This window comes from Bradyrhizobium arachidis (genome assembly GCF_015291705.1).
GTDB classification, from domain to species: Bacteria; Pseudomonadota; Alphaproteobacteria; order Rhizobiales; family Xanthobacteraceae; genus Bradyrhizobium; species Bradyrhizobium arachidis.
This window is the reverse complement of sequence record NZ_CP030050.1, coordinates 3810647-3868317: the sequence shown is the minus strand read 5'-3', so window position 1 is coordinate 3868317 and position 57671 is coordinate 3810647. Positions and strand designations below refer to the sequence as shown.

Sequence of the window (57671 nt, the reverse complement as noted above, 5' to 3'; positions counted from 1 at the left end):
CGGAGCCAGCGACTGGATCGAGATCACCCAAGAGCGCATCAACCAGTTCGCCGAGGCGACCTGCGACGAGCAATGGATCCATGTCGACCAGGAGCGCGCGAGCAAGGAGATGCCCGGCGGCAAGACCATCGCTCACGGCCTGCTCTCGCTCGCTCTGGCGCCGTTGTTCATCCGCTCGGTGCTCGGCCTGAAGGGCCTGCGCAACACGCTGAACTACGGCGCCGACCGGATCAGATATCTCGCGCCGGTGCCGGCGGGCTCGAAACTGCGCGGCCGCGTCACGGTCGCCGAAGCCGAGGACGTGCCGCCCGACGGACTGCGCGTCAACTATCACCTCGTGATCGAGATCGAGGGCGGCAAGAAGCCCGCCTGCATCGCCGAGCTGATCGCCCTGCACTACCGCTGAAACAAAAGTTCGAAAACAACCCCATGCACAGTAGCCATGGGTTGATTCCACGATGCATTTTTCTGATTTGGCGAAAAGTCGTTGACCCGTCGGGCAAAACAGTGGCAATATGCCATCATCAGCCCGAGTGACCAGACGGCCAATCCGGCGTGACAACGCGCGGCGCGATCAATCGATGATGTGGTAGCCGCCATCGATGTAGAGCACGCCGCCGGTGATCAGCTTGGCGCCGTCGAGCGCGAGGAAGGCGGTGGCGTTGCCGACATCGTCGATGCTGACGAGGCTACGCGACGGCGCCTTGGATTGCGCCTTGTCCATCAGCTCGTCGAATTCAGGAATGCCTGAGGCCGCGCGGGTCGCAAGCGGTCCCGGCGAGATCGCGTGGACGCGGATGCCCTTCGGACCCAGTTCGGCGGCAGCATAGCGAACCGAGGCTTCGAGCGCGGCCTTGGCGACGCCCATGATGTTGTAGTTCTCCACCACCATCTGGCTGCCGTAATAGGTCATGGTGAACAACGTGCCGCCATCCTTCATTAGCGGCTCGGCGAGATGCGCCATGCGCAGGAACGACCAGCAGGAGACGTCCATGGTCTTGAGGAAGCCGTCGCGGCCGACATCGACGACGCGGCCGTGCAAGGCCTCCTTGGGCGAGAAGGCGATGGAATGAAGCAGGAAATCGAGCTGGCCCCACTCGGACTTGATGCGCTCGAACACCGCCTCGGTCTGGCCCTCGACCATGACATCGAGCGGCATGAAGATCGGTGCTTCCAGTGCCTGCGCCAGCGGCTCGATATGCTTTTTGGCGCGGTCGTTCAGATAGGTGACGGCGAGATCGGCGCCGAGTGCCCGGAACGCCCTGGCGCAGCCCCAGGCGATCGACTGGTCGTTGGCGATGCCGACGACGAGGCCCTTCTTCCCCTTCAGGGCGACCTTGCTGTCCGGAAATACTGGGATCATGACACCCTCTCATGCCTGGGATTTTGCGAGTGGCCGTTCATCAGCAGCGCCAGCGTGTGCTGCGCGATCATCAGCTCCTCGTCGGTCGGCACCACGTAGACCGGGATGCGACTTGTCGCCGTCGAGATCAGCCGCGCATGGCGTGCGTTCTCGGCCGCATCGAGCGTCACGCCGAGCCAGCCGAGCTGCTCCGCCACGCGGGCGCGGATGCTGCTCGAGTTCTCGCCGATGCCGGCGGTGAAGACAAAGGCGTCAAGGCCCTGGAGCGCGGCGGCGAGCATGCCGGCGTTGAGGCCGATGCGATAGACGAAATAGTCCACCGCCAGCCTCGCCTGCGGATCGGGACTTGCTTCCAGCTCGCGCATGTCATTGCTGACACCGGAGAGACCTTTCAGGCCGCAATCGCGGTAGAGGAAATCCTGCACCTTCGATGCCGACATCCCCTTCTCGGAGATCAAATATAGCACCACGCCGGGATCGAGCTGGCCGGGGCGCGTGCCCATCGGCAGCCCGTCGAGCGCGGTGAATCCCATGGTGCTCTCGACGCTCTGTCCGCCCTTCATCGCGCACATCGATGCGCCGCTGCCGAGATGTGCGACGATCACCCGGCGCTTTGCGATATCAGGTGCGATCTGCGGCAGGGTCCGGGAGATATATTCATAGGACAGCCCGTGGAAGCCGTAGCGCCGCACGCCCTCAGCGTGGAGCTGATGCGGGATGGCGTAGTGATCAGCCAGCGGCCCGTGCGTGCGGTGAAACGCGGTGTCGAAGCAAGCGACCTGCGGCACCTCAGGGAAATTGGCGAGGATCGAGCGGATCGGTGCCAGATTATGCGGCTGATGCAGCGGCGCCAGCGCGACGAAGCGCTCCAGCCGCGACACCACGCCATGATCGACCAGGACCGGCCGCTCATAGTCAGGCCCGCCATGGACGACGCGATGCCCGACCGCCAGCGGATGGATGCGAACCTCGTTCCGCAGCCATTCGCCCGCAATGTCCATCGCCGCCGGAACGTCCGCGACGGCCTCGATCGGATAGGCGCGGTCGGCCATGGGATCGCCGCCCGCCCCACTCGCCCGCAGCCGCGGGCGGCTGCCGATGCCATCCACCTGCCCTTTGATCAGCCGGCGCAGCGTGCCTTCGCCCTCGGCCGCGAAGACCTGGAACTTGACGCTCGACGAGCCCGCATTGACGACGAGGATGCTGTCCATGGCGGTCACGCCGGTACTGTCGGCGCCTTCTGGCGCCTTGCATGAGCATAGAGCGCGGCGACCGCGCAGGACGCCATCCGGGCCCGCGGAGTATCGGCGCGCGAGGTCAGAACAACAGGCACGCGCGCGCCGAGCACGATGCCGGCGCCATCGGCCTTGGCGAAATAAGCGAGATTCTTGGCGAGCATATTGCCCGCTTCGAGGTCGGGCACGACCAGGATCTGCGCGCGGCCGGCGACCTCGGACTTGATGCCCTTGATGCGCGCGGATTCGACGTCAATGGCGTTGTCGAAGGCCAGCGGCCCATCGAGCAGGCCGCCGGTGATCTGCCCGCGGTCCGCCATCTTGCAGAGCGCGGCCGCCTCGATCGTGGACGGGATTTTCGACGTGACCGTCTCGACCGCGGACAGGATGGCGACGCGCGGCGATTTGCCGAAATTCGCCTGGGTGTACAGATCGATCGCGTTCTGGATGATGTCGCGCTTGGCGTCGAGATCGGGGAAGATGTTGATCGCGGCGTCGGTGACGAAGATGGTTTCGGCATAGGCCGGCACATCCATGACGAAGACATGGCTGATGCGCCGGTCGGTCCGCAGCCCCCCGACCTTCGCCGTCACGGCCCGCATCAGCTCGTCGGTGTGCAGACTGCCTTTCATCAGCAGCTCGGCCCGCGCGGCATGGATCAATTCGACGCCCTTGGCTGCGGCATCGTCGCTGTGCGCGGCATCGACGACCTCATAGCCGGAAATGTCCAATCCGAATTTCGCGGCCGTATCCCTGATCTTCTGCTCCGGCCCGACCAGCAGGGGCCGGATGATGCCGGCCACAGCGCTGTCAACGGCGCCCCGCAACGATGTCTCGTCGCAGGGATGCACGACGACGGTCGGCGCCGGCGGGATCGCCTTGGCAGCGGCGATCAGGCGATCGTACTTGCTGGGAGACTGCGTGGCCGTCGCATCTGGTGACATGATGTTGCTCCCGGTCCCTGCAATTTTCGCTACGACGCCTTCGCCTTTGGATCGAAAGGCGCAACATTCGACGCCGTTTCGGAAGGCCCGCCGATGTCGAGGCCGAACAAGCCGGCAACTTGCCACAGCCGTTTGGCCCGCTCGCCGGTGACGTCCTCGCTCGCGGACAGCACCTTCTCGACCGCCTCGAAAGCGCCGCGGCGAAGATTGACGTCGTCGGGCAGCATCTTCGGGATGGCGGCCAGCGCCGCGTCGCGATCGAGCAGCAGCATGAAGAACTGCTCCCGTACCAGCATCTTGAACTCGGGCAGGGTCATGCGCGCGCCGGCATGATCGCGGCGGACCCGGCGCAACGCCTCGATGCTGCGTTCATCGACCATCCCGCGCGCCGAGCCAACATAGAGCAAGGCGCGCAGCGCCGCTTCGCGTAGACCGCCCTCGCCGATCCGCGATTTCAGTTCAGCGATGCGCCTCTCGAGCATGGCGCGGTGTTCGGCGGTCATCTCACGCCGCTGGGATGGCACGGAGGTGGGATCGATCCCGACCGCCGCCTGGAGCGCCGGCGAACCATAGACGTTGAGGAAGATCGCTTCGCTCAGCGCCTCCTGCGAGTCGCGCCAGCTGTCCAGGGCGTGGACGATCTGCTTCGACATCTGCTCCTGGAACGCCAGGAACGGATTGTCCTTCGCAACCGGCTTGCGCTCCTCCTCGGCCTTCTCGGCCAATGATTTCACGGTCGCCATAAGGGGATTCCGGCTGCTGAACAGCTCGTATTGCAGCCGCAGCGGATGCATGTTGTGAGCCCACGCGGCCACTTTGGGCGTCACCATGCCCTTGATCCAGGGCTGGAGGAATTTCTGATAGGCCTTGAGATTGATCTCCGAGACGCGCTTGGCGGTGGCAAAGCGCCGCTCGTCCTCGGGGGAATTGCCGCCCATCGCGCGGATGTCGTCGAGCGTCCGCGCCTCGCAGCGCATCACCCACTGGCCGACGACCAGTTCCGAGCTCGCGGTCTCCTTGCCCTTCGCTTCAAAAGTGGCCTCATAGAGCCCGGGCGGAAGAACGTCGATCAGATCGATATTGCCGGAGAACTCCGCGTGCTCCTTCTTGGCGATGCCGCCAGACACGAAGATGCCGAGATGACCGATGCTCTCGTGCACGGTGTAGACGATGGTCTGGCCATAGGCCCTGATCTCGTCGACATCGGCGTAGCAATCCAGGATCCAGTCCAGCGCCTGCTGCGGCGGTGTGATGTTGTCGCCCTTGGAGCAGAACACCACGATCGGCGACCTGATGCTGCGCAGGTCGACCTTCTGGCCGTCGGACATCACGATGTTGCCGGCGGCGAGATTGTTGCCGACGAACAGCTCATCGACGATGAACTGGATTTCCTCGGCGTTGAGGTTGACATGGCCGCCCCACCAGCGCTCGAATTCGAGATAGCGGTCCGCCTCGGTGTCGACCTTGGAATAGACGTTGTATTGCTTGGTCCACAGCGTGTTCGACGGGTTCTGGTTCTCGAAATTCTGCACCAGCCAGGCGCCGTCGAACCTGCCGGCGCCGAGATCGCTGGTGAGCGCGGTGAGCCAGCTCCCGCCGAGCAGGCCGCCGGAATAGCGCATCGGATATTTGCCGTGCACGCCGGCCCAATAGGCAAGCGGTGCGCCGGCGATGATCAGCGGACCGAACAGCTCGGGGCGCAGCGAGGCCAGGATCATGAGGGCCCATCCGGCCTGGCAATTGCCGATCACGCAGGGCTTGCCGTCGGCGTTGGGATGGCGCTCGATGACCTCTTCGATGAAGATGGCTTCGGCACGCGCGATGCGCTCGATGGTCTGTCCGGGCATCGGATCCGGCAGGAACCCGATGAAATAGCAGGGATGGCCTGCCTTCATGGCAACGCCGATCTCGCTGTCGGCCTTGAAGCCGCCGATGCCGGGGCCGTGGCCCGCGCGCGGATCGATCACGACGAACGGCCGCCGGTTCATGTCGATCTCGACATTGTCGGGCGGAATGATGCGCACCAGCGCGTAGTTGACGGGATCGTCCAGCTTGCGCCCGTCCATGATCAATTCGGCGGAATATTGCAGAACATGCGGCGCGGTCTGCGCGACATGTTCCCTGTATTGGTCGCCGCGCCGGCGCATGATATCCAGGAACAGGACACTGCGCTGGCCCGCGTCGATCATATATTCGACCGCCGAGGCGACGAGGCCCGACATCGGACCGCCCGGAATTTGCACCTTATCGATGGACATGTTTCGCCCTCTCCGTCGCGTTCGACCATTGACGGCGGCGGGTCAGGACGAACGTTGATCTAGGTCAAGATGACCTGCACGCTTGAAAGGCTCTTGTCCTGTAACGGGCTTACGAGGCGCGATTTGCTTGACGCGCCAATAGCTGCCAGGCGACATCGGCATGTCACAAATCGCTGATTACAGCGCGCAAGCCGCGCTGAAGGACGGCACCCCAGTCGAAATTCGCGCGCTTCGGCCGAGCGACGAGGCGGACATGCTCGCCGCGATCGAGCGCACCGGGCCGAGCTCGCTGCAGAGCCGGTTCTTCGTCATGAAGCGACACTTCTCGGAGAAGGAGCGCGCCTTCTTCATGGACGTCGATTTCAGCAATCACGTCGCGCTGGCTGCCTGGGCCCTGGAACAGGGTCGACCCGCGATCGTCGGCGGCGGCCGATATGTGGTCACAAATCCCGGCGAGGCGGAGATGGCCTTCGTCGTGGTGGATGCCTGGCAAGGCCGCGGGATCGGTTCCCTGCTGCTGAGGCATCTCATCGACATCGCGCGGGAACAGGAGATCCGCGAGCTCACGGCCGAGGTTCTGGCCGACAACGCGTCGATGCGGCGGGTGTTCGCGAAGTCCGATTTCAGGCCTGCGCGAAGCGAGGATCCGAGGACGGTGCGCCTGACTCTCGATCTTGGTTCCGCGCGGCCCGCTTGAACCTCACTTCAGGGTGATCGTGATCTCACTGATATTGGCGGCGAGCTCGAGTCCCGCCTTCGGGCCTTGCAGCACGATGGTCACGCCCTTCTCGTTGCGGAGGTGAACACCGTTGACGCCGCCGACCAGCGCAAAGCCGCCGCCGACGGAGCTGTAGGTGCCGGCGAAGTCACTGACATCGCGGATCCCTGAGGCCCAGCCGTCGAAACGGCCGACCGTCGCGCCGGCCGTGATGCCGAAGCTCAGACCGCTGATCCTGAACGGATAGGTCTTGCCGCGATAGGTCAGCACGCCGCTGCCGGCGCCGCCGCCGACCAGCAGGCCCGCCTTGACGAACTTGACCCTGACGTGACCGGATACTTGCGCAAAGGACGGTGTCGGCGCGGCGAGCCCGAGCGCCAGCAGCAGTAGCGCGATCAGGCGGAACATCCGCGTCCGCCGTTCAAGGTTTTGGGGCATCGACCTTCTTCCAGGTCTGGTCGGGATTGAACTGCGTGGTGCGCTCGGCGAGGAACTCGGTGCGCGTGCCGAGATCCTTCTGATAGACGACACCGTCGTGATTGACGAGGAAGGTCATGACGCCGGAATTGCCGTATTCCGCCGGCCAGGCGATCAGGCCGAAGCCTCCGATCATCTTGCCCTTGACGACATAGTTGAGCGCGCCACCGCGCGCATCCGGGCCCTGCCCCTTGAGGATGTGGAAGTAGTAGCCGTGATAGGGCGCGGGGCCGACATCGCCGGCGCGATAGCCTTCCTTCGACGCCTCCGCCGCCAGCGCGCCGAGCGGGCTCGGATCGCTGTCGTCGCGCCAGAACAGGCCGTCCTTCTTGCCGGGCGAAGAGACGATGCGCTGCGCGTAGACGCCGGCGCCCTCGCCGCGGTCCTTGTCGGCATAATCGTTCTGCGCGTCGACATAGGCCAGCATGGTCTGGATCGCATCGAGCTCGTTGCGGCCGATGCGGCGGCGGAGCACCTCGATCCGGCCCTCGTCGGTGTTGAACGCCCAACCGTTCTTGGTGTTGACCAGCGGGATCGGGAACGGGAAGTCGTCCGGCCCGAGCATCAGCGTCGCGGTCTTGTTGCCCTCCGCCTTGATGTCGTGCTTGGCGTCGTACATCGAGGTGAAGCGCGCCCGGATGTCGTTGTCCGCGACCTCGTCGCCGGAGGAGACGATGTCCTCGGCATCCCTGCCGAGCACTTTCAGAATGTCTTTCGGGCCGCTCTTGACCGCGGCGGCAAGCGCAGCCGCGGCGTCTTCCGGTGTCTTGTAGGATTCCTGCGCGAGCGATGCCGATCCGAACAGCGCGAGCGCGACGAGGCCGGGCAGCACCGCGCGACGGAACGATTTCAGACCGGTCATGGCGTCACCTCCGCAGGAATCTTCGCGCCGCCGGCGAGCCAGTCGCGGTAGGTGCGGAATGTCAGCCCGAGCTTTTCGTAGTGGACGCGCAGATAGCCGTCGCTGCCGCGGGTCACGGCAGCGGGCATCACCTGCTCGACCTCCTGCGCCATCACGCCGACATAGGCCTTGTCGCTGCCGATATAGCTGAAGCGATAGTAGCCGAGGCCGTTCGAGAGATGCCCGAGCAGAACGATGTCCTGCTTGAGCGCGATGTCGGAGCGCCGGCCTCCGCCGCCACCGCCGCGGCCGCCGCCTCCAAAGCCGCCTCCGCCGCCGCCGCGCATCGCCATGCCGCCACCGCCGCCGCCACGACCGGCGAAGCTCGCTCCGCCCCCGCCACCGCGCGGCATGCTCGCCATGCTGGCGCGTCCACGCGCGGATGCTGCGGCCGCTGACCGGCCGGAGGAGACATTCATCGCGCCGCCGCGATTGCCGCCGCCACGGTTGGCAGCAGTGGGACGATTGCCTCCTCCGCCACGGTTCGCAGCCTTGGCGCGGTCGCCGCCGCCCTTGTTCGCGCCCTTGGCCCGATCACCTGCACCGGCCCGATCACCCCCACCCGGCCGGTCTCGCGTCCCTGCACTCGGACGATCGCCGCGGTTGCCGGCGCGATCACCGGCTCCGCCGCGGTCTCCTGCACGGTCTCCGGCGCGATCGCCCGCACGGTCTCCCGCGCGGTCCCCTGCACCTTGGTTCGGACGCAGCACCTGGTTGCCGTCACGGCCGCGGAAATCCATCCGATCCGACGCGCCGGCCTTGATGTTGGTGTTGCCGAAGCGCTGCTGAACGTTGACGTTGTTGTAGCGCACACCGCCGCGATGCGCCGGATTGTGCTGCCAGCCGTTGGCGATGTTGGTGGTGCGATGATTGACGTAGACGTTGCGGTTGCCCCAGTTGCAGCCGCCGCCCCAGTAATTGCCCCAGCGCCCGATCGCCCAGGCGGTGCCGAAGGCGAGACCGGCCGCGACCACGCCCGCGCCGATATAGGACGGATAGCCCCAATAATAAGGCGGGTATTCCGCATAGGGCCAGCTGCCATACACCGTCGCCGGATCGTAATACGGCACATACATCTCCGCGGGATTGGCCTGCTGGATCACGACGACCTGCTTGCCTTCCTGCGACTGGACGCTGACCTTCTGCTGCTTGGTGGTGGTGAGCTTCTTGTTGTCATAGGCCTTGTTGCGCAGGCGCTGGATCGCATCCATCACATCGGGCTGCTGCGCGAGGAAGGCATCGCCGAGCTTCTTGGTCCAGTCGAGTTGGTCGCTCATCATGGCGAGGACATCGGCGGTGCTTGCAAGCGCCTTGATGCTGTCGTCCCAGCCCTGCTTCTCGACCTCGGTCTTGAGCGCATCGCCCTTCAGGCTCTTGCGCTCCTTCAGCCAGCGATCGGCCTGCACCACTTCGAGCGGATAGGTCGAGGCGGCCAGCACGTTGGCGAGCAGCTCGTCGGGATAGAGCGCGATCGGTGCGACCAGAGCCTCCAACTGCTCGGGCTTCAGCAGCTCGGCCGACGGCGCCGGCGGCGTTGCAGGCTGTGCCTGCGTAGCGGGTGCTGCCGGCGCGCTCGGCGCCGCCGGTGTGGTGGCCTGCGCCATCGCAGCGGCGGGCATCGCCACCACCACGAGCGCAAGCGCCATCAGGATCTTGCCGCAACGAACCATTGCAATCCTCCCAAGACTTCCGACCGCGACCATCGGGCCGAGCGATGGACATTTATTGATCGAGATCAACGAAACGGCGCGCGTGCGCCGTTGCGGCGGCGCGTCATTCGATCAGCTCGGCATCCAGCAGCAGCCGGTTCGGAACGGTCAGCCCGAGGGCATGGGTGGTCTTCATGTTGATGACGAGCTCGAACCTGGTGGCGAACTGCACCGGCAATGTGCGGATCTCCGCGCCGCGCAGGACGCGGTCGACATAACCTGCCCCATCGCGAAACTGCTGGGTGAGATCAGCGCCGTAGGACATCAGCCCGCCGTTCACCGCGTAGAAGCGGACGGCGAAGATCGCGGGCACGCGGCGCTGCGCCAAGAGAGCAATCGCCATCTGGCTCTGCGGTCCGAAGAAGCCGCCGTCCGGCAGCACGACGAGGCCGCCGCCGCTGCGCGCCGCAGCCTCGATCACGGCTGCGATCTCAGGCCCGCTGCGAACGCTGGCGCCGGTGACCTGAAGGCCGAGACGGCTTTCCATTTGATGCGCAGCCTGAAGATAGAACGGCGCGTAAGGAGAGGAGTCCGGATTGAACAGCAGCGCGGCGCTGGTCATGCCGGGTGCCATGTCCTTGAGCAGGCTCAGCCACTTCCCGCTCATCGAATGCTCATAGAGCGAAAAGCCGGTGAGATTGTCCGTCGGCCGCGCCAGGTTGACGACGAGGCCTGTCCCGACGGGATCGGACAGGCCGACGAAGATGATCGGAATGTTCTGCGTGGCGTCGCGCAGCGCGCGCGTCGTTCCGGTGCTGGTCGACAGCAGCACGTCCGGCGCGCCGGCGATCAGCTCGCGCGCCTCCACCTGCTGCCGTGCCGGGCTCGGGCCCGGCCAGCGCACCTCGAGCCGGTAGTTCTGGTTGGCGATCCAGCCGCGGTCGGCAAGGCCCTGCTGAAAGGCATCGACCCGCATCTGCGCGCCGGTATCGCCCGGGACATTGCCGGTCAGGACAGCGACGGACGGCAGCCGGTCCTGCGCCCTCGCCAGCACCGGAAACGCAGCCGCCGCGCCGATCAGCGACATGAACTCACGGCGTCTCATCGCCTCCCACCACCCCGATCCCTGCCCGCCCCCGCCCCGGTCATGGCGCAGCGGCGAAAGGAAACGGCCTCGCCAGGCCCCAAGGCTTGATCGAGATCAAGATACCGGCCGTCAGTCGAGCAGCGGCAGGCGGATCGTGAACTGCGCGCCGCCCCATGGCTGGTTCTCGACGCGGATCGTGCCGTGATGGGCCTCGACGATGGTCTTGACGATCGCAAGCCCCATCCCCATGCCTTCCGGCTTGGTCGTGAAGAACGGGTTGAAGACACTGCCGAGATCGGCGGACGCGATCCCCGGACCGGTATCGGCAACCCTGATCTCGGCGTAGCTGCCGGCGCGCACCGTCGTCACGCGGACCTCGCGCTTCTTCATGCCGGCATCGGACATCGCATCCATCGCATTGATGATCAGGTTGAGAACGACCTGCTGGAGCTGCACCGGGTCGCCCCTGACGTGCAAAAGCGTCAGAGCAGGCGTGTAGGTCAGCACGATCCGGCGTCCATCGGCGACGGCCGTCACCAGGCCGATCGCCTCGCGCACCGTGTCGTTGAGTTCGATCTCGCCGACCTCGAACGGCGTCTTCCTCAGCACCCTGCGCAGCCTGCGGATCACCTCGCTCGCCCGCTGATCGTCGCGCCTGATGTCGGCGAGGATCTGCCGGATCTCGTCCATGTCTGGCGACGGGTTCTTGAGCATGAGCTCCGCCGTCTCGGCATTGGTCAGGATCGAGCCGAGCGGCTGGTTCAATTCGTGGGCAATCGACGTCGTCAGCTCGCCGACGGCTGAATAGCGGTTGGCGTGCGCGAGCTCGGCGAGGCGCTGGCGCGATTCCACTTCGGCGAACCGGCGGCGGCGACGCTCGTGCAGAAGGCCGCTGATCAGACCCGCCTGGACCAGGAAGACGGCCGTGATCAGCAACATCTGCCAACGATAGCGCTCCCAGATGTTCGGCTCGCGAAACAGGATCTCGCTGCCGGGAGGCAGACGGCTCTCGCTGATGCCCCAGCGCTGCAATTCCCGCCAATCATATCGCGGCGGCGCAAAGCCGATCGGCTCGTATTTGACGTTTCCGGGTTTCTCGCCGCCGAGAATCCGGATCGCGGCGCTCACGGTTCTGGAGCTCGTTTCCGCGACCGAATGCATCGGTCCCCCGACGGTGCTGCCGCCGAAGAATGGGTCCTGGTAGGAAAAGATCGGCGCATTCGTGACGGCATGCAGGCTGCGCAGGGCGATGTCGCTCTCGTGGACGATCCCGGCCGCGTCGACCGACATCAGCCCCCAGAACAGCGCGGTGTGCGGCGGCAGCTTCGCTGCGCGCTTCAGGATCTCCTCGAACGGCAGGTCCGAATACCAGACGAGCTCGACCCGCTCGCCCAGGGGTTTCAGCTCCCGCTTCACCTCCTCGACCCAGAACTTCTCGAGCGGCGAGGCGCCGATCACGATCGCGATCGTCCTGGTGTCCGGCAAGAGCTGCAGGATGTTGTCGAATGCGGCCATGAAATCGTTGCGGACCGCGATGACGACGTCGTTGTCGGTGAGATCGGCGCGATTCACCAGCCGCTGCTCGACCGTGGACAGAATAAGCGGCGTGTCGGGAAACAGCCGCGCGCGGTATCGCTGCGCGAACCGGGCGGCAGGCGCGCCGATGCTCAAGACGATGTCGGGCATTGCCCCCTGGTAGAGCGAATGCAGATACTCGACGAAGGGCGCCTCTGGACCGGGATTGTTGAAGCGCGCCGTGAGCAGCGCGTGCTCCTGGATGTCGAGCGGCCACGGCGATTGCTGCTCGAGCTCGGCCTTGATGCTGCGCGCGAACTCGCTCCACGGCCGGAATTCGCGGCCGAAGGAATGCAGCAGCAGCACGCGCTTGAGCTCGCCGCGCAGGCTCCGCTCGGCCGCAGCGGCCGGCGCGAGCGACATGCACGCGGCAACGAGCAGGGCAAGACAAAGGAGCGCAGCCGCTGCGTGCCGTGGCCTGACCGCGTCAGTGGACATGCGCCCGCTCATGCTCCAATCCCCGCAGCGCCCGAACGGCTGCTTGCCGGGCAATCCTAGCGGCAATTGCGGGACACGGACAGGGCACCGGCGCAAGCGGTCGCCCCCATCCACGCCCTTGTGACGAACGTCGTCGCTATTTCGTCGTGCAGCGGTGATAGCGAATTTCGATGTCATCCATGCCCGGGAACAGCCGAATGAGGCTGTTGGCATCCAACTCCCTGAGACTGAACTGGACGTTCGACAGCATGATATCGGTCGCGCATGCCGCGACCATGTTGACGTATGGCCCGTTGTCCTTCCTGGCCTTGATCCGGCAGCGCGCAAATTTGCCGACGATCTGGTCGCCGTTGATGATGAATCCCCCGCCATAGACATCCGACATGTCGGTGAATCCGATCTGGGTGCCGTTACGCGCGAACACCTTTGTGCAATTGTCGGCATCGCTGACCCATGCGCCGTTGAGGTCGAGTGCATCGGCGCGGCCTGACGTCTCAAGCAGCGAAGCCAGCAGGATTGCACCGAACGCAATCATTTTGCGCAAGTTCATTTCGAGATTCCCTCCCGCGAGCTCAATGCCCACTCAACACCAGCGTCTGGATCGGCAGCAGCAAGGCCTGGATGCGCAGCAGCAGCGCGTGGACGAGGCCGGTGGCGTCGACGACGTGGAGCGCGAACTTCCGGCCGCTCGGCGTGTCCTTGGCGGAGATTTCCTCGTGATTGCTGGTATAGGCATTGACGATGCAGCTCGAGCCGGGCGTGACGCCCTCCAGCCCGCCCTTATAGAGCGGCTCCAGGAATACGAGGATCGTACCAGGCTTCACCGCGTTCTGGGCCTCGAGCAGTTGCTGTCCGCCCTGGAACTGACCGGCGGCGATGTAGTCCTGCACCGTTGTGATCACCATCGGGATGATAACCCACGGCTTGGAGATGCAGGTCGCCTCCGCGACCATACCCGGCTTCATCACCTGGGCCTCAATCTGACCGAAGCCGGCCTGCAGGATGTTTCTACCGGCACCATCCGGAATGAGCACCCCTGCCGGGCGCAACAGCTGATTGACGACATCACCGGTGCGCAGCAGGAATTGCTCGACCCGCCCGTCAACGCCAGCGCGAATGATCGTCTGATCCAGAAGCACCTCCGCCTCAGCCAGCGCGGCCTCGGCGCTGGCCTTCTCGGCGGGCAACAGCGTCGAGACGCGCAAGACCGCCGATTCCTTGACTGCATTTGCGGCGTCCACGCCGGATTGCCGCTGGTCTACGAGCACCTGCAGCTTGTCGATGTCCCGCTGCGGCACGATGCCGGGATTGCGACGCTGCAGCTCGCTCTTGACGTCCAGCTCATCCTTGGCCTGCTGCAGGTTGGCTTTGGCTTCGCCGATCTGCGCCTCGGCCTTCACGACGTCGGCCTTCGCTGACACTGTCGATGCATCGACCTCGGCAATCTTTCGCTTGGCGGTCTCGACGGCCGCCTGCTGCTTGGCACCGTCCAACTTGAACAGCACGTCTCCCTTCTTCACCGCTTGGGTGAAGCCGACGTTCACCTCAGCCACGCGGCCGGCGACGCCGACCGGCATGACCGGCACGGTACGGAAATAAAGCGTCGCGCTCGATGTGGAGGGATGGAAATAGAAGATCATGGTGATCAGCGACACCGTCAGCATCAGGCATCCCGTGATGCCCCAGCGCAGCTCGTACCAGACCGAGAAGAAGGTGATCTCCTTGCCGAAGCGCTTGCCCTGGACGTAACGGCGGTAGAGGTAATCCGGCAGGATCGTCACCAGGGAGCAGATCATGAGCTCAAGCATGGCTGCGCTCCTTCCTGGCGACGTCCGGCTTGTCCGCCGGAGCAGGCGCAGGACCGGCCTCCATCAGCGCTTCGTCCTGGCCCGGCGTCGCGTCGGCGATCTTCTCGACGGAATCGGCGATGCTGCGCAGCGGCGTTCCGAAATCGGGGATATCGATCAGCGCAAGCAAGAGGCCTGCAACCCAGAAGATATGCATGTGCGTGAACAGCGAGATCAGGCCGAGCACCGCCACCAATTCGAACTGCAATTTCTGCGACTTGTGCGCCATTCGCTCCGGCAGGCTGTGCAGCTTCCAATAGAGCGTGCCGACCCAGAGTACGGTGCCGATCAGGAATACGCCCATCACCACCATCAGGGTGTCGGTCCCGCTCCCCGGCGCGAGATAGAACGGTAGATGGTGCGGGGCCATCGGATGAAGCTGGTCGCTCAAGCGTCTCTCCCAGTCGGCGAACGTGCACTTGCGGCACTGTGTTCAGGCAGCTTCCCAATTTGCTTGATTTGAATCAAGGGAATGCCGGCTACCGGACCTAGCGTCCGCGACATGCCGATTGCACACCGAAAGGGAGCCGCAGCCATGCCCGGCCTCGACGATCTCATTCCAAACGCCACGCAAATCCGCAAGGAAGCCGCTCTCAAGGAAGCCCAGAAGGCGGAAGAATATGTCCGCCTCGCCGCCGCAGCGGAGGCCGAGAAGCTTGCCCTGATCGAGCGCCTGAGCAAGCCGTCCGGCAAGACCGAGGAGGAGAAAATCAAGCTCGCCTCGACCATCATCCAGCGTGCGGTGCGAAACGGTCTCTCCGAGGTCATGGTGTACCGCTTCCCCAATACGCTCTGCACCGACAAGGGGCGCGCCATCAATCAGATGGAAAAAGGTTGGGAGAACACGCTGACCGGCATCCCCAAGGAGATCTTCCAGCTCTGGACCGACTATCTGAAGCCGCGCGGCTATCGCATCGCCTATCAGATCATCGATTTTCCGGGCGGCATGCCCGGCGACATCGGCGTGACGATTTCATGGGGCGACGAGTAGCGCTCGCAACAGCGAAAGGACAGGCATGGCCATGGACGCCCGCGCCGAGAACAAGCACGCCCCCGCCGAGAAGATGAAGCGGAAGGACTATGAGAAGGAGCTCGAAAAGCTCCAGGTCGAGCTGTGTCACCTCCAGGAATGGGTCAGGGCCGAGAAACTGAAGGTGATCATCATCTTCGAGGGGCGCGATGCCGCCGGCAAGGGCGGCACCATCAAGGCCTTGACGGAAAAGGTCAGCCCGCGCGTGTTCCGTGTCTGCGCCCTGCCCGCGCCCTCTGACCGGCAGAAATCCCAGCTCTTCCTGCAGCGCTATATCGAGCAGTTCCCCGCCGGCGGCGAGATCGTGATCTTCGACCGCAGCTGGTACAACCGCGCCGGCGTCGAATATGTCATGGGCTTCTGCTCTCCGACCGAGCACAAGCGCTTCCTGGAACTGTGTCCGCTGGTCGAGAAGTTCGCCGTGGACGCCGGCATCGTCCTGATCAAGCTCTGGCTCGAGGTCGGGATGGAGGAGCAGGAACGCCGCTTCACGGCGCGGATCGAGGATCCGCTGCGGCAATGGAAGCTGAGCCCGATGGACACCGAGTCGTTCGGGCGCTGGTACGATTATTCCCGCGCACGCGACATGATGTTCGAGGCGACCGATACCAAGCATGCGCCGTGGCGGCTGATCCGCTCCGATGACAAGCGGCGCGCGCGGCTGAACGTCATCTCGCACATCCTGAGAACGATCCCATACAAGAAGGTCAAGCGCGAGAAGATCAAGCTGCCGCCGCGGTCGCACAAGGGACGCTACAACGACCAGGCGAGCCTGCGCGGACTGAAGTTCGTCGAGGAACGATACTGAAACGTATGGATTGAAATGGGAAACGGGCTGCGGTGACGCAGCCCGTTTGCCTTGGCGCCCTCCTCCCGGAGCTACTTCAGCTTGATCGTGACGCCGCCGACCGCCGCCGACACTTCCGCCCCGACCCGGGGACCGCTGAGCTGCAGGATCACGCCATTGGCGTTCTGCAACTGCACGGCACCTGCGCCCGCTGCGACGGCACCGCCGGCGCCGCCCACTGCATAAGAGCCTTCGATCGACGCCGGCCCCCTCAAATTGAGCGCGCGGCCGACGAACTTCGTGGTCGACGCCCCGACCGTGAAGCCGACGCTCATGCCGGAGACGGTGAAGGGATATTTCTTGCCCCTCAGAACCAGAACGCCCTCCCCGCCGCCGACGCCGACGATGAATCCGCCCTTGGTGAAGACAACGGCAACCTGGCCGGTCTCCGCACTCGCCGGCGGACTGAAGCCGGCAACACCCACCAGCGAGGCAACCAGGACGGCACCGAAGGTCAATTTTCTCATGACGTTTTCTTTCCCCTATTGAGCCAGGATCATCGCGAAGTAACCGAACACCGTGAGCAGGATGCCCGAGACGGCATAGCCGACCGGGAAGCCGATCCACGGCACGGAGCTCTGGATTTCGACCGCGGCCTCGCGGCATGGGCCGGAATGCGAGCGCGCGCCCGCAACGCCGCCCATCAGCACGGCCGGGTTGATCTTGAAGACGTGGTAGCCGATCGCCCAGACGATGAAGGGCGGGATGGTGCAGGCAATGAAGCCGACCAGGAAGATCTTCAGCGCCACCGCACCGGTGAGCTGCGCCAGCAGACCCGCCCCGGCGTTGACGCCGACGATGGCGACGAAGACGACGAGGCCGAGATCCTCCAGCACGTTGCGGGCCGCGTTCGGCGTATTGCCGAAGAAGCGCAGCCGCGACACCACCGAGGACACGATCACACCGGACAGCAACAGGCCGCCGGCATTGCCGAGACCGATCTTGGCACCGAACGCCGGGAACTCGATCATGCCGATGAGGAACCCGACGATCATGCCGACGGCGAGCGTGAGCAGATCGGTCGAGGTGTTGGCCCGCGCGATGCGGCCCCACATCTCGCCGAGCTCGTTGACGGCGGACTTCAGGCCGACCACCGAGACGATGTCCATGCGCTCCAGCTTGGTCTTGAGACCAGCCGGAATCTGCACGCCGCCACGCTCGACCTTGGTGACCTGCAACTGGCCGGCGATCGCGGTGTCGCGGAAGGACTCGAAGGTGCGTCCCACCATCTCCTTGTTGGTGACGAGAATCTCCGCCTGGTCCATGGGAATGCCCAGCGTCTTGGCATCGGCGACCTCCGGGCCGATCAGGCCCATCTTCTCGGTGAGGTGCTCGGTCGCGCCGCCGAGCGCGACAACGTCGCCCTTTTGCAGCACGAACTCGGGATCGGCTCCTTGCGGCACGCCGTTGCGCCCCACATTGACGATCCGGTATTCCGGATTGATCGCGCGGAACTTGGCGATGGTCATGCCGACCGTCGCCGGGTTTTCCAGCCGGTAGGCTCGCAGGCCGAACTGGCGATAGCCGGTCAGGCCGCCGCCTTCGAGATCCTTGACGCCGAATTCCGTCTCATACTGCTTGGCGGCGGCCTTGGCATCGACGCCCCACCAGCGCGGCAGATATTTGCAGATCAGGATGATGCCGACGGTGCCCCAGATGTAGGTGATGCCGTAGGACAGCGCGATCATGCCGGAGGCTTCCTCGGGCTTCATCCCGGCTGGAAGCTTGACGACGCCGGAGGTGACGGCCTGCTCGGCGGAACCGATCGCCGCCGACATGGTCTGCGATCCCGCCAGCATGCCGCCGGCCGCGCCGGGCGGCAGTGAGAACATCTTGGCGCCGATGACGACAAGCGAGAGGCCGATCACGCTCGACACGACGGCCAGGAGACAGAATTTGAGTCCGTCGCCCCTGAGGCTGTTGATGAAGGACGGGCCAACGCGCAGGCCGACGCCGTACATAAAGAGATAGTAGAACAGGCTCTTGGCGAAATTGTTCAGCTCGAGCTTGACGCCATAGGTGGAGGCCCACACCGACAGGCCGGCGCCGACCACGATAGCGCCGGCGACCATGCCGAGGCCGTAACCCTTGATGCTGGCCCGGCCGATATAGACGGCGAGACCGACGACGAAGAACAGCAGCAGATACGGGTTCTGCTGGAGGAACGTGAAAAACGCGTGCATGGTCGTCCCCTCCAAGTCCTATGAGGCGGCCTTGAGCTTGGGCTGCGCACCAGGCTTCGGCCGGCCGAGCTTCGCCAAGGCTTCCGTGCGCACGAGCTTCAGCCCTTCCTTGGCGTCGTAGCCGTGGATCTCCTTCACATCGAGCTTGCGCATGAAGTCGATGGTCTCCTGGGTGATGACCTGACCGGGCACCATGATTGGGAAGCCCGGCGGATACGGGATCACGAAGTTCGCCGAGACGAGTTCGGGGCCCGCCTTCAGGCGCCGATCGATCTCGGGATCGTTGAGGCGGATGTGCTCACAGCCAGCGACGTCATAGGCGGCATAGAAGCCGGTGCGGATATCGCCTTCGTTGGTCTTGCTGCCGGCATCGCCGCGGAAGCTCGGATGGAAGTGCGAGAAGTTCGGCAGGTCGGGCACATCGGTCATCAGGCTCTTGACCCGCGCCTCGAAGGTCTTCTTCGCGTTGGCGCCGCCCTGCGCGAGGGCGCGATCGACCTCGCCCGCGATCTCGGCGAGGACGCGCACGAGATGCGCGACGTCGCTGCGGGTATTGTTGATGTTGGACTGGAGCAGAACCGAGTTGCGCGAGGTCTTGTTGACCTGGATGTTGTACTCGTTGGCCAGGATGCCCTTGAACTGGGTACCGTCATAGCCGGCCATGCCGCACACCAGCGTCATGCGGGTCGGATCGAGACAGAACTCGTCCTCGTCGAGGCTCTTGAGCGTATTGACCCAGTTCACGCCGGCCGCGAGATAATCGGTGAAGCCGCTCTGGCGATACTGCGCCGGCACCATGGCGTCGGCGCTGAGCACGCGGAAATATTTCGAGATCAGCGGATTGTTGTTGACCGCCTGGCGGATGGCGAAGGCGATCTCCATCGCATTGGCGACGAGGCCATAGCCTTCCAGCTCCATCTGCCGCCTGGAGATATCGAGGCTGGCGATCAGCTGCTGGTTCGGACTGGTCGAGGCGTGGGTGAACACGGCTTCCTTGAACTGCTGCTCGACGGTGTGGAATTCGACGTCCTTGACCGAAAGCATGGAGCCCTGCCGGATCGCCGACATCGACTTGTGGGTCGAGTTGGTCTGGTAGACGCGCAGGCGAATCTGCCTGGGATCGGGAATGAGCCGGGTCTTGAGCAGCACCTCGTCCGACGGGTTCTTGCCGAGCTCGGCCTGCTGCTTCTCATAGGCGGCGACCGATTTGGGGTCGCGCATCCAGGCCTCGATCTCGTTGGCGGCGCCAAGGCCGGTGCGGCGGCGCAGGAACGGCGAGAAGCGCGCGAAGCCGAACCAGGCCTCGTCCCACAGGAAGATCAGGTCGGGCTTGATGGCGAGGCATTCCTCCATCACCCGGCAGGTGTTGTAGATGTGGCCGTCGAAGGTGCAGTTGGTGAGATCGAGCATCTTGACGCGGTCGAGCCGACCGTCGGCCTTGGCACCGAGCAGCGCCTGCTTGATCGTCTTCAGCGGCACCGCGCCATACATCGAATATTCCGTCATCGGGAAGGCTTCGACATAGAGCGGCTGGGCGCCGGCCAGCACCATGCCGTAATGATGCGACTTGTGGCAGTTGCGGTCGACGATTGCGATGTCGCCTGGCGCCAGCAGCGCCTGCACCGCCATCTTGTTCGAGGTCGAGGTGCCGTTGGTGACGAAGAAGACGCGATCGGCGCCGAGCGCCCTCGCCGCCTTCTCCTGCGCCTTCTTGATGTTGCCGGTCGGCTCCAGCATGCTGTCGAGGCCGCCGGTGGTGGCGCTGCTCTCGGCCAAGAACAGGTTCGGGCCGTAGAACTCGCCCATGTCGCGGATCCAGTCCGACTTGAAGATGGATTTGCCCCGGGCGATCGGCAGCGCGTGGAACGTCCCGATCGGGCGCTGCGCATATTTCTTGAGATTGTCGAAGAACGGCGTGTCGTAGCGATCCTGGATGCCTTCGAGGATCGACAGATGCAGCTCCAGCAATTCCTCGACCGAATAGAAGATGCGGCGGACGACGTTGGCTTCCGGATTGCCCGCAAGCTCTTCGACGTCGCGGTTCGAGATCATGTAAAGGTCGAGCTCGGGCCTGACGCGCTTGATGATCTGAGCGAGCCGCAGCGCGGAAGCATCGGATTCATCATTGATTCCGGCCGCAGCCGTGATCGAACGCAGCACCGGCGCATCGTGCCGCGAGCGCAGGCCAAAGCCCTCGTTGATGATGACCGCGGCGATGTTGGGGTTGAGCATGGTCGCGCAGAAGGCATCTTCCAGGCTGCCGACGATCACTGGCTCATAGACGAACGCATCGACCGGCCGCCGCATTGCGCCATTCGGCCGCCAGTGCCGGCCATTGGCTGGACGACACGCCTGTCACGATCAGGGTCTCGAAATAGGGCCGGCGCGCGGTGTGCGCGCCGAAGGTCGGCGGCACCAGCTCGGCGACGTCGCCATTGCCATCGTCCTTCGCGCTCCAGTCGCCGGCATGCTGGCGGAAGGATCGCGTCGACAGCGCCTGCGCGATGCGGGTCGCCAGCGCGAACGAGGTCGGCCCGTCGCCGGCGGCCGCGGCTTCCCGCAGCGCGGCCATCAGTTGCAGACCGGGATAGCCATGATACTCCTCGGTGACGGAGAGCTCGGCCAGCGCTGCGTCGAAGGCCGCGCGATTGCCCACCCGAGCCCAGGTCTTCGCGGCCTCGACCAGGTCACGCCAGTCGTCTGCCCGCGCGCCGGGTCCGGAAAAGAACTGGTCAATGCGCTTCTGCGCGGCCTTGGGCTCTCTGGACATAGGTCTCTCCCAATTCCTGGGGCGAAGGTGATGCGGGATCGTGAGTGCGGCGCCGCTTGCTCCATTGATCCAAGTCAACGGTCCCGTGCATTCTGACGGGCGGTGCCTTCCGTTCGCATCGCAATAGGACGGCGTCAGCCCGTGCGTTGCGCACTCGCCGCCTGATCACTGCCGAGCAGACTGTCGAGCGACCGCAGCCATTGGTCACTGTCGGTCTTCTGCGCCAGCCCCTCGGCCCGCAGGAGATCGCGGAGCTGCGCATGCGCGCCGACGATGCAGAGAGTCACCTTGCGCGACGCAAGCTCGTCATGGAGCTCGTGCAGCATCCGCGCTCCCGCCAGGTCGATGTAGGGCGAGGCCGAGAGGTCGCAGGCCACGAGGTGGATGCCCGGCGAGCTCCGGAGCGCGGCCAAGACCGTGTCCAGGATTGTCTCTGCATTGATGTAGAGCAGCGACGCCTCGGGACGGAACGCGATGATGCCGACCAGCGGCTCGACGTCCTCATGCCTTGCGCTGTCCGAATAACGCCCGCTGCCGGGCAAGCGGCCGAGAAACGCGACGTTCGGCCGCGAGGCTCGCGCCAGCAGCAGGAAGATCGACGCGATCGCGGCCAGCAGGACGCCCTGGAGGATACCGAGCAGGAGCACGGCGACCAGGGCAATCGCCGCCGCGTAGAAATCGATCCGGCTGACCTTCCACATGCGCAGCAGCGCACGAACATCGACCAGCCTGTAGACGGCGGCGAAGACGATGGCCGCCAGCACCGCCTTGGGCAGATTGGTCAACAGTCCCGTGAAGAACAGCAGGCACAGCCCGAGCGCCACCGAGCAGATCACCAGCGCCAGCGGCGTGCGTGCGCCGGCATTGTCGTTGACCGCCGATTGCGACAGACCGCCGGCGACGGGATAGGCATGGCCGAACGCGGCGGCGAGGTTCGCCGCGCCCAGGCCGAGAAATTCCTGGCGGACGTCGAGCGGATAGCCGTGCTTGGCCGCGAAGCTGCGGGCCGCCGATACGCCTTCGATATAGGCCAGCAGCACGCAACCTGCCGCGAGCGGAAACAGATCGTCGAACTCAAGCAGGCCGAATGTCGGAACGCCAAGCGCCGGCAGCCCCTCCGGTATCTTCCCGGTAACGGGCACACCGAGACCGGGGAGGCCGAGCACCGTTGCCACAATGATCGCGAGCGCAACGATGGTGATCCCGACCGGCTTGCCCGGCAAGCGCCGTTCACCGAGGAGCAGCAGCAACAGCGCGACGGCGCCGATGCCGAGCACGAGCGGATGGATGGCGCCGAGCTGCCCGGCCAGCTTGATGGCGCGATCGAAGAAATTGTGGCCGCCGCCGGGAACGCCGAGCAGGCTCGGCAGCTGGCTCATGATGATGGTGAGCCCGGCCCCCGCCTTGAAGCCGACCAGGATGCTGTCGCTGACGAGACGGACCAGCACGCTGAGCTTGAACAGCCAGGCGATGAAGCACAGCACCGCTACGGCAAAGGCCGCAAGGCTTGCGATCTGCGCATAGCGCACCGCATCGCCGCCGGCGAGCGCGCCGACGCTCGCAGCGATCATCAGCGAGATCGCCGAGGTTGGGCCGATCGCGAGCTGGCGCGACGCCCCGAGCAGGGCATAGCCAATACCGCCGAGCAGGTAGCCGTAGACGCCGACTTGCGGCGGCAGCCCGGCGAGCGCCGCATAAGCGAGCGAGACCGGAATGGCGTAGGCGGCAAGCGTGATGCCGGCGACGGCGTCGGACGGCAGCCATTCGCGCCGATAGGTTGCAAGCCATTCGGCCGGCGGAAAGAACCGCGTCCAGGTCGGATTGGACGGTGTGCTCATCGCCCCTCCTCCTCACGTGGCGTTGCCTCGCAACGCAGCAGGACAATCAGTAGCGCGACCACCGGAATACCCAGCGCGAGCTTGGGACGTGTCTCGGTGGCAAAGGCCCCGGCCGCCGCGCCGCAGCCGAACACCGCACACAGCGCGAAGAAAATCGCCGACTTGCGCAGCGTCCCGAGCGGCGCTCCGCCGTAGACGACCGCGAAGATGTTTTCGACGACCTGACGCATGTTGCCGGTGATCATCACCGTGCTGCAAACGTTGCCCTCGACCTTGACGAACATCGCCGCCTGTATCGCCGCGACCATGGAGATGCCGAGCGTTCCGGCGAGATCCGGCAGCCGGTTGTGCAGGATTCCGATCGTGATCAAGAACAGGATCTCGATCAGGATACTCAGTGCGCCGGCCCGATTCCCGGCAATACGGCGCAGCCAGGCGGCGATCACGATGCCGACGGTGAAGGCCATGATCGGCGCCGCGAAATGCAGGGCCTGCGCCCAATTGCCGGCCATCGCATAGACCCAGAGGAGGATCACATTGGCGGTCTGCGCATTCGCCATCACGCCGTGGATGATCCAGGTATAGGCGTCGATATAGCCGCCGGCGAAGGCGAGCAGCATGACGATCTCGACCGTTTCATCGCGGCGCACCGCGCCGGCAGCGACGTCCAGAGTGCTCATGTCGGCAATGAGGGCTGGCGCAAACACTTCATCACGTCATAGGCCCCGCCTCGTCCCCGCCCGGGCTTGATCTGGATCAAGCAATCCCGCCGGGCGGCCAATCAAATCGCGGCAACGCGCCGGGGATATGCGACCATGGATACCGTCAGGTGGATCATCACCACCGCACCGGAGATCTTCCTGCTGCTGGCCATTGCGATCGGCACCATCCTCGGCCGCATCAGGATTCGCGGCTTCTCGATCGGCACCACCGCCTGCATCCTGATCGTCGCCGTCCTGATCGGACAGCTCGGCAGCTTCGCGTTCCCGCCGGTTCTGCGCGCGATCCTGTTCAGCCTCTTCGTCTTCACCATCGGTTACCGGTCGGGACCGGAATTCTTCGCTTCGCTGAGCGTGCGGACCCTGGCGCAGGTCGTGCTGGCGCTGGTGATCGGCGCGACGGGTCTCGTGCTCGTGCTGATCTTCGCCTATGCGTTCAAGCTCGATAGCGGAACGGCCGCAGGCCTCACCGCCGGCGCGCTGACGCAATCATCAGTGATCGGCACCGCCTCGGGCGCGCTGGCGCAGCTCGGCCTGCCCGCCGATGTGTTGAAGCAGCAGGAAGCCCATATCGCGGCGGGCTATGCCGTGACTTATGTGCTCGGTTACATCCTGACGCTGCTGTTCGTTCCATTCGTGGCACCGCGGCTGATGCGGATCGATCTCAAGGCGGAGGCGAAGAAGCTCGAGGCGCAGCTTGCGGGCGGTACTCCTGCAAAAACCGACAACCTCTCCTATCGCAAATTCCAGGCCCGCGCCTATCGCGTCTCGGCCGCCGCGGGCCGCACCGTCGAGGCGATCGAGACGGAGATCGGCCGCCGCACCATCGTCGAGCGGATCGTGCGGCGCGGCGCCGACATCCCGCCGCACCGCGAGACCGTGCTCGAGGCAAACGACGACATCGTCCTGACCGGCCCGACTGTCGCGATCGTCGCGGCGGAGCCCGTGATCGGCGAGGAGATCGACGCCGACGCGCTGCTGAAGAGCTTGCCTGGTAACGTCATCGAGGTGCTCGTGGAGAACCGCAAGCTGCACGGCCGCTCGATCCGCGAAGTCGCCGAGATCGTCGGCGACAGCGCACGCGGCGTGTTCCTGCGCGCCCTCACGCGGATGGGCCGGGAGGTGCCGCTCGGGCCCGACACGCGCGTCTATGTCGGCGATGTCATGACGCTGGTCGGCAGCACCGGCAATATCGCGCGGGCCGCAGTGCAGGTCGGCCACGCGCTCAACGCCGGCGACCGGACCGACATCGCCTTCCTTGCCACCGGCATCGCCGTCGGCCTTCTGGCCGGCCTTGCCAGCGTCAAGGTCGGCGGGGTCGCCTTGACGCTTGGTGGCGGCGGCGGCGCGCTGATCGCGGGTCTCGTCTTCGGCTGGCTGCGCTCGCGCAAGCCGACCCTGGGCGCGATGCCGCCGGCGGCGCAGCAGACCTTGAGCGACATCGGTCTTGGCGGCTTCATCGCCGCGGTCGGGCTCGGCAATGGTCTTGCCGCCTGGTCGGCGATCCAGGCCCACGGCCTGCTGCTGGTCGGCATGGGCATCGTCGTCACGCTGATCCCGATGACGGTCGGAACGCTGGTCGCTTACTACGTCCTGCGCATGAACCCGGTCGTGACCTGCGGGGCGCTCGCCGGCGCCATGACGGTCGATGCCGCCGTCACCGGCGCCTGCGACGTCGCCGAGAGCCAGACGCCGGTGCTCGGCGTCGCCGTGCCCTATGCGGTCGGCAATGTCGTGCTGACGGTGCTCGGCCCGATCGTGGTGGCCGCAACGTTTTCAGGATGAGGGAGAGCACGATGCATCGCTTGCCTGCAATTCTGTGCTCGTTCGCGATCACCCTCCTCGCCCTTTTCGTCGCCGCATTGCCCGCGCGCGCCGAGGACGAGATCCGCATCCAGGAGGAGATCTGGGCGTTACCCCTGCCGCTGCCGATGTTCGCCTATCTGGTGCGCCCGGTCGGCGACGGCCCGTTCCCGCTCGTGATCATGAATCACGGCGTGTCGCTCATTCCGAGGGATCGCAGCTTCTTTCCGCTGGTGGAATTCCGCGATGCCGCCAAATGGTTCGCAAAGCGCGGCTATCTCGTGGTGGCGCCGGTCGGCAGCGGTTATGGCGCGCAGGCGATCGACGTTCCCGATCGCGCGCTGTTCGGCCCGTTCTTCTCCAAGATCGGCAAATGCACCAATCCCAATTTCCATGATGCCGGCCTTGCGGTCGCGCAGGTCGATCTCTGGATCATCGACTTTCTGGCCGCCGAGAAGCGGATCATCCCGAAGGACGTGATCGTGGTCGGCCAGTCCGCCGGCGGCTGGGCCGCGATGGCGCTGTCGAGCGTGAACCCGCCGCAGGTGAAGGCGGTCATCATCTTCGCCGCCGGGCGCGGCGGCCGGGTCGGCGGCAAACCCAACAACAATTGCGCGCCCGACAGGCTGGTCGAGGCGACCGCGGATTTCGGCCGCACCTCGCGCGTGCCGATGCTGTGGATCTACATCGAGAACGACACGTTCTTCGGGCCCGAGCTGTCGAAGCGCATGTACGCCGCCTTCACCGCCAGCGGCGGGCGCGCCGAATATCATCTGATGCCGCCGTTCGGCAATGAGGGGCATTTCTTCATCGGCTCGCCGGAGGCGATCCCGCTCTGGTCGCCGCTGGTGACGAAGTTCCTCGATGCGCAGAAATGAGCTCACATTTCGGAGACGCGACCATGCCCCGCCCTATTGATTGTCTCTCCGGTCTCTTGACGTTTGCGGTCATCGCCACCGCGACAAGCTCCGGCATCGCCGCACAGAAGACGGCGCAGGCCGACAAGCCCGCCGAGTTTGCAACGCGCGGCCAGCGCGAAGCCAAGGACATCACCTATGGCGACTGGCAAAAACTCTGCTTCAAGGCCGGCGGGGCGCCGACGCTGTGCCGGACCTCGATCACGGGCAAATTCCCGACCGGTCAGACCGCGGTGCGCGTCGACCTGATCGAGCGCGAGGATGCTCCCATCGCCCGGCTGCAATTGTTCGTGCCCGTCGGCATGTACCTGCAACAGCCGCCCAAATTGACGATCGACCAGGGCACGCCGTTCCGCGTGCCCTACACCTGGTGTGCCACCAATCTCTGCATCGCGGCCGACGTGGCGTCGCCTAACACCGTCAAGGACTTGGCATCGGGCAAGGCGCTGACGCTCGAGCTGGTCGATTCGAATCTCCTGGCCCTCACGACCTCGGTGCCGCTGGAGCAGTTCGCGTCCGTCCGCAGCGGCGCGCCGGCGAAGACGCTGGAACAGTATGTCGACGAGTGAGCGCTCGAGGCCCTAAGCCGTAGCCGCGCGCGTTACCGACTCGATCAGGGATTCGGCGGAAAACGGCTTGGTCAGATAGGCGACGCAGCCCGATGCGATCGCCGCGGTGCGGTTCGCCGGACTGTCGTTTCCGGTGATGTAGATGACCGGCGCGGTCACACCCCTCTCCGTCAGCCGCAGGCGCAGCTCGATGCCGGATTTCCCGTCTAGGTTGATGTCGAGCACGATGCAAATCGCCCGCTCCAATCCGCCGTAGTCGAGCAAGGCGCCCGCGGACTCGAACAGCGTGGCGACGAAACCGTGCGCGCGGAGCAGCCTCGACATGCTCGTCCGGACGGACGGATCGTCATCGACGATGAAGACGGACTGGTGCGTCGGCACGGCGACCTCTCAGGCGGCATCAACGGTGATGGCCCTGTGGCTGAAGGCGATATGACCCGGCCTTCCCCTCGCATCGGGCAAAAAGCTGCAGGTTCCGCACCTGCATCGCAGCACCGTGCCGACGGGTTTTCAATTGTCCCTTCGGGAAGTCACACCAGGGAAACTGTGCAGTCCGTGGCGACAAATCAGTTAATCGCCATTCGCATCGAGCATTCCGAGCCGCTCCGCGATCGAAACGAGTTCCGCAAGCGAATGGACCTGCATCTTCTCCATCACCTGATGGCGATGCGCCTTCACGGTGCGTTCGGTGGTCCCGAGCGCGTGCGCGATCTGCTTGTTGATCCGGCCGCGCACGATGAGATCGAACACCTGCCGCTCGCGCTGCGTCAGCGTCGCCAGGTGGACACGAAATGTCTCCAGCCTGCCGCGATGCGCACGCGCGACGCTCTGGCGCGCCAGCGCGCGCTCGATAGCGTCGATCAACTGCTCCGAGGAGATCGGCTTGGTCAGGAAGTCTTCCGCGCCCGCCTTGATCGCCCGCACGGTGGTCGGCGTGTCGGCGAAGCCGGTCAGGAAGATGATCGGCAGCGTCGAGCCCGATGCGACCAATTGAGTCTGCAGGTCGGGGCCGCTCAATCCCGGTATCCGCACGTCGAGCAGGATGCAGCTCGCCTGCTCGTCGTCCGGCCCGGCATCCAGCAGTTCCTTCGCCGACGCATAGGTCGCGACCTCATAGCCCGCCAGCTTCAGCCGACGCTCGATCGCCGTCCGAAAGGATTCATCGTCGTCGACCACGTGAACGAGGCCTGGCACCTACCACCTCTTGCATTGAAGACCGCTGATGGTCTTCTCACTCTACAAATCAGTCTTCATCCGTTTGAGGATTGAAATGTCTGCTTCGCGATGAGTCAAATTTGAAGGACGCAATGCTTTCTCATCCTGTGCACCCGGGCAATCATGTTGTCCCTTGGTACAATGGACCTAGGGACAATGGATTGAAATACCGCCTTGGTCGAAAATCAACTTCAGCGGGAGTGGGATAGCGCGGCGCATTCCGGCTGCGAAAATAGTTAGCCTCACAGACCAATTCGGCGACAAGCTGAGGAGTTGGCCTATGTTTGTTCGCATCACCACGGATTCCGCACCGCGCCCCAATTCCCTCCGCGACCTCGGCATGACCAGCGATTCAAATGCACTGGTCAATTTAAGCGAATTTTCCTACAGAAAAGGTAGCGAAATCTACGGCGAGAAAGAGCCCGCCGAATACGTCTACCAGGTCAAGTCGGGTGCGGTGCGAAGTTACAAGCTGTTGTCGGACGGTCGCAGGCAGATCGGCGCGTTCCACCTCATCGGCGACATCTTCGGGCTGGAAAACGGCGGCGAGCACCGCTTTACCACCGAAGCGATCGTCGACACCACGGTGCGGCTGGTCCGGCGGCAAAGCCTGGAGATGGTGGCTGAAAGCGACGCCATGGTCGCCCGGAACCTGCTCAGCATGACCACGACCAACCTCCAGCACGCCGAGGATCACATGCTGCTGCTCGGCCGCAAGACGTCGCTGGAGCGGGTGGCCGCATTCCTGCTGGAGATGGACAAGCGCCTCTCCGCATCCGACGTCATGGCGCTGCCGATGTCGCGGCGCGATATCGCCGATTATCTCGGCCTGACGCTGGAAACCGTGTCCCGCGCCTTGTCGCGGCTGCACGAGATCGGCGTCCTCGGCTTCATCGGCAACACCCAGCGCCAGATCGTGCTGCTGGACCGGCACCTGCTCGCGCGCCTCGACCTGCAGTCCTGAACTGGACCGCGGCGCCGGCCGCATCAGTTCCGCGGTGAATCTGCGCCGGACGTTTCGGTCAGACCGAGATGCTCGAGCGTCTTGAGCAAGACCTCGAACAGGATGGCCGCGGACCAGCCGAACAGCAGCACACCGTTCATGGCCGTCAACGGTCCGATGAGCCGCCATTCCTGCACCGGCGTGATGTCGCCATAACCGAGCGTGGTGTAGTTGACGAACGCGAAATAGAGCAGATCGCTGCCGGCCGCGGCGGCGTGGACGATGCCGTAGGTCGCGGCCCACACCAGGACTTCCAGCGTGTGCGCGATCTCCAGGACCACGGCGGTCGCCATCATCACACCCATCAGACGCAATCGCGGTCGTTCGGTATGAGGCAGCAACGCGCGGCGGGCGATCGCGACCGCGGCGACCGTGACCAGCGCATGAAGTCCGATATTGATGACGCTGACCAGGGTGCCGACCAGGATCTGCAGCATCATTGCGATCGACCAGTCCTCAACTCGCGGCCCGCCTGCGAAGCCATCTCCGCCGCGTCAACTATAGCCCTGTCGATCTCGACCGGCGCGGTGCGCTCGACGCGGATCCAGGCCGCCGCGAGCTCCCAGGCCACCGACAGGATGATCGGACCGATGAAGAGGCCGAGGATCCCGTGGCTCAGCGTTCCCCCGATCACGCCGATCAGGATGACGAGCGTCGGCGTGGTCAGCCCCCGCCCCATCACCAGCGGTTTCAGGATGTTGTCGAGCAGACCGACGACGACGAGATAGAGCGTCAGAAGCAGGGCCGTGGTCACGTCCTTGTCCGTCCAGATCCAGATGACGACGGGGAAGAGCACGAGGAAGGCGCCGATCTGCACGATCGACAGCAGGAGGACGATCACCGCGAGCAGGCCCGCGATCGAAAGGCCTGCAAGCTTGAAGCCGATCCCGGCGAAGAACGCCTGCACGATGGCCACGCCAATCACGCCCTGCGCTACCGCGCGGATGGTCGCGCCTGCGAGTTCCAGAAAATGCTCGCTCTGCTCCGGCACGACGCGGACGAGGAAGCCCCTGATGGCGGCAACGAGCTGCGGCCCGAACGGAAGCAGCAGTCCGGCGACGAACACCGAGAGCAGGAACTCGAGCATGCCAATGCCGGTATTGCCGGCAAACGACAGCATCATTCCCGCAAGCGGCTTCAGATATGGCGCCACCTCACGCAGCACCGTGCGGATGTTGGTGGAGGCCAGATTCCAGAACTCATAGAGCTGCGGGCCGACCAGCGGCCAGCCCTTGATCTGCTCGGGCGCGGCGTGAAGCCTGAGTTCGCCGCTGCCGATCTGCCCTGCGATATCCTTGATTGCTTCGACGGCACCGAATCCGAGCCAGGCCGCCGGACCGATCACGATGCCGAGCGTCACGAGCGTCAGCAAAGCGGCCGCGGTGCGGGGCCGGCCACCGAGGCATCTGGCGAGCCAGCTGAACGCCGGATAGAACGCCACCGCGAGCACCGCGCTCCAGGTCAGGATCGGCACGAACGGCTTGATGATGAGGAAGGTCCAGATAATCAGGAGAGCCAGCAATCCGAGCCGGATCACAAGCTGGATCACGTCCGGAAATACAAGCTGGCGCGGTTTCTTCAAGGTCGAAGCCTGTCGCTCGGGGCGGGCACACGCGTGCAAACAGTAGTGCCCTGCCCGCCGCGGCAAGCTTGATCCAGATCAAGGTGATATCCCGCCGTTCGTTCAGGAGCTGCCCGTCAGGCCTGCCCGCGTCAACGCGGCGGCGGAGTCAAGGCACGCAGGATGTCCGGCCTCCAGGCCTGACGGACACTGTCGAAGGCTGCGAAGTCGTGGTCGAACTGCCAATAGGCCCAGGCCCAGCCGAGCTTCTCGGCGCTCCTCGCCATGAACGACAGGTATCTCACGCGGCTGTCGGACGGCGCCCGCTCGTACACGCCGAACTCGCCGAGATAGACCGGGCGTTTCTCCTTCTCCGCCCAAAGCTTCATCTTGTTGAAATCGGCGGCAGCCTTGGCTTCGTCGTCCGGGCTGCCCCAATCGAGCGGCCCGATCCGCGAAAACGTCCGGGACCACGGCGCGCCCTGATGGGTGAACCGTATCGGCGCGTAGTAGTGAAACGTGACGATGATATTCCCGTCGTCGGCCGGCAGCGCCAGCTCGTCGACTGGAATCTCGTCGACGTTGAGAACGGCGGCAACCACTTGCCGCTCGGGATTGGTGCGGCGGATGATGCCGAGGCATTCGTTGAGGAGCGTGTTCCAGCTCGCCGACGTCATTTGCCCACCGGGCTCGTTCAAGACCTCGAACACGAGTCCTGGATATTTTCCGGCATAGCGCTCGGCGATCTGCCGCCAGAACGCCCTGAGCTTCTCGGCGCATCCGGAAACGTCGCTCTGGCAAACGTGGGTATCGTGCTCGTCGAGGACGGGGATGAGGCCCCTCGCGAAAACCTCTTCGATCACGGCATCGAGCCGCCGCAGGACGATCTCGTCCAGCACGTTGCCGGGACCCATGAACTTGAAACCGAAGAAATTGATTCTGACGTGCGAGAAGCCGGCCTTCTTGATCGCCGTTAGATTGTCCAGGCGGAACGGCGCGTTCTGACCGCCTTCCCAGATTCCATCGTAGCCGAGAATGTTGATGCCACGGCCCAGTCGCGGCATATCGCCGGCAGCGGCGGGCCCGACCGCACAGGCCTGGCACAGCACCGAGGCGAGGCAAAACGCTCTTGCTGCAAGAGACGAAATTCTCGGCCAGCGAGCCCGGATGGCGGTCATCTTGCTTCCCTTGGGTGAGGACTTAAAAGCCCGTCTGCGGCACCGGCCTGCATGTGGCGAAAAAGAACGCCAGGAGGAGCACCGACGTGAACATCGTCGAACGAAGGAACATCGTCTCGGTGAAATTGGACTGAAAGCTGAGGACGACAAATCCGATGATCAGGGCGCAGTGCGACCGGTCGATCGATTGCGTGGAAATCAGATGGAGTATCTTGTTCGAGAACAGGAAGACGCTCGCGGCAAAGAGCGCATATCCCAGAAATCCCGTTTCGAGCAGGATTGCGATGTAGCCGCTGTGATAATTGTCCAGGACCCAGCCGTGGTTCTGCTCGAAATAGTCGTAGACCGACGGGATGGTCCAGAAGCCGTTGATGCCGAATCCGAGCAGCGGCGCATTGTCGAGGTGGCTGATGGCATACTGCCAGATGAAGGTCCGCTCGGTGAAATCGATGCTCGCATCGCCGATACGGATGGCGTCGTAGCCCGTGACATAGAAGTAGAGGATCAGGAGAGCAGCCATCATGCACATGACGACCGGCAGCACCGCATAGATCCTCATGCAGCGGACCGACCACATCGAGGTCAGGAGCAATGCGCAGGCGGCGAGAGCAACGGCACCGGCGCCCCGCGATTCCGACGCGAGCACGCAGGTTGACGCCAGCAGGAACACGACGAGGAACGAGATCCAGCCCTGCCCCGTCATCTTCCGATAGCAGGAAAAGAACATCAGGTAGGCGCCGACGAAGCCGAGTGTCTGCTTGGATTCATAGACGCCCTGCCATTGGCCCTCGTGCATCCAGGTGTGATCGATCCCGATATCGGGCACCGCAATCGCGAAGAAGGCGGACGCGGCGACCGATATGAAGAGCCCGAGCACCGTGGCCCCCACAATCTCGTCGATGTCGATACGCGTGATCAGACAGAACGCACCGAATGTCGTCATCGCCATCGCCGCACTCTTCATGAATGCCGCGGCGTTCAGGCTGGACCACGACACGGAGACGACGGCGAGGGTGTAGAATGCGACCAGAACGATCAAATCGGGATTGAGCTGCAACCGCAGACGCGGGCGCACGAAGGCACTCGCGTAGATGAGCACGGCCCACATCAGGATCGCCACCGCCTGCTGCAGATTGCTCAGCTGCTCCGGCAGGAGCGCGGTGTTGAAATTGCCCATCGATGCGACCACGTTGACGGTGATCGAACTGAGGATGGCGATCCTGGCGAGCTTCTCGACGCTGGCGCTGCGCGCCTTCCAGAACGCGCTCTCGAGTGCCTCGGAATCCACCTCGGTCTGCAGGCTGGCCATGAGACGACTTTCCTAAAGCGCGGTTAACAATCCGCTAGCGCGCCGCGATCTCCGCATCCGCTCGGCCCGGCGACTTAAGGGTTTGGTAACGATACCAACCCTGCCCGCCGCATTAATGCAAATTACAGGCCTCCAGTGTCTCGCCCGTAACGACCTTGCTATAAAGCGCAGGTCCGGCTCGATCGACAGCCCCGATTTACCTGGTTTTTCCCGGTTGCGCATGAACAGGCCCAGCACCAACTTCGATATCGCCATCGAGCCGGCGTTCGACTTCCTGTCGCCGGAATACGCAGAGCTGTTCGACGGCTCGGCCGCCACCGCGTTCCAGCATCCGCTCTGGCTGCATAGCCTCTACACCGGGCTTGCGCCGCATGCGGGCGCAACCCCTCTGATCGTCGTGGCGCGCCATCGCGCAACGGGCGCGCTTGCGATGGTGCTGCCCATGCTGCGGGTCCGGCGTGGACCGATCCGGACCGTCGAGTTCGCCGATCTCCGCGTCTCCGACTATCTCGCGCCGGTTTGCAGCCCCGAGGTATTTTCGCAGTTGCTTGCGGACGAGAGTGCATGTGCCGAGATCAGGTACCTCGTCCGTCCGTTCGATCTGCTCCGGATGACCAAAATTCCCGACGGACGGCTTCCGATCGAAAATCTCCTGGCTGCGCCTCGCCGCGTGTCGATGGAGACCAATGCCTACGCGGCCGTTCTCGTCGCGCCGTTCGAACAATGGCGGGCCAGCGCGCTGGATCGCTCCTATCAAAAGGAGCTCGCAAAGAAATCTCGCCAGCTCCAGAAGAAGGGCGCCCTGAGCTTCGCATGCTGCAACGACAGCGCCTCCGTCGGCGAGGCACTGGACGTGATGCGAAAGTTTCGCGGTCCGCGCTTTCAGTCGCAGGGCGACGGAGACCTGCTCCAGCGCCCCGAATATTACGCCTTCTATTCCGACGTGGCGCTTCGCGGTCTCGGCTCCTTTGTTCGGCTTTATGCCATGAAGATGGATGGCGAGGTGATCGCCGCCGTGCTCGGATTGCACCACCAGGACAGCTTCATGGTCATCATGAGCGCGTTCGACATCGCCGGATACAAGAGCCAGTCCCTGGGCGCGCTGATGTTCGAGCAGGTGGCACGGGATTGCATCGAGCGCGGCGATCAGATGCTCGACTTCACCATCGGTGACGAGCCGTACAAGAAATTGTTCGGCGGGCAGCCCTCGCCGATGTGGACGGTCACGCAGGCCGGCAGCACCGCGGGCGCCATATCCCTGTTCGCGCTGAAGCAGGCCCCCTGGCTCAAGCTGGCCGCCAAGAGGATGTCGGAGTTCAGGCTCTTGCCGACCCGTACCTCGACGCCCACGCGCTGACACGAGCGGGCGCCGAGCACCGCAGCACTCAGGCGCGCAGCGCGCTTCGGACCTGCGCGAGCCAGCCCGGGCGCATTTGATCGACCCGATGGGTGAGGCTGCGCCGCAGGAAATGCAGCCGCCGCCGCACGTCCCAGCCGATATCGTTGCGGGACGTCAGCGCCTGGCGGAAGTGTGCCATCTTCAGCGATTGCTGGTCCGCCGCAATCTTGTCGCGATCGGAATAGAACTCCGATATCTTCGCCTTGCCCATGCCCTCGGTCATGAGCCAGCGCGGCGCGTATTCGGTGCAAAGACGCTCGACGTCGACCAGCAGGCGGGCAACGCCGGTGCCGGCCGCAGGACAGTTGGTCTGGAACGCATCGCCGATGAGCACGACGCCGTCCTGGAGGTGTCCTTCGACGACGGACAGGTCCATCACCCAATTCTGGACGCGGTCCGTCACGTGGAAATCGCCGAGATAGGGCCGCAATCCCGGCAACAGGCGCAGCAGCGTCGCTTCGGTGTCGCGGCGCAGATCGCGCATGACAGGATCGGCCGGGTCGCGGAACATGAAGAGATTGGCCCGCATGCCGGCCTGCACCGGAAACAGGCTGAGATAATCGACGCCGTCGGCGGTGCGCTCGCCGTAACAGGTCAGCGCGTTGAAATCGAACGGCGCGCCATCGCGCCGGGCAATCGTGAAGCCGAACGAGACCGAGTGGCCCGCGGCCAGCACGCGCCGCTTGATGCCGAGCTTGTAGCCGAGAGCACCAGCCATGCCCGTCGCCAGAACGACGAGGCGTGCCTTCAGGCGCCGACCGGAGGCGAGCTCGAGCTGCTGGACGTCGTCGCTGCAGCTGATAGCGGTGACCTCGTCGACGATCAGGCTGGACGCATCGGGGATCTGGCCGCGCGCCATCGCGACGAGATCCGCATACGGAAGCCCGTAAGCCTGGCCGACGCTGACATCAACCAGCTTGCCTTCCCTGATATTGAGCACGCGGTCATATGGACACGCGACGCTCTCGAGGCCGCGGATGAAGCCCAGCTTCCGGAACATCTCAAGCTGCGGGCCGCCGATCTTCTCGACGCGGAATTCGTCCGGATAGACCGCGCGCTTGTCGATGAGGGTGACGCGATGCCCTGCCCGCGCGAGCACCGCCGCGGCGAGCGATCCCGCAAGGCCGCCGCCGACGATCGCGACGTCGACCATCGTCGCAGCCCCGGTTGCTGCGACCGGCTCGGTCACGCTTTGATCCGCCGTCATGGTTCAGGCTCCCACGGTTAACGGTGGTCCCATTTGCAGTTCTCTCGTGCAATTCTCTCGCCTGATGTCGCATCGCGGGATCAAACGCGATCATTTCTACCGATCGAGGTTAATGAACTGGCGGACTGATCCAGCTCCATGACATCGCGGCACGCGCTTTGCTCGGGATGTCAGGCAAATCCCGGACTCGGCCTGAACGGCGGCCCTTTCCGGCAACCATTTCCGCATTCAAACGGCCGATCTTGTCGTCATGGCCGCCGATGCGGCGCTATGCCGCCATTTCGGTCGGGTCAGGGCTTTGCGCTAACGGGACAGTCGGGACGGCTGTGTTTCACGGTGACGCAGCCGGCGTCATCGCGACATCGTCATGGGCGGCAATATCCTGAAGGTCTCTCATTAACACTCGCGGTTTTTCGGCATGCTAGGCTATCTCCGATATCGAACCACGTCTCTTCAGGGGAGAGTTGCTCCTCAACTTCCATGATCAAATCCATCGTCCAGTTCATGCGGCGCGACGTGACGCGTGGTGTTGCCGGGACCATCCTGCTCAAGGTTGGTAGCGGCGCGCTGGCGTTTGCGTTGTTCTCGCTGGCGGCGCGGACGATGTCGCCCGACGGGTTCGGCATCTTCGCGACCTGGCTGTCGGTGGCGCAGATGGCATCGGTGGTGGGACTGGTCGGCCAGGAGTCGCTGCTGGTGCGATTCCTCAACGAGTATCGGGTGGCAAATCAGCCCGACCTCACCAAGGGCGTGCTGCTATCGAGCCTGAGGATCTCCTCCGCCGCGATGCTGATCGCGATCGGCGCAATCGCGATCGTGGCGAGCCTGCGCGGCGATTGGTGGCTGCTGATCCTCGCAGTGTCGGCCTACACGGCCGTGAATGCGGGATTGATGCTCGGCAGCCAGATCGCGCGGTCCCTGGTCAGCATCCTCATGGGAGAAGGCAACCGCGAGTTCTTCTGGCGGGTCAGCGTCGTCCTGTTTCTGATCGCCGTCCTGACCGGTCATCGTCAGCTCGATCCCGCCGAATTGATCGTCGTGATGACGATCGCGATGTCGATCGGCCTCGGCGCGCAGGTCGTCGCGATCACGCGCGCACTGCCGGATTTCCGCGCCACCGCAGCGCGTTCCGAGACGTCGCGCTGGAGATCGAGCGCGCTTCATTTCTGGGTCGCGTCCATCCTCGAAGCCGCCAACCAGTATTTCGACGTCATCCTGGTCTACTGGATGCTGGATCCGGCGACCGCCGGCATCTACTTTGCCGCCTCGCGCCTCGCCAACATCTTCGCCATGCTCTCGGCCGCGCTGTACAGCTTCGGTGCGCGCCGTCTGCCCTCACTGTACTTCAGCAAGAACCACCAGGAGTTTGAGCGGACCTTGCAGCTGATGGCGGAAGTGACCGCGCTCTGCGTGATCAGCGGACTGCTGTTGATCTGGATCGGCGGCCCCTATCTGCTCAACCTGTTCGGGCCCCATTTCGCCGCACAGCACTGGGTCCTGATCGTGCTTGCGATCGGAACGGCGTTCCAGGCGGCGGGCGGTCCATCCGCGGCGATCTTGCAGCTGACCGGCTATGAGCGCGAATATGTCCCCGTCGTCGCCGCGAACGTGGCGCTGCGGCTGGTCGGATTCCTCGTGCTCATTCCCTGGTTCGGCGTGCTCGGCGCTGCGATCTCGGCGACCGTGTCGCTGGCGCTCGCGACCATCGCCCTCAACATCCTCTGCCGCCGGCGGACCGGGGTCGATCCTTCAATTCTCGGATTGCTGCGCTTCTCTGCATCGAAGCGGGGTAATTACGCAGTCCGCGGAATGGACTCCGCCGAATAGGCGCAGGTTCAGCCGGCCAGACCCAGCACTTCGCCCCGGCGCTGCGCCGACGGATCGGCGGGCACGTGATTGACGACGATGCCAGTGGGCACCCCGCCGAACCGGGAGAGCGCAGCCGTCGCCCTGCGCATGGCCGCTGAATCGACCGCGTCTTCGCGCGCGACCAGGATGACGAGATCGGCATGCGCGGCCAGCGCCGCCGCCTCCGGCTGCAACGCCAGCGACGTCGCGTGAACCACGATCAGATCGAACTCGGAGCGAATATCGTCCGCGGGCGTCGCATTGGGCTGCTTGCCCGCGCCGAGAAGCTCGTCGACGCTGCGGACATCCGCCGTGGTGGTCATGCCGTCGGCCGGCGCTTTGGCGTTGGCAGGACGGGCACCGCCGAGATCCGGCTCGACCCGGATCAGGACGCCCAGCTTCCCGCGGCTCACCGCCCACCGGTTCAGTGAGCGCGCGACGGTGTTGCCGCCGGCGCGCTTGCCGACCGACATCACGAGAGCGACCTTACCCCGTGGTCCCGGTGACTTTTCCAGCCGCTCGAGCAGCGGCCGGAGATAGGGACCGAGGTCGAGCTCGGCGGTTGCGGACAGCGGACCTTGCCAGATGTTTCGGGGCCCTTCGCCCGACATCAGCTCGGGAACGCGGGCCCACACCGGCGGTCGTGCCCATGCGCCCGGCTGGCGCTCAGCCGGTTCGACCTCGCGCGCGCGAACGTCCGGAACGGGTTTGTCCGAGCCGCGTGCCGTTGCGGCAACGACGGCCGTCGATGTCAGCAGCGAGCCGATCGCGAGTGCGGCCAGCAGCAAGGGCAGCGGCGGAAGCGTCGAGCGCAGTGGCGGAACGGCGGATGACGCGATCTTGGTCTGCGAGCTCTGCAACAGGCGCTGCTCGTTCGTGGTCTTGGAGCGCGAGAGAAACTGCTCGTAGATGTTCCTGTTGGCTTCGGCGTCGCGCTGCAGCTCCTGGAGCTTCACCAGCGCCTGACCATCGACCAGCAGCTGCGATTCAGCGGCCTTCATCTGGCTTTCCAGGGCCTTCTGCTGATCGCGCTGCGCTTCATATTCCGACTTTGCGGTGTCGATGCCCTTGGCCCGCTCCACCTCGATCTGCCTGTTGAGATCGTTCAGCTGGCTGTACGACATCACGAGGTCGGGGTGGCGATCACCGAACACGGCCCGCTTCTGCGCAATCTGGTCGTTGAGCGCCGAGCGCTGGGCCCGTAGCGCGCTCAGCAGATCCTGCTTCACGGGGCTCTCGACATTGCCCTTGAGATCGCGCTGCGCCTGCTCAAAGCGGGCCTTGGCCTCTTCGGTCCGCGCGCGCGCGGCGGCGACCTGCTGCGACAGCTCGGTCACGCGCAATTGCTGCGTCGTGGAATCCTTGCCGGCGTTGACGATCCTGTGCTCGAGCTTGAAGGCGGCAACCGCGTCCTCCGATGTCTTCAACCGGTCGTTCAGCGTCTTGAGCCGGCTGCTCAGCCAGTCGGCCGCCTCGTCGGTCGCCTCGGTGCGGATGCTTTTTTGGCTCGCGACGAATGCCTCGGCGATGGCATTGGCGTAATAGGCCGCGCGGTCCGGCCGGTTCGAGGTGAAGCGGAAGGCGATGACATAGGTCAGCCCGCGGCGGGAAATATCGAGACGGTTGCGGAAGCGCTCGAGCAGGCGCGCGGGGTCGGTGTGTCCCCCGGAAATGTCCTCGTCGTCGCGAATCTTCAGCTGCTCGAGCAGCGGCTTGAGAAAGCCGTCGGACTTGGCGACTTCGACCAGGCTTTGCAGCGCGGCGCTGTCCTGTCCGATGCCCGGCAGGACGTCCTGCTCCGTGGTCACGCGCTGCTCGCGGGGATCGACGACGACTAGCGCGGTCGCGGCATATCGCACCGGAATCACGAGCAGGACGACGACGCCGAGCGCGAAGATCGCGAGCGCGAGCGTCAGGATGTGGCGACCGTTGTCCCGGATGAAGGACAGCGCGCCGGCGGTCGTGAGCATACCGCGCGCGGCGGCTCCGCGCCCCTCACCGTTCGACGAATTCCGGCCCTGCCACGACGCGGCGGTCGATCCGGAACTGGTCGGGTCTGCGCGGCGACCGAACGTCATGGAATTTACTCGGATTCAACTGGCAAACACTGGTTCAGTGGCCTGCCCCCAACGTAAATATCTATGGTTAATCCGCGGTTACCCGGCCCCGCGCGAGCATGACCAATTGGTTAACACGCTCGCGCCATTCCACCCGGCAGGAAGCGGAATTCTCCTGTGAATGATGTGCTTCCGGCAGCGCGCGCATTAACTCCGTTTGTTGCTAGTCGGTGTCTGGCCGATGCCCGCATGGTAGGTACGGAGTTAAGAAGGTGAAGATTTCATTAGCGGGTCGGGATCCGTGCTCCATTACCAGCCAGGCACAGAACTGGGCGAGGCACCGAGGCTGCCGTCGACCGCGGCAGCGCTGGCGATGCCGGACGGTGGCGGAGCAAAGCCGCGTGTACTTCTCGTGCAGACGCAGGCCGAGAACGCGGGTGCGCAGGAGATCTCGAGGCTGCTCGGTGCCGGGCTGACCGCGCGTGGCTACCGCGTCACCAATCTGTTCTTCTTCCGCAAGTCGGATTCGTTCGACGAGCCGCCCGATACGCTCTATTGCGCCTCGCGCCGCCCCGGCAATCCGCTGGCGCTGCTGCGCATGCTGTGGACGCTCGGCCGCCATATCAGGACCGTCCGGCCCGATGCCGTCCTGACCTTCCAGCATTTCGGCAACGTCATCGGCGCGGGCGTGACGCGCCTCGTCAGCCGCGCACCGGTCGTCGCCAATCAGGTCTCATCCGCGCTGTCGATGAGCTGGCCGGTCCGCACCGCCGACATCGCCATGGGCAGCCTCGGCTTCTTCGACTGCATCACGCTCAACTCGAAGGACATGGAGCGCGAATATTCGCGCTACCCTGCCGCCTACCGCTCCCGCATGGTGCATGTTCCGCACGGCTTCGACGACAAGGCGCTCACTTTGTCGAAGCAGGCTGCGCGGCAGAAATTCGATCTGCCGCCGGACCGCATCCTGCTCGGCTGCGCCGCGCGGCTGCACCCGCACAAGCGGCTCGATGCGGCGATCCGCCTCCTGCCCGATCAGCCATCCTGGCACCTTGCCCTCGCCGGCCAGGGCGCCGACGAGGCGCGGCTGAGGCAGCTCGCGGATGAGCTGAAAGTATCGGACAGATTGCATCTGCTCGGCGAAATCCCCCCGCGCCGGATGGCAGAGTTCCTCGCCTGTCTCGACGTCTTCGTATTTCCGACCCAGGCCGAGACCTTCGGCCTTGCCGCGGTCGAGGCCGCGAACGCCGGTGTTCCCTCCGTCGTCACCGATCTTCCCGTGCTGCGCGAGGTGCTCTCCTTCGAAGGCAAGCCGACGGCCCTGTTCGTCGACGCCGCCGATCATGCGCAGCTGTCGGCCGCCGTCTCCCAACTTCTGAATGACCAGGCATTGAGTGACGAGCTGCGACAAAACGGCAGGGGCCTGAAGTCGCGCTATTCGGTCGATGCGATGGTGGAGGAATACGTTCGAATTCTCGGCCAGGTCATCTGACCGGGCATTGGAAGAGATGGGCTCGACATGATCATCGAGTTTCGCTGTGAACGTGACCATGCGCGGCAGTGGATGGATCGTCAGACGCTGTCGATCGACGGCCGCAGCGTTCCGGTCCGGATCGCATGGACCGCAACGGCACAGCCGCGGCCCGCAGGCCTTGATGCGCTGTTTGAGCTCGAGCGCATGGTGCTGCACAAGGGCAAGCAAAGCGGCGGCGGCAGGCTGAAGGTCACTCCGGAAGGAACGCAGGCGCCAAGCGGCGCGGCCGACGTGATCGTCGATTTCACGGGCGCGGCGCGGGATCCGAGCTGTACGGCAAGGCTGTATCTCCGCCCCCTGTTCAATGGCACCGCCGGCGAGAACGCCGCACTCGCCGCCATCCTCGCCGGCGATCTGCCTGTCATCGAGATCGTCAACGAGGTCGACGGCGTCGTGCTCGATCGCGGCCATCCGTCCGCGGAGATCGCGGCCGGCCTGAGCGGCGGGCTCGAAACGGTCATGGCGCGAACGCTGACCATGGTGGCGGCGATCCTGTCGGGACGGCCGCGCATCGTGCCGCAGCTGGCGCGTCCCGCCCCTGATGGCAACGGCCGGCAGCCGGTGGCCTATGTGTTGCGCGGCCTTGCGGTATCGATCGCCAAGGAGATCTATCGCCTGTGCTGCTATGCGCCGCATTGGCATGTCGGATGGCGCTTCAATGACGGCGCTGGCGTCTGGCAGACTGGAGATCTCTCCGGGCCGCGCTGGAACGTGCTCGGCGATCCCGGAAACCATTTCTACGCCGATCCCTTCCCGATCACCTGGCGCGGACGAACCTTCGTCTTCTTCGAGGACCTCGATCACCGCGTCGGAAAAGGCATCATCTCGGCGATCGAGTTCGGCGACAGCGGGCCGATCGGCGAGGTCGTGCCGGTGCTGGAGGAGCCCTGGCACCTCTCCTATCCGTTCCTGATCGAGGACGATGGCGAGCTGTGGATGATCCCGGAGAGCTCGCTTCACGGCGACGTCGCGCTCTACAAATGCGTCCGGTTTCCGGACAAATGGGAGCGACACGCGACGCTGCTGTCGGGCCTCGAGCTCGCGGACGCGACGATCACGCGGCACAACGGCCTGAATTATCTGTTCGGCGCCTGGCGCGACGGAAGCGGCGGCTATTCGGACTCGCTGGCGATCTATTACGCCGACCATCTGCTCGGACCCTGGCTGCCCCATGCCAGCAACCCGGTTCTGATCGATCGCGCGAGCACGCGACCTGCGGGAAATTTCGTCACCATCGATGGCAAATTGTGGCGGCCGGTGCAGGACTGCGTCCATGGATATGGCGCAGCGCTGGCCCTCGCGGAGATCGTCGAGCTGTCGCCGACATCCTACAAGCAGGTCGTCCGCCACGCTCTCAAGCCGGGCCCGGCCTGGCCCGGCAGGAAACTGCACACGCTGAACCGCTGCGGCCGGCTCGAGGTGATCGACGGATCGCGCGTTCAACCCAAGACCCGCGCCCTCGCCAGCAAATTTCCATCGGCCGTCGCGCCTGCGCGAACCAGTCCTTCGACCGCCTGCTGAACCGCCGCCAGCCCGTTGCCGGCGGCGGCGCAGCCTGATGGCTTCAGCAGCCGCGGCAGATGATCAGCTTCCTGTCGACCTCCGTGTCGAGGCGTCGCAGCTCGGCCTCGGCCGCCGACGGTCCCGCGCTCGGCGGAATGTCACGCAGGCGCGGTTGCCGGTGGCCTATCGGCACCCGCAATCGCTCGGCCGATGCGACATCGTCGACGGAAGCGATCCTGCGGATAACAGCGCCTGACGTGCCTTCGGCATCTGCGCCTTCGAGCGAGGAGCCGAACAGAAGCAAGGCGGCAACGACGGTCAGACCACATCGGTTGGACATCATCATTCTCCTATCGCGGTCGGATTGGGGCGCCCCGGGAAACGGGCAACCTGACGCCAGGGATAGGACGAACGAGCTACATGACGGCTTCCCGCCTGCGATATCGCGTTACCGGTGCAACTCGCCTGCGGAGGCAATCCGCTTGGCTCGCTTGCCGGCGGCCGATGCCGCGAGGCATCGCGACAATGCCGCGGCGAGCTCGGCCGACATCAGCGGATGATGGACGAGCTCGGTCACGCCCGCGGTCGCCAGCAAGGGCGCCGCGAAATGATGCACCGAGGGGCTTGCGAGAATGATCGGCAGGGACGGCGCCGCATCATGGAGCAGATAGGCAAGATCGAGCGAAGAGCCTCCCGGCACGTGGCACACCAGCGCCACGTCGAAACGCGTACGCGCGGCGCGGCAGGCCGCCTCGGCGTCGTCCAGCCGCGAGAATCCAACCGGCTCGTAGCCGAGCGCGGCGAGAATTTCCTCATTGCGCAGCAGCCGCTTGCGGTCCGCTTCGAGCACCAGAACGGTTTCCCCGGCGCCACGAAGCGCGAGCGACGGCGCGTGCTGCAGCGAGATCGGCTCATCCGGGGATCCGCACGGCAGCCAGATGTCGAAGCGCGTTCCGGCGCCAAGCGTGCTCTGCACGACCACGGCGCCGCCGTGCTGCTCGACGATCTCCCGGACCGTCGCAAGCCCGAGACCGTTACCTTCCGAGCGCGTCGTGAAGAATGGCTCGAACACCTGCTCCAGCGTCGCCTCGTCCATCCCCGGCCCCGGATCGGAGACCGAGATCACGGCGAAGCGGCCACGCCGCAATTCGGTGCGCCCGATCGACAAGGGATGCATGATGTCGCGTTCGGCGATCTGCAGATCAATGACGCCGGGTTCTTCCATCGCCTGTGCGGCGTTGTTGCAGAGATTGAGGATGACCTGCTGCAATTGCGCGGGCTCACCCGAGACGGTGATGCCTTCGGCACGCTGGCTGACCACCAGCTTCACATGCGCAGGCAACGATGCGGCGAGCAGCGCCTCGGTCTCCGCCACCAGCGTGCTGATGCAGATGCGCTCCTGTCGTCCCTGGCTGCGGCGGCCGAAGCTCAGGATCTGGCCAACGAGCTCGCGCGCCCGTTCGCCGGCGCGCCGGATTTCGGCGAGGCTCGCCGCGGAGCGGCTTCCCGACTTGATGCCGGTGTCGGCGATCTCGACATAGCCGAGGATCGCCCCGACGATATTGTTGAAGTTGTGGGCGATACCGCTGGCGAAGGTGCCGATCGTCTCCATCCTCCGCGCCTGTTGCAGGCTCGCCTGCAGCCTCTCCTTCTCCTGCTCGAGAATCACGCGGCCCACGGCGTTGCGGATCGCGTCGAACGCGGTGCGGAAGAGCGCAAATTCGGCCCATTTGCTCAGCGCCGGCGCCTGCACCGCATCGAAGCCAAGAATGGCCACGTGTTCATGCCCCGATTGGGTCTTGATGCACAGCCAGCCGCGAATTCCGGCTTCGCCAAGCAGGTTCGCCAGATCGTCGGGATGCGATGGCCGGACCTTGGGAATGTAGACGATTGCTTCCTCGCGATCATCGAACCGCTTGGCAAGGTCGAGGGCCCGGCTCGGCCAGGTCGCATCGAAGCGAACACCTTCGCGGGCCCACCGGTAGATGTTGTCCGTCGTGGCCGCCGACCATGCGAAATAAGCCCTGTCCGCGCCGATGAAGCCTGCAAGCTCCTCGAGCGCGCTCTCCACATGGCTGCGCAGCGCATCACGATGCGACTCGATGAAGCGCATCGAGATATTGGCGATCACGTGCTCGAAGGCGGCACGACGGCGCAGGGCCTTGGCCCGGGCCCGCAACAGCAGGCCGAAATATACGAGCGCGCCCAACAGCAGCAGCGACGTGACATATTGCAACAAGCGGTTCTTGCGCGCCGCCGCCCGGGCGGACATCTGGCGCTTGACGATCAGCGCATGAACGGCATCCTGTTCGCGGTTGCTGGCCTCGGCGACCAACGCCTTCAGGATGGCATCGACGTCCGGAAGCACGTCGTGCAGAAGCTGGCCGTGCGCGACGGCCGCGTGCAGCAACTCGTTGTCCTCGGACGCAATCTGCAAGCGCGCGAGATGGTCGAGCCGGGACTGCAACTCGGCCGCGGTCACGTCAGACGTATCGAGCGTCAGCTGCAGCATCGCAGCGGACAGCGCCGAGACGTCCGCCACCAGCGGCCGGTCGTCCGACGACGACAGGCGGGCGCTGAACAGGCTGAAATAAGTGAAGGAGTTGCGAAGCAGCGCGTTCTTGCTCTTGAACTGCTCGATCAATTCCTCTTGCCGCGTAGCGCGTGCAGACAGCACGTCGATCGCGGCGAGCTGCTCCTTGTCCGTGCCGGCAGCCTCGCGAAGCCGTACCAGCGCGGCGTCGTAGGCGTCCACCATCGCGACAAGGCCGTCGTAACTGCGTGACAGGCCGGCCCGTGACGTCAGCACTTCGCGGCTGATACCGCGCTCGAACCGGGTGAAGTCGGAAAGCGCCTGCGTTTGCCGATCATAGCGGTCCGAATTCAGGTTGAGGCCGTTGAGCAGAAGCCAGGTCAACAGCGCGAGCAGGAACGCCACGCCGACCATTGCGGGGGCGATCTTCATGGGTCGCCTCCGACCTGCGCACCGCGATATTGTCCGGTCAGAGTGTGGAGAAAGGCGACGATCGCCTTCACTTGAGGATCAGTCAGGGTTGCGTTCAATTGGGCCTGTCCCATCCTGCGAACCGCGTCGTCGAGCGTCGGTGCGCTGCCGTCGTGAAAGTAAGGCGGGGTCGTCGCGACATTGCGCAGGCTCGGCACGCGCAGGATGGCTGGATCCGGCGAGGCCAACGGATGAAATATGCCGTGACGCTGAAACAGATTTCCGCCGATATTGACGCCCTGATGGCACGAGACGCAGCCCAAGGATTTGAACTCGCGGTATCCTTCCAATTCCTCGGAGCTCAACGCGGAGCTATCGCCTTCGAGCCAGCGATCGAACCTGCTGCCGGGCGTCACCAACGTCTTTTCAAAATTCACAATGGCATCAACGATGTTGTCGCCGTCCGGACCGATACCATAGGCGGCAAAGAAGCCGGCGCGCATCGCGGGATCCAGGTCGAGCTTCTGCGCGATCGTGTCGAGATCGCTGCCCATGATCCGCGGATTGACGAGCGAGGCCGCGACGTCTGCGCCGACGTTGCGATATTTTCCTTCCCAGCTGAAACGAAAATTGTGCGTCGCGTTGAAGACGGTCAACGTGTTGAGCGGCAGCTTCGCACCGCTCAGATCGACATCGTGCGGCTTCGTACTGGCGCCGTTGGTGTTGATGTTGTGGCACGACAGGCAGCTTCTCGAATTGTCGCGCGACAGGCGCTTGTCGCTGAACAAGCGCTCACCGAGCCTGACCTTGCGCGGATCGAGCGTCGGAGCCGGCGGCATCGGCGTAATCGGCTCGTCCATGCCGCGCCCGGCGGGCGCTACCGATGGCGCCACCTGCGGCGGCGCCGGAGAAGGCTGAAGGCCGCTGAGGACCAGCACACAAATCGCGACGAGAGCTCGCCGCCGGATCAATTTACGCAACAATCGATTCTGGGCAAATCCGAACACTGCCCGTCAGGTAGGTGTTGTCATACATTTCAGCAATCCATGGTTCCCGCCGAATCCGCCTGCAACCTTCAAGTCTTCTTGATCGATGCAGTCGTCTCTCGCCGCCGCATCGACGAACTGTCTCGTCCAGCCGAACGGTATCCGTCCGGCCTCAAGGCCGCGCGCGATGAGGGCCAGGACGACCACGTGGTAGTAGTCCAATCCCGCGATCGCGCAGAAAATCGCATCAGCAATCACGGCAGTACCTCACCATTCGCTCGATGTCCGCCCGGCCCTGGATACCGATATCCCGCAAGGTCCGGTCGTCGTATTCCGCCAGCGCCCTGACGGCCCGTCTGATCTCGTGTTCCCTGCGCCAGTACGTCCACAAGGCCACGACCTGCTCGCCGAACCGGGCCAGCCAGTCTCCGTGCTCGCGCGGGCATTGCTCGCTCCACGCAGCAGGCAAAGGCGCAATGAAGTTAGAACTATTCAAATGTTGAGAGACGAGCAGCTCGTGCGCCACAGCGGGATGGCGATTGCCAGCGCGCTGAGCCTGGTGCGCATTTGCAGAAACCGACTCCTCATCGACCGAGAAAGCCGCGCTCGGATGCAGCGCCGCGCCGTAGACGGCAAAGCCTTCCATGCAGAACGCTATCGCCGTCGACAGCCAGGTGGTCGCCTGACGATCCATCTCCACGAAGGGCGCCGCAGCCGACGGCGCCCTGTAGTTCGACATATCTGGCACCTTGGCGCGAACGTGCTTGCTGCCCCGATCATCCGACAGATCAAGCTGCGCAATGCCGCCGATCTGCCGATGGGGCGATTGAACGATCCGGTTCACGTTTGAAGAGAGCTGCTGGTCCGGCATGGGAAGATTCTCCTGCGCGATGTTTGCAGGAGTAACCTTGAAGCTGCCCTGTTACGTCACCGTCACCGTCACGGGGAAAAGAGTTACAGACGCAGCCTGGCGCCGCCGTTCGCGCCGCGATTAGAACGGTTCTACCGGAAGCGTGAAGACGTAACCAACACCGCGCTCGGTCTGGATGATGCGCGGCGCGCTCGGATCGGTCTCGAGCTTGCGCCGCAGCCGCAGCACCTGAACATCGATGCTCCGATCAAAGATGTCCTCGTGGATGCGGGTCGCCTGGAGCAGATGCTCGCGGGTCAGCGGGCGCTGCGGCGCTTCGAGAAAGGCCAGCAGCAGCGCGTATTCGCCCTTGCTCAGGGGAACCTGCTCATTGTTTGCGTCCAGCAGCCTGCGGCCACGGCGTTCGAGCTTCCAGCCGTTGAAGCGATAGCCGCCGCGTTCCGGATCGCGGGCGCGCGCGACCCGTCCCATCTCCTGACGGCGCAACACGGCGCGGACCCGTGCCAGCAGCTCCCTCAGGCTGAATGGCTTGATAATGTAGTCGTCGGCGCCGAGCTCGAGACCGACGATACGGTCGATTTCGTCTGGACGGTGGCCGGTCGTGATGATGACCGGCACGTCGGACTGCGCACGGATTTCCCTGAGCATGTCGAGGCCGTCGTCCTGCCCCAACCGCAGATCGAGAATGATGAGGCTGGGCTGGGCTCCTTCCAGATGTCGATGCAGCTCGGCCCGGGTGGATGCGGCCCTGCTTGGGACGTTGTGCTCTTCCAGATATTTGATCACCATCTGCCGTAGGGTAGGGTCGTCATCGACGACGATGATATGGCCGACGTCTGCCAACATATTCGATCTCTCAAACTTGCCCCAGGAGCCTGTCTCAGGCCAATCCCGCTTGCCGCGCAATGTCAGGGTCTGGACAGGCAATGGACTGCTCCGGCTAAAGCGGAAAATAAGGCACGCGATCTGCCGGCGGCTATTTCTACCGTTCGAAACGAACGATCATTTGCCGACGGCGTATCTAGATATGTACCAGCGACGAACAATAACGTTCGCAAACCTTACCGCGAACTAGGTCATTTTTCCGTCGCATTCCGCGGAATCTCCTAGACGTGAAGACTTGTGATCCCAGCCCTTTACTACTTTAGCGAACGCGTCGCCTCCACGACGCGATGCGAATTTTCCAGATCGCACGCCGAATTACAGCTTCGTTTCAGAGCAGCCGGTGACGGTTACATTTGTAACATGGCACGGCTCTCCGAGCCGCCCGCATCGCTACAAAGCCACGCTCCGTTGCTGCCGTAACCATTTCCCGTCCGCCACGAAGTTTTCCGGTAACGGCGATCCCGACATCTCTCCTCTGCTCATCGAGCGGCACCAGACTGCCGTTCGACAATCAGAGGATCGACCACATGAAAGTTCTCTTCGCTTCGACGCCTGCGACCGGCCATCTCAATCCGATGCTGGCGATCGCCAACATCCTCATCGCCGACGGCCACGAGATCGCGTTCCTGACAGGGACGGTGTTTCGCGCCCGCGTCGAGGCCAGCGGCGCGAGATTCTTTGGCCTTCCCAAGGGCGCCGACTTCGATTTGCGCGACATTCTCTCGGTAGTCCCGGAGTTGAAGACCATCGCGCCGGGGCCGGAATGGCTGCGCCTCGCCTGCGAACGCATCTTCGTCGACGCCATCCCGGCGCAGAACCAGGGTCTCTACGAGTCGCTGGAGCACTTCCAGGCCGACATCATCGTCGGCGACGACATGTTCTTCGGCGTGCTGCCGATGCTGCTCGGCTCGCGGGAGGCGCGGCCGCCGATCGTGCTGTGCGGGACGTCGTTCCTGCACTGGGCGCGCGACGACGGCGCGCCAAATTTTCTCGGCTTGCCGCCTGCGACGACCGAGGAGCAGCGCCGGCAATACGCCGTCATTGGCGACGAGTACGACGCCAATGTCGATTTGCCCGTGCTGCGCAGCCTGAACAGGGTGTTGAAGCCCTTCGGCGTCCGGCCGGTGACGCGGCCGCTCTTCCATTCCGTCATCGAGCTCGCCGATGCCTATATGCAGTTGTCAGTGCCGAGCTTCGAGTTTCCGCGCAGGTTTCCCTCCACGGTCCATTTCGTCGGCACGCCGCCGATCATCCGCGACCAGGTCCCCTTGCCGCCATGGGCGGACGAGCTCGACGGTTCGCGCAAGGTGGTGCTGGTGACCCAGGGCACGGTGGCCAATCATAATTTCGGCCTGCTGATCGTCCCGACGCTCAAAGCGCTGGCGAACGAGCCCGACGTGCTGATGGTCGTGACCGCCGGCGGCCGCCCGGTTGACGCCATCCCCGGCCCTATCCCGTCCAATGCACGGATCGCCAGCTATCTGCCGTTCGAATGGCTGCTGCCGCGCGTCGACGTGCTCGTCACCAACGGCGGTTATGGCAGCGTCAACCAGGCCATGAGCTTCGGCATTCCGCTGGTCACGGCGGGCATGACGGAGGACAAGGCCGACGTCAATGCGCGCGTGGCGTGGTCCGGCGTCGGCATCAACCTCGCCACCAACGAGCCGACGTCCGAAGCGCTGCGCGAGGCGGTACGCACCGTGCTCGATCGTCCTGCCTATCGCATGCGTGCCTCGCGCATGGCCGACGAGTTCACCAGCATCGGCACCCGGTCGGCCGTGCTGCGGATCATCAAGCGCATCGCCGCCGATGACGACGACGAGACGCGGCAGGCCGGCGCGATCGAGACAGGCCGGAGGTCCGCGCATCGCCAGGTGAGCTGACGCGCGCTGACGTCACCTGACCTCCCGACCTCCGCCTGCGGGAAGGAGGGGATCGTCCCCTCCCCTCCTTCCCACACTCCATCGCATGCGAACGGCCATGAAGATCCAGCCCGCCTCCGCCGCCTTTACGGTTCTGCTCGGCTTCCTCGCGGCCGTGCCCTATTCCGGCATCGACATCAACCTTCCAGCGCTCGCCGCGACCGGCGCCGCACTGGGCGCGAGCCCGTCGCATGTCGGCCTGACGATGAGTGCCTTCATGCTGAGCCTTGCGATCGCACCGCTCCTCTACGGACCAATCTCCGACCGGGTCGGACGCAAGCCCGTCGTCCTGTTCGGCCTCGCGCTGTTCGTGCTCGCAAGCCTCGCCTGCGCGGCGGCGCAGTCGCTGCCGATGCTGCTGATCTGCCGCGCGGTCCAGGGCGTGGGCGCGGCGAGCACGGCCACGACCTTCGCGATCATCCGCGACCTGTTCGACGAAGCGTCCGGACGCGCGAAGATCGCCAGCGTCATGATCGCCATCAATGTGGTCACCGTGATCGCACCGAGCGCGGGTGCCGCGTTGCTCACGGTCGGCGGATGGCGTCTGATCTATGCATGTCAGGCTGCGGCTGGCGTCGTGCTGATATTCGCCGTGCTGTGGGGACTGGGCGAAAGCGCCAGGAAGAGCGCCAGGACCGGTGCCGACCGCCGCCTCGCGGCGTCGGCGGTCGTCAATGACTATCTGCGGATCATCACGCATCCGGTTTCGATCGTCTTCATTCTGGTCGGCGCGGCCGCCGGCTCCACCGTATTTGCCTATGTCACGGGCTCTTCGCTTTACTTCATCGGCGTGGTCGGCTTGCAGCCGAGGCAGTACGGCATGATCTTCAGTGCCTGCTCGGCAGCGGTGATGTGCGGCGCGTTCCTCGACAGCCAGCTCGGCCGACGTGGCGTCGCGCCGGCGAACGTGCTGACGGTCGGTCTCGTGCTGCTGTCTGCTGCCGCGAGCACGATGCTCGTGACGACGCTCGCCGGCTGGAGCCCGCCTGCCTTCGTCGCCGCGCTGCTGATCGCGGTGGCGCTGGCCTTCGGGCTCAGCATGCCGAACCTCATGAATGCGACGATGCAGCCGTTGCCCGATATCGCCGGCGCGGTCAGTGCTGCGGCCGGCTGCGTTCAACTGACATCCGGCGCGATCGCCAGCGGCATGGTCGCGCTGCTCTTCGACGGGCGCACGGCGCTCTCGATGGCAGCCGTCATGGCCGCCACTTCGCTGCTCGCGCTGGCGCTCTACTTGCGATTTGCCGTCGCCTCGTCGCGGCGGTCCAGCGGCAGAAAAGCATCCGCTAGCGCGGATGGCTGAACAGGTCCGCCGGAGCTTCGTCGACCGCGATCTCGACCAGCGCGGGGCCGTTCGAGGCCAGCGCTTCGCTGAAAGCATGGTCGACATCGGCGGCATCGGTTGGCGTCTTCGCAGATTGAATCCGGGTCAGCTCGCCAGTCACGCAGCGTCGCTCGCCTACCCGAGCGCCCGATATTGGCATGCCGCCACGCGGCGCCGGATGTCCTGGCTTTCACCGAATCTGCTTCCGAACCGACCGATCGAGATCGTGCAAGGCTAACACAACGGTGAGCCCGCGGGCGGTGTCGATCAAAACACCGCCTGTCTTCTCTTGCTCGGCCTTCCCGGGAGGAACGTCGCTTTACTGCGAGCGATCCGAGGTCCAGCCCTTGTACTCCGCGACGTTGTCCCTGGTCACGAGCTTGGACGGCAGGAGCTCGACGGTGGAGGCCGGCTTCTGGCCGTTGAGAATGCCGACGCCGACCTGCACGGCCCGCCGCGCCATGAAGAACGGGTCCTGCGAAGCCGAGGCCTGGACCTGCGGCGACTGCGGATCCTTCAGCGCGGCCTCGATGTCGGGCGCGCCGTCGACCGCAGTGATGATGATGCCGCTGCGGTTCTGCTGGCGCGCCGCAAGGTCGGTGCCGATCGCCTGCGGATCGTTGATGGCGAAGATGGCGTCGATCTTGGGGAAGCGCGTCAGATAGCCCTGCGCCACGTTGAGACCGCCTTCGCGCGAGCCCTTGCCGTCCTGGTCGCTGGATAGCACCTTGATGCCGGGATTCTTCGACAGGACGTTCTTGCAGCCGACGACGCGGTCGATCACGGCGGAGACCTGCGGCCCGTTCTCGATGACGACGTCGCCTTTGCCGCCCAGCTTGTCGACGATGTACTGGCAGGAAATCTCGCCAGCCTGCACGTTGTTGGTCGTCACGGTGGCATCGGCGCCTTCGGCCGCGGTGTCGACCGCGACGACGACGATGCCCGCCGCCTGCGCCTTCTTGATCGCCGGGCCGATCGCCTTGGGATCGCCGGGGTTGAGCAGGATCAGGTCGACGCCAGCGGCGATGAAATTGTCGATCTGGGTGACCTGCTTGCCGAGATCGTATTCGAAGCCGACTGTCGTGATCTTCACATTGGGATTGGTCTTCTTCGCCTCGAACTCGGCGCCCTTCGACAGCGCGACGAAGAACGGGTTGCCCATCGATCCCAGCGAGACACCGATCGACTTGAGCTCCTTGGCGAGGGACGGCGCGGTGCTTAGAGCGAGCGCCATGGCAGCGCCGGCGAGCATGATCGTCTTCAACATTGGCTTCCTCCCTGGTCTGTCTTCATCCCCGGCACGGCAGACCAGTTGCCGCAACGGAACATCGCATCACGTTCTGGCCGACCCTTGCAGGCGGTAGCGGTCGAGCGCCACGGCACCGATGATGACGAGGCCCTTGATCACATATTGCCAGATGTCGGAGACACCGATCAGGATCAGGCCGTTCGACAGCACCGCGATGATCAGCGCGCCGACCAGCGTGCCCCAGATCGAGCCGATGCCGCCGACGAACGAGGTGCCGCCGAGGATCACGGCGGTGATCGCATCGAGCTCGTAGGACTGGCCGAGCTGCAGACCGTTGGCTGCATAGAGGCGCGCCGCCTGCATGGCGCCGCCGAGCCCCGCGAACAGTCCCGAGACGCCGTAGACGAAAATCAGCACGGCCCAGACCTTGATGCCGGCAAGCCGCGCCGCGCTTTCATTGCCGCCCACCGCATAGATGTGCACGCCGAGCACGGTCCGGCGCAATACCAGCCAGGAGACGAGGATGACGAGCAAGGCGATCACCGAGAGCCACGGGATCGACGCGACGCCGGGAACCAGCGTCAGCGAGCCGTTGCCGATGAACGCATAGGGAATCGAGGGATTGAACACGGTGGTGTCGGCGCCGAGTAGTCGCGCCAGACCGCGCACGGCGGTGAGCGAGCCGAGCGTGACGATGAACGGCGGCAGGCGCAGGAGCGCAATCAGCGCGCCGTTGACGAGGCCGAAGCCAAGGCCGGTGACGAGCGCGGCCGGCAGCCACAGCATGCCGAGCTCCGGCAGCTTGGAGAGCGTCAACCCCGCCATCGCGGAGGCCGCCAGGATCGAGCCGACCGACAGGTCGATGCCGCCGGTGAGGATGACGAAGGTCATGCCTGCGGCGAGCACGGTGTTCACCGCGGCCTGCTGCAGCACGATGCCGAGATTTTGTCCGGTGAAGAAGCGGCCCTCGGACAGCATGTGGAAGCCGATGCAAAGAATCAGCAGCACCGGCAGCATGCCGAGCGCGCTGATCAGCATCCTCACCCGTTGACGCCTTGTCTCTGCCGCGGCACCGTTGGTCGTCGTCGGGGCGGGACTGGCCTTCGAAGCACCATTGTCAGGCATCGAGATGCTCCATCCCCGTGGCAAGCGCCATGATGTCTTCCTGCGTCAGTGGCGAATTCGGGCCGCGCGTGACCTCCCCGGCGATGTGCCCGGCACGCATCACGACGACGCGGTCGCAGATGCCGATGATCTCGGGCAGATCGGACGAGATGACGAGGATCGCGGTGCCGGCCTTGGCCAGATTGTCGATGATCGAATAGATCTCCGACTTGGCGCCGACGTCGACGCCGCGCGTCGGCTCATCGAGGATCAGGACCTTCGGCGCAATGGCGAGAAGCCGCGATAGCAGCACCTTCTGCTGGTTGCCACCGGACAGGCCACCTGCGGCGACGCCGACATTGGCGGCGCGGATGCTGAGCCCTGCGAAGGCCCGCTCGGCGCGCTCGCGCGCCTTGTCGCGATCCAGGACGCAGCCGAGCTTGGCATCGCGCCCGAGCACGGCGAGATTGATATTGTCAAGGCACGACATGTCGAGAAACAGGCCGAGCGCCTTCCTGTCTTCCGTCAGGTAAGCGACGCCCGCCTCGAGCGCCTCGCCCGGCGTGCGGATGTCGACCGGGCGTCCCTCGAGCTCGAGGCGGCCCGCAGTCCTGGGCGCCGCGCCGATGATGAGATGCGCAAGTTCGGTGCGGCCGGCGCCGATCAGGCCGGCGAGCCCCACCACCTCGCCTGCATGCACGGTGAGCGAGCAGCCCTTGACGCGGCGTCCGTCAGCCATGTCGATCGCCGCGAGCACCGGATGTCCGCGTCCCGCTTCGGCATCGTGCTCCTTCTTGTAGAATGAGGAGACATCGCGCCCGACCATCATCCGGACGATGGTGTCGGCGCGGATGTCCTGCTTGTCGAGCGAGCCGACCAGCCGGCCGTCGCGCAGCACGGTGACGCGGTCGCCGAGCGCGTAGACCTCGTCCATGCGATGCGAGATGTAGATGATGGCGAGCCCTTCGGAGCGTAGCTGGCGGATCAGCGCGAACAGCCGCTCGCTTTCGGCGGCCGACAACGAGGTGGTTGGCTCATCCATGATCAGGATCTTTGATCTGGCGTGCAGCGCCCGGGCGATCTCGACCAATTGCCGCTGGCCCATCGACAGGTGCGCCACCAGTGTCGATGGCAGGAAGTCCGCGCCCAGCCGCTTCAGGATCGGCCCGACGCCCTCACGCATCTCGCCGCGGGCCAGCAAGCCTGCATGCGATAGCTCCCGCCCCAGATAGATATTCTCGGCAACGCTGAGATTGGGAGCCAGTGACAGTTCCTGATAGATGATGGAGATGCCCGCCGCACGGCCGCCGAGCGGACCTTCGATCCGAGCGGTGCGTCCTTCGATGCGGATTTCGCCGCCCGGATCGGGCCGGTATGCGCCGGACAGGATCTTCATCAGCGTCGACTTGCCGGCGCCGTTCTCTCCCATCAAAGCATGGATTTCGCCGGCATAGACGGTGAGATCGACGGCACGCAGCGCCTTGATGCCGAAGAAGGATTTCGAGACCCCGCGCATCTCGAGGATCGGATCGTCCATCGTGCCTCCCGACGCACAATGCGTTTCCTACCCGCGTCTCAATTGGTTTCTCAGCGCGGTTCACGTATTAAACAAAAGGCCGCGGCGCAGGGCAATACCGAACACACGGGAAGGCAACATCGAAGCGGCGCTAGTGGCGCGGCCGATACAGTTCGCGCCAGGCGGGAAGCCGCTCGGCATAGGCATCGACCAGCTTTGCGTCGGGTTCAAACGTCTCGACGCGCTGCGGTCGCGTGCATACGGCGGCGACCGCCTCACCGGTGACAGCAAGCCGCCCCAATCTCGCCGCACCGAACGCCGCGCCGGTTTCACCTCCGGCAAAACGATGGACCGGAACATTCAGCACGTTCGCCAGCACCGAGAGCCAGAACGGGGATCGCGAACCACCGCCGATGGCATCGGCCTCCGCAATCGCGATGCCGGCTTCGGCGAGCACGTCGCGGCAATCGGCGAGCGCGAAGGCAACGCCTTCGAGCACGGCCTGCACGATCGCCCCGCGATCGGTGCCATGGCTCAAGCCATCGAGCATGCCGCGCACGAAGGGATCGTCGTGCGGCGTCCGCTCGCCGGCGAGATAAGGCAAGAAGCTCACCGGCGACGGCGCCCGCGGGTGCGATCCGAGCGGCGCCAGCAACTCGGCCTCGCTGGCGCCGAACAGGCGCGCGGCCCAGGCCAGGCAGGAGGCGGCCGAGAGAATCGCACCGGCCTGAATCCACATGCCGGGAACGGCGTGACAGAATGTATGCACCGCGCGATCCGGGTTGGCGGCGATCGCGCTGGTCGGCGCCAGCAGGGCCCCCGAAGTTCCCAACGACACGAAGGCGGTTCCCGGCCGGATCGCGCCGATGCCGACGGCGCCCGCCGGATTGTCGCCGGCACCGCCCGCGATCACCGGCTGCCTGCGCATGCCCCAACGTTGCGCGAGCTCGCTGCGCAGCGTCGATGCAGGCGCGCATCCCTCGACCAGGCGCGGCATGTGACTACGTGACAGGCCCGTGGCGGCCAGTGCGGCGTCCGACCAGTCCCGGCGCGCGGCGTCGAGCCACAACGATCCCGATGCGTCCGAGACGTCCTCGACGGCCTCGCCTGACAGCACCAGGCGCAAATAGGCCTTTGGCATCAGAACGAGCTTGGTCGCCGCGAATGTTTCAGGCTCGTGCGTCGCAATCCACAGCAGCTTCGGTGCGGTGAAGCCCGGCATCGCCTTGTTGCCCGTCGTCACACGCAAGGCGGGCCAGCGTCGTTCCAGAATGCGACACTCCGCGGCCGCGCGTCCGTCGTTCCAGAGGATGCAGGGCCGCAGCGGCTTTCCGCCCGCATCGAGCAGCGTGGCGCCATGCATCTGGCCTGATAGTCCGATGCCTTCGACCGCCGCGAGCGCGCCGGCATGGCTCGCCTTCAGGGCGTCCAGCGTGGCGAAGGTCGCATCGATCCACTGCGCGGGGTCCTGCTCACAATAGCCTGGCTGCGGCGAGGCCGTCGCAAGCGGCCGGCTCTCGCTTGCGATCACGCGCTGGGCATCGTCGACGAGAACGGTCTTGACCGCGGAGGTCCCGAGATCGATGCCGAGATACATGGATGCTCTCCGCTCACTTGGTCGCGTCGATCCAGATCCCGGGCTCCGAATGCTCGCGGATGTGGCTGACGAGGAAGTCGGAAAAGACCCTGATCTTGGCCGGCAGCCTGACGCGGTTCTGATAGGCGATGTTCATGGTGAGCAGCGGCAGCTCCCAGCCCCTCAGGACGGGCACCAGCCGGCCGGCCGCGATGTCGCTCTGCACGATGTAGAGCGGCTGGATCAGGATGCCGAGCCCCGCGCGCGCCGCGCCGCAGATGATCTGGCCATCATTGCTGTCGAGCGTCGGCG

General features: G+C 64.9%; 50 protein-coding genes and 1 pseudogene (2 of these 51 running past the window's edge). 14 read left to right on the top strand and 37 right to left on the bottom strand.

The features are described from left to right. Window positions 1–406: the 3' portion of a MaoC family dehydratase gene (locus tag WN72_RS17830; protein WP_092217478.1), read on the top strand. Its footprint begins 53 nt before the window's first position; 406 of the gene's 459 nt are visible here — the last part of the coding sequence; its start codon lies off the left edge, out of view; its stop codon occupies window positions 404–406. A 168-nt stretch (window positions 407–574) separates the two neighbouring features. Here the strand turns inward: WN72_RS17830 and fabI are convergent, their stop codons facing one another. From fabI to WN72_RS17810, 4 genes are read right to left on the bottom strand one after another with little or no spacing between them, the layout of a single operon-like run. Beyond that, on the bottom strand, window positions 575–1363 hold the full coding sequence (fabI, locus tag WN72_RS17825; protein ID WP_092217479.1) for an enoyl-ACP reductase FabI: 789 nt from the start codon (window positions 1361–1363) through the stop codon (window positions 575–577). Then, window positions 1360–2574: an acetate/propionate family kinase gene (locus WN72_RS17820; RefSeq protein WP_092217495.1), complete on the bottom strand. Its 1215-nt coding sequence runs from the start codon at window positions 2572–2574 to the stop codon at window positions 1360–1362. The genes fabI and WN72_RS17820 overlap by 4 nt, the downstream gene beginning before the upstream one ends. A 5-nt stretch (window positions 2575–2579) precedes the next feature. After that, on the bottom strand, window positions 2580–3542 hold the full coding sequence (locus WN72_RS17815; protein WP_027559048.1) for a phosphate acetyltransferase: 963 nt from the start codon (window positions 3540–3542) through the stop codon (window positions 2580–2582). Window positions 3543–3571: 29 nt separating this feature from the next. After that, window positions 3572–5800, bottom strand: coding sequence for a DUF3141 domain-containing protein (locus WN72_RS17810; protein WP_027559047.1), 2229 nt, complete (start codon window positions 5798–5800; stop codon window positions 3572–3574). A 253-nt stretch (window positions 5801–6053) separates the two neighbouring features. Between WN72_RS17810 and WN72_RS17805 the strand changes: the two genes are divergently transcribed. Beyond that, window positions 6054–6497, top strand: a complete 444-nt coding sequence (locus tag WN72_RS17805; RefSeq protein ID WP_347341969.1) for a GNAT family N-acetyltransferase — start codon at window positions 6054–6056, stop codon at window positions 6495–6497. A gap of 3 nt (window positions 6498–6500) precedes the next feature. Here the strand turns inward: WN72_RS17805 and WN72_RS17800 are convergent, their stop codons facing one another. The 8 genes from WN72_RS17800 to WN72_RS17765 all read right to left on the bottom strand — a co-directional run bounded on the left by WN72_RS17800 (window position 6501) and on the right by WN72_RS17765 (window position 14862). Next, window positions 6501–6956: a hypothetical protein gene (locus WN72_RS17800; protein WP_027559045.1), complete on the bottom strand. Its 456-nt coding sequence runs from the start codon at window positions 6954–6956 to the stop codon at window positions 6501–6503. After that, a complete protein-coding gene (locus WN72_RS17795; protein WP_027559044.1) occupies window positions 6940–7857 on the bottom strand; it encodes a DUF2950 domain-containing protein in 918 nt (305 codons plus the stop codon). The genes WN72_RS17800 and WN72_RS17795 overlap by 17 nt, the downstream gene beginning before the upstream one ends. Beyond that, window positions 7854–9566, bottom strand: a complete 1713-nt coding sequence (locus tag WN72_RS17790; RefSeq protein ID WP_092217480.1) for a DUF3300 domain-containing protein — start codon at window positions 9564–9566, stop codon at window positions 7854–7856. Before WN72_RS17790 ends, WN72_RS17795 begins: the two co-directional genes overlap by 4 nt. Window positions 9567–9669: 103 nt before the next feature. Further along, on the bottom strand, window positions 9670–10650 hold the full coding sequence (locus WN72_RS17785) for an ABC transporter substrate-binding protein (RefSeq protein ID WP_027559042.1): 981 nt from the start codon (window positions 10648–10650) through the stop codon (window positions 9670–9672). A gap of 111 nt (window positions 10651–10761) precedes the next feature. After that, on the bottom strand, window positions 10762–12645 hold the full coding sequence (locus tag WN72_RS17780) for a sensor histidine kinase (protein ID WP_231164320.1): 1884 nt from the start codon (window positions 12643–12645) through the stop codon (window positions 10762–10764). 136 nt (window positions 12646–12781) lie between these two features. Then, window positions 12782–13195 carry a hypothetical protein gene (locus tag WN72_RS17775; protein ID WP_027559040.1) on the bottom strand — a complete coding sequence of 138 codons (414 nt, stop codon included), beginning with the start codon at window positions 13193–13195 and terminating at the stop codon, window positions 12782–12784. A gap of 22 nt (window positions 13196–13217) precedes the next feature. Further along, on the bottom strand, window positions 13218–14453 hold the full coding sequence (locus WN72_RS17770; protein WP_027559039.1) for an HlyD family secretion protein: 1236 nt from the start codon (window positions 14451–14453) through the stop codon (window positions 13218–13220). Continuing rightward, window positions 14446–14862, bottom strand: a complete 417-nt coding sequence (locus WN72_RS17765; RefSeq protein WP_035729965.1) for a hypothetical protein — start codon at window positions 14860–14862, stop codon at window positions 14446–14448. Before WN72_RS17765 ends, WN72_RS17770 begins: the two co-directional genes overlap by 8 nt. Before the next feature lie 165 nt (window positions 14863–15027). On the opposite strand from WN72_RS17765, the gene WN72_RS17760 reads away from it, so the two are divergent. After that, complete coding sequence (locus tag WN72_RS17760) at window positions 15028–15483, top strand: hypothetical protein (protein WP_092217481.1); 456 nt, start codon at window positions 15028–15030, stop codon at window positions 15481–15483. Window positions 15484–15508: 25 nt separating this feature from the next. After that, entirely contained in the window at window positions 15509–16330 is an 822-nt protein-coding gene (gene ppk2, locus WN72_RS17755; RefSeq protein WP_244553830.1) for a polyphosphate kinase 2, read from the top strand. Between the two features lie 71 nt (window positions 16331–16401). Here the strand turns inward: ppk2 and WN72_RS17750 are convergent, their stop codons facing one another. The 5 genes and pseudogenes from WN72_RS17750 to WN72_RS17730 form a co-directional block, all read right to left on the bottom strand. Next, complete coding sequence (locus WN72_RS17750; RefSeq protein WP_092217482.1) at window positions 16402–16836, bottom strand: hypothetical protein; 435 nt, start codon at window positions 16834–16836, stop codon at window positions 16402–16404. Between the two features lie 15 nt (window positions 16837–16851). After that, a complete protein-coding gene (locus WN72_RS17745) occupies window positions 16852–18552 on the bottom strand; it encodes an aspartate:alanine exchanger family transporter (RefSeq protein WP_027559034.1) in 1701 nt (566 codons plus the stop codon). 18 nt (window positions 18553–18570) lie between these two features. After that, a pseudogene (locus tag WN72_RS17740) lies at window positions 18571–21322 on the bottom strand (decarboxylase). 134 nt (window positions 21323–21456) lie between these two features. Continuing rightward, entirely contained in the window at window positions 21457–23160 is a 1704-nt protein-coding gene (locus WN72_RS17735; protein WP_027559032.1) for a SulP family inorganic anion transporter, read from the bottom strand. Next, window positions 23157–23840, bottom strand: coding sequence for a YoaK family protein (locus WN72_RS17730; RefSeq protein WP_027559031.1), 684 nt, complete (start codon window positions 23838–23840; stop codon window positions 23157–23159). Before WN72_RS17730 ends, WN72_RS17735 begins: the two co-directional genes overlap by 4 nt. A gap of 135 nt (window positions 23841–23975) precedes the next feature. On the opposite strand from WN72_RS17730, the gene WN72_RS17725 reads away from it, so the two are divergent. Genes WN72_RS17725 through WN72_RS17715 form a run of 3 tightly spaced genes read left to right on the top strand, consistent with a single transcriptional unit; the run spans window position 23976 to window position 27168 of the window. Beyond that, a complete protein-coding gene (locus WN72_RS17725; RefSeq protein ID WP_092217087.1) occupies window positions 23976–25664 on the top strand; it encodes an aspartate:alanine exchanger family transporter in 1689 nt (562 codons plus the stop codon). Between the two features lie 11 nt (window positions 25665–25675). Continuing rightward, window positions 25676–26560 carry an alpha/beta hydrolase family protein gene (locus tag WN72_RS17720; RefSeq protein WP_092217086.1) on the top strand — a complete coding sequence of 295 codons (885 nt, stop codon included), beginning with the start codon at window positions 25676–25678 and terminating at the stop codon, window positions 26558–26560. Window positions 26561–26583: 23 nt separating this feature from the next. Continuing rightward, entirely contained in the window at window positions 26584–27168 is a 585-nt protein-coding gene (locus WN72_RS17715; protein ID WP_027559028.1) for an invasion associated locus B family protein, read from the top strand. Between the two features lie 12 nt (window positions 27169–27180). On the opposite strand, the gene WN72_RS17710 is transcribed toward WN72_RS17715, so the two are convergent. Continuing rightward, window positions 27181–27549: a response regulator transcription factor gene (locus WN72_RS17710; protein WP_027559027.1), complete on the bottom strand. Its 369-nt coding sequence runs from the start codon at window positions 27547–27549 to the stop codon at window positions 27181–27183. Window positions 27550–27738: 189 nt separating this feature from the next. After that, window positions 27739–28362: a response regulator transcription factor gene (locus tag WN72_RS17705; RefSeq protein ID WP_027559026.1), complete on the bottom strand. Its 624-nt coding sequence runs from the start codon at window positions 28360–28362 to the stop codon at window positions 27739–27741. Between the two features lie 301 nt (window positions 28363–28663). On the opposite strand from WN72_RS17705, the gene WN72_RS17700 reads away from it, so the two are divergent. After that, window positions 28664–29347: a helix-turn-helix domain-containing protein gene (locus WN72_RS17700; protein WP_027559025.1), complete on the top strand. Its 684-nt coding sequence runs from the start codon at window positions 28664–28666 to the stop codon at window positions 29345–29347. Window positions 29348–29370: 23 nt separating this feature from the next. Here the strand turns inward: WN72_RS17700 and WN72_RS17695 are convergent, their stop codons facing one another. The 4 genes from WN72_RS17695 to WN72_RS17680 form a co-directional block, all read right to left on the bottom strand. Continuing rightward, window positions 29371–29826: a potassium channel family protein gene (locus tag WN72_RS17695; RefSeq protein WP_028146339.1), complete on the bottom strand. Its 456-nt coding sequence runs from the start codon at window positions 29824–29826 to the stop codon at window positions 29371–29373. After that, window positions 29823–30968, bottom strand: a complete 1146-nt coding sequence (locus WN72_RS17690; protein ID WP_167380902.1) for an AI-2E family transporter — start codon at window positions 30966–30968, stop codon at window positions 29823–29825. The genes WN72_RS17695 and WN72_RS17690 overlap by 4 nt, the downstream gene beginning before the upstream one ends. A gap of 131 nt (window positions 30969–31099) precedes the next feature. Beyond that, a complete protein-coding gene (locus WN72_RS17685; RefSeq protein WP_092217078.1) occupies window positions 31100–32125 on the bottom strand; it encodes a glycoside hydrolase family 5 protein in 1026 nt (341 codons plus the stop codon). Between the two features lie 22 nt (window positions 32126–32147). Then, window positions 32148–33434, bottom strand: a complete 1287-nt coding sequence (locus WN72_RS17680; RefSeq protein ID WP_092217077.1) for an O-antigen ligase family protein — start codon at window positions 33432–33434, stop codon at window positions 32148–32150. A 220-nt stretch (window positions 33435–33654) separates the two neighbouring features. On the opposite strand from WN72_RS17680, the gene WN72_RS17675 reads away from it, so the two are divergent. Further along, window positions 33655–34791 carry a GNAT family N-acetyltransferase gene (locus tag WN72_RS17675; RefSeq protein WP_027559022.1) on the top strand — a complete coding sequence of 379 codons (1137 nt, stop codon included), beginning with the start codon at window positions 33655–33657 and terminating at the stop codon, window positions 34789–34791. 28 nt (window positions 34792–34819) lie between these two features. Here the strand turns inward: WN72_RS17675 and WN72_RS17670 are convergent, their stop codons facing one another. Beyond that, window positions 34820–36040 (bottom strand): FAD-dependent oxidoreductase, encoded by a 1221-nt coding sequence (locus WN72_RS17670; RefSeq protein WP_027559021.1) that lies wholly within the window; start codon window positions 36038–36040, stop codon window positions 34820–34822. A 480-nt stretch (window positions 36041–36520) separates the two neighbouring features. Here WN72_RS17670 and WN72_RS17665 point away from each other — a divergent pair, with 480 nt between their 5' ends. Then, window positions 36521–37867 carry a lipopolysaccharide biosynthesis protein gene (locus tag WN72_RS17665; protein WP_092217076.1) on the top strand — a complete coding sequence of 449 codons (1347 nt, stop codon included), beginning with the start codon at window positions 36521–36523 and terminating at the stop codon, window positions 37865–37867. An 8-nt stretch (window positions 37868–37875) separates the two neighbouring features. On the opposite strand, the gene WN72_RS17660 is transcribed toward WN72_RS17665, so the two are convergent. Next, window positions 37876–39966: a GumC family protein gene (locus WN72_RS17660; protein WP_092217075.1), complete on the bottom strand. Its 2091-nt coding sequence runs from the start codon at window positions 39964–39966 to the stop codon at window positions 37876–37878. A 280-nt stretch (window positions 39967–40246) separates the two neighbouring features. Between WN72_RS17660 and WN72_RS17655 the strand changes: the two genes are divergently transcribed. Further along, window positions 40247–41437 carry a glycosyltransferase family 4 protein gene (locus tag WN72_RS17655; RefSeq protein ID WP_092217074.1) on the top strand — a complete coding sequence of 397 codons (1191 nt, stop codon included), beginning with the start codon at window positions 40247–40249 and terminating at the stop codon, window positions 41435–41437. Window positions 41438–41464: 27 nt separating this feature from the next. Further along, a complete protein-coding gene (locus WN72_RS17650; protein WP_092217073.1) occupies window positions 41465–43000 on the top strand; it encodes a glucosamine inositolphosphorylceramide transferase family protein in 1536 nt (511 codons plus the stop codon). A 43-nt stretch (window positions 43001–43043) separates the two neighbouring features. Here WN72_RS17650 and WN72_RS17645 read toward each other — a convergent pair whose 3' ends face one another. The 6 genes from WN72_RS17645 to WN72_RS17620 all read right to left on the bottom strand — a co-directional run bounded on the left by WN72_RS17645 (window position 43044) and on the right by WN72_RS17620 (window position 48629). After that, complete coding sequence (locus tag WN72_RS17645; RefSeq protein ID WP_143130636.1) at window positions 43044–43322, bottom strand: hypothetical protein; 279 nt, start codon at window positions 43320–43322, stop codon at window positions 43044–43046. 108 nt (window positions 43323–43430) lie between these two features. Then, window positions 43431–45947 (bottom strand): two-component system VirA-like sensor kinase, encoded by a 2517-nt coding sequence (locus WN72_RS17640; RefSeq protein ID WP_027559016.1) that lies wholly within the window; start codon window positions 45945–45947, stop codon window positions 43431–43433. Then, window positions 45944–46786, bottom strand: coding sequence for a cytochrome-c peroxidase (locus tag WN72_RS17635; RefSeq protein ID WP_231164318.1), 843 nt, complete (start codon window positions 46784–46786; stop codon window positions 45944–45946). The genes WN72_RS17640 and WN72_RS17635 overlap by 4 nt, the downstream gene beginning before the upstream one ends. A 153-nt stretch (window positions 46787–46939) precedes the next feature. Continuing rightward, window positions 46940–47170, bottom strand: a complete 231-nt coding sequence (locus WN72_RS17630; RefSeq protein WP_027559014.1) for a hypothetical protein — start codon at window positions 47168–47170, stop codon at window positions 46940–46942. After that, window positions 47160–47783, bottom strand: coding sequence for a DUF1127 domain-containing protein (locus WN72_RS17625; protein WP_027559013.1), 624 nt, complete (start codon window positions 47781–47783; stop codon window positions 47160–47162). Before WN72_RS17625 ends, WN72_RS17630 begins: the two co-directional genes overlap by 11 nt. 120 nt (window positions 47784–47903) lie before the next feature. Then, window positions 47904–48629, bottom strand: a complete 726-nt coding sequence (locus tag WN72_RS17620) for a response regulator (protein ID WP_027559012.1) — start codon at window positions 48627–48629, stop codon at window positions 47904–47906. 566 nt (window positions 48630–49195) lie between these two features. On the opposite strand from WN72_RS17620, the gene WN72_RS17615 reads away from it, so the two are divergent. Further along, window positions 49196–50551 (top strand): glycosyltransferase, encoded by a 1356-nt coding sequence (locus tag WN72_RS17615; RefSeq protein ID WP_027559011.1) that lies wholly within the window; start codon window positions 49196–49198, stop codon window positions 50549–50551. A 97-nt stretch (window positions 50552–50648) separates the two neighbouring features. Then, window positions 50649–51893, top strand: coding sequence for a multidrug effflux MFS transporter (locus WN72_RS17610; protein WP_092217071.1), 1245 nt, complete (start codon window positions 50649–50651; stop codon window positions 51891–51893). On the opposite strand, the gene WN72_RS17605 is transcribed toward WN72_RS17610, so the two are convergent. The 6 genes from WN72_RS17605 to WN72_RS17580 form a co-directional block, all read right to left on the bottom strand. Then, on the bottom strand, window positions 51877–52035 hold the full coding sequence (locus WN72_RS17605) for a hypothetical protein (protein WP_167380893.1): 159 nt from the start codon (window positions 52033–52035) through the stop codon (window positions 51877–51879). The genes WN72_RS17610 and WN72_RS17605 overlap by 17 nt on opposite strands. Before the next feature lie 198 nt (window positions 52036–52233). Further along, window positions 52234–53181, bottom strand: a complete 948-nt coding sequence (locus WN72_RS17600) for an ABC transporter substrate-binding protein (RefSeq protein ID WP_092217070.1) — start codon at window positions 53179–53181, stop codon at window positions 52234–52236. Between the two features lie 66 nt (window positions 53182–53247). Next, window positions 53248–54288, bottom strand: a complete 1041-nt coding sequence (locus WN72_RS17595; protein WP_092217069.1) for an ABC transporter permease subunit — start codon at window positions 54286–54288, stop codon at window positions 53248–53250. Further along, entirely contained in the window at window positions 54281–55804 is a 1524-nt protein-coding gene (locus WN72_RS17590; RefSeq protein WP_092217068.1) for a sugar ABC transporter ATP-binding protein, read from the bottom strand. The genes WN72_RS17595 and WN72_RS17590 overlap by 8 nt, the downstream gene beginning before the upstream one ends. 130 nt (window positions 55805–55934) lie before the next feature. Next, window positions 55935–57380, bottom strand: a complete 1446-nt coding sequence (xylB, locus tag WN72_RS17585; protein WP_092217067.1) for a xylulokinase — start codon at window positions 57378–57380, stop codon at window positions 55935–55937. Between the two features lie 13 nt (window positions 57381–57393). Beyond that, on the bottom strand, window positions 57394–57671 hold the 3' end of the coding sequence (locus WN72_RS17580; RefSeq protein WP_027559006.1) for a LysR family transcriptional regulator. Its footprint extends 646 nt past the window's final position; the window shows 278 of its 924 coding nt (coding positions 647–924); its start codon lies off the right edge, out of view; it ends in the stop codon at window positions 57394–57396.

Bases quoted from the DNA above. Each gene is read 5' to 3' on its own strand.
- WN72_RS17800 (WP_027559045.1), bottom strand. From the start codon at position 6,956: ATGCCCCAAAACCTTGAACGGCGGACGCGGATGTTCCGCCTGATCGCG.
- WN72_RS17735 (WP_027559032.1), bottom strand. From the start codon at position 23,160: ATGAGCACACCGTCCAATCCGACCTGGACGCGGTTCTTTCCGCCGGCC.
- WN72_RS17625 (WP_027559013.1), bottom strand. From the start codon at position 47,783: ATGCCGGACCAGCAGCTCTCTTCAAACGTGAACCGGATCGTTCAATCG.
- ppk2 (WP_244553830.1), top strand. From the start codon at position 15,509: ATGGCCATGGACGCCCGCGCCGAGAACAAGCACGCCCCCGCCGAGAAG.
- WN72_RS17650 (WP_092217073.1), top strand. From the start codon at position 41,465: ATGATCATCGAGTTTCGCTGTGAACGTGACCATGCGCGGCAGTGGATG.
- WN72_RS17590 (WP_092217068.1), bottom strand. From the start codon at position 55,804: ATGGACGATCCGATCCTCGAGATGCGCGGGGTCTCGAAATCCTTCTTC.
- WN72_RS17715 (WP_027559028.1), top strand. From the start codon at position 26,584: ATGCCCCGCCCTATTGATTGTCTCTCCGGTCTCTTGACGTTTGCGGTC.
- WN72_RS17785 (WP_027559042.1), bottom strand. From the start codon at position 10,650: ATGAGACGCCGTGAGTTCATGTCGCTGATCGGCGCGGCGGCTGCGTTT.
- WN72_RS17680 (WP_092217077.1), bottom strand. From the start codon at position 33,434: ATGGCCAGCCTGCAGACCGAGGTGGATTCCGAGGCACTCGAGAGCGCG.
- WN72_RS17640 (WP_027559016.1), bottom strand. From the start codon at position 45,947: ATGAAGATCGCCCCCGCAATGGTCGGCGTGGCGTTCCTGCTCGCGCTG.
- WN72_RS17595 (WP_092217069.1), bottom strand. From the start codon at position 54,288: ATGCCTGACAATGGTGCTTCGAAGGCCAGTCCCGCCCCGACGACGACC.
- WN72_RS17665 (WP_092217076.1), top strand. From the start codon at position 36,521: ATGATCAAATCCATCGTCCAGTTCATGCGGCGCGACGTGACGCGTGGT.
- WN72_RS17615 (WP_027559011.1), top strand. From the start codon at position 49,196: ATGAAAGTTCTCTTCGCTTCGACGCCTGCGACCGGCCATCTCAATCCG.
- WN72_RS17770 (WP_027559039.1), bottom strand. From the start codon at position 14,453: ATGCTTGAGCTCATGATCTGCTCCCTGGTGACGATCCTGCCGGATTAC.
- WN72_RS17750 (WP_092217482.1), bottom strand. From the start codon at position 16,836: ATGAGAAAATTGACCTTCGGTGCCGTCCTGGTTGCCTCGCTGGTGGGT.
- WN72_RS17820 (WP_092217495.1), bottom strand. From the start codon at position 2,574: ATGGACAGCATCCTCGTCGTCAATGCGGGCTCGTCGAGCGTCAAGTTC.
- WN72_RS17620 (WP_027559012.1), bottom strand. From the start codon at position 48,629: ATGTTGGCAGACGTCGGCCATATCATCGTCGTCGATGACGACCCTACC.
- WN72_RS17720 (WP_092217086.1), top strand. From the start codon at position 25,676: ATGCATCGCTTGCCTGCAATTCTGTGCTCGTTCGCGATCACCCTCCTC.
- WN72_RS17730 (WP_027559031.1), bottom strand. From the start codon at position 23,840: ATGAGCACTCTGGACGTCGCTGCCGGCGCGGTGCGCCGCGATGAAACG.
- fabI (WP_092217479.1), bottom strand. From the start codon at position 1,363: ATGATCCCAGTATTTCCGGACAGCAAGGTCGCCCTGAAGGGGAAGAAG.
- WN72_RS17725 (WP_092217087.1), top strand. From the start codon at position 23,976: ATGGATACCGTCAGGTGGATCATCACCACCGCACCGGAGATCTTCCTG.
- WN72_RS17760 (WP_092217481.1), top strand. From the start codon at position 15,028: ATGCCCGGCCTCGACGATCTCATTCCAAACGCCACGCAAATCCGCAAG.
- WN72_RS17695 (WP_028146339.1), bottom strand. From the start codon at position 29,826: ATGATGCTGCAGATCCTGGTCGGCACCCTGGTCAGCGTCATCAATATC.
- WN72_RS17610 (WP_092217071.1), top strand. From the start codon at position 50,649: ATGAAGATCCAGCCCGCCTCCGCCGCCTTTACGGTTCTGCTCGGCTTC.
- WN72_RS17675 (WP_027559022.1), top strand. From the start codon at position 33,655: ATGAACAGGCCCAGCACCAACTTCGATATCGCCATCGAGCCGGCGTTC.
- WN72_RS17795 (WP_027559044.1), bottom strand. From the start codon at position 7,857: ATGACCGGTCTGAAATCGTTCCGTCGCGCGGTGCTGCCCGGCCTCGTC.
- WN72_RS17635 (WP_231164318.1), bottom strand. From the start codon at position 46,786: ATGGACGAGCCGATTACGCCGATGCCGCCGGCTCCGACGCTCGATCCG.
- WN72_RS17645 (WP_143130636.1), bottom strand. From the start codon at position 43,322: ATGTCCAACCGATGTGGTCTGACCGTCGTTGCCGCCTTGCTTCTGTTC.
- WN72_RS17810 (WP_027559047.1), bottom strand. From the start codon at position 5,800: ATGTCCATCGATAAGGTGCAAATTCCGGGCGGTCCGATGTCGGGCCTC.
- WN72_RS17780 (WP_231164320.1), bottom strand. From the start codon at position 12,645: ATGTCCACTGACGCGGTCAGGCCACGGCACGCAGCGGCTGCGCTCCTT.
- WN72_RS17765 (WP_035729965.1), bottom strand. From the start codon at position 14,862: ATGGCCCCGCACCATCTACCGTTCTATCTCGCGCCGGGGAGCGGGACC.
- WN72_RS17685 (WP_092217078.1), bottom strand. From the start codon at position 32,125: ATGACCGCCATCCGGGCTCGCTGGCCGAGAATTTCGTCTCTTGCAGCA.
- xylB (WP_092217067.1), bottom strand. From the start codon at position 57,380: ATGTATCTCGGCATCGATCTCGGGACCTCCGCGGTCAAGACCGTTCTC.
- WN72_RS17600 (WP_092217070.1), bottom strand. From the start codon at position 53,181: ATGTTGAAGACGATCATGCTCGCCGGCGCTGCCATGGCGCTCGCTCTA.
- WN72_RS17745 (WP_027559034.1), bottom strand. From the start codon at position 18,552: ATGCACGCGTTTTTCACGTTCCTCCAGCAGAACCCGTATCTGCTGCTG.
- WN72_RS17790 (WP_092217480.1), bottom strand. From the start codon at position 9,566: ATGGTTCGTTGCGGCAAGATCCTGATGGCGCTTGCGCTCGTGGTGGTG.
- WN72_RS17670 (WP_027559021.1), bottom strand. From the start codon at position 36,040: ATGACGGCGGATCAAAGCGTGACCGAGCCGGTCGCAGCAACCGGGGCT.
- WN72_RS17660 (WP_092217075.1), bottom strand. From the start codon at position 39,966: ATGACGTTCGGTCGCCGCGCAGACCCGACCAGTTCCGGATCGACCGCC.
- WN72_RS17700 (WP_027559025.1), top strand. From the start codon at position 28,664: ATGTTTGTTCGCATCACCACGGATTCCGCACCGCGCCCCAATTCCCTC.
- WN72_RS17815 (WP_027559048.1), bottom strand. From the start codon at position 3,542: ATGTCACCAGATGCGACGGCCACGCAGTCTCCCAGCAAGTACGATCGC.
- WN72_RS17805 (WP_347341969.1), top strand. From the start codon at position 6,054: ATGCTCGCCGCGATCGAGCGCACCGGGCCGAGCTCGCTGCAGAGCCGG.
- WN72_RS17775 (WP_027559040.1), bottom strand. From the start codon at position 13,195: ATGAACTTGCGCAAAATGATTGCGTTCGGTGCAATCCTGCTGGCTTCG.